General features: G+C 61.4%; 55 protein-coding genes, 2 tRNA genes and 1 pseudogene (1 of these 58 only partly in view). 39 read left to right on the forward strand and 19 right to left on the reverse strand.

The genetic code is table 11. The features are described from left to right. Window positions 1-330 (forward strand): annotated as a pseudogene (locus H7C19_RS10345) (radical SAM protein); the annotation flags it as partial. Between the two features lie 6 nt (window positions 331-336). Here the strand turns inward: H7C19_RS10345 and H7C19_RS10350 are convergent. The 4 genes from H7C19_RS10350 to H7C19_RS10365 form a co-directional block, all read right to left on the reverse strand. Further along, the gene (locus H7C19_RS10350; RefSeq protein WP_185142578.1) at window positions 337-1,323 is read right to left on the reverse strand and encodes an S-layer homology domain-containing protein; all 987 of its coding nucleotides are present in this window, start codon (window positions 1,321-1,323) and stop codon (window positions 337-339) included. Window positions 1,324-1,485: 162 nt separating this feature from the next. Then, window positions 1,486-1,561: transfer RNA gene (locus H7C19_RS10355), tRNA-Val, on the reverse strand. Between the two features lie 184 nt (window positions 1,562-1,745). Then, window positions 1,746-2,405 carry a hypothetical protein gene (locus H7C19_RS10360; RefSeq protein ID WP_221469166.1) on the reverse strand — a complete coding sequence of 220 codons (660 nt, stop codon included), beginning with the start codon at window positions 2,403-2,405 and terminating at the stop codon, window positions 1,746-1,748. 137 nt (window positions 2,406-2,542) lie between these two features. After that, window positions 2,543-2,618: transfer RNA gene (locus H7C19_RS10365), tRNA-Val, on the reverse strand. A 200-nt stretch (window positions 2,619-2,818) separates the two neighbouring features. On the opposite strand from H7C19_RS10365, the gene H7C19_RS10370 reads away from it, so the two are divergent. After that, window positions 2,819-2,977, forward strand: a complete 159-nt coding sequence (locus H7C19_RS10370) for a hypothetical protein (RefSeq protein WP_185142580.1) — start codon at window positions 2,819-2,821, stop codon at window positions 2,975-2,977. Window positions 2,978-3,067: 90 nt separating this feature from the next. After that, window positions 3,068-3,286, forward strand: a complete 219-nt coding sequence (locus H7C19_RS10375) for a hypothetical protein (RefSeq protein WP_185142581.1) — start codon at window positions 3,068-3,070, stop codon at window positions 3,284-3,286. Window positions 3,287-3,596: 310 nt separating this feature from the next. Here the strand turns inward: H7C19_RS10375 and H7C19_RS10380 are convergent, their stop codons facing one another. Then, a complete protein-coding gene (locus H7C19_RS10380) occupies window positions 3,597-4,325 on the reverse strand; it encodes an MBL fold metallo-hydrolase (RefSeq protein ID WP_185142582.1) in 729 nt (242 codons plus the stop codon). A gap of 180 nt (window positions 4,326-4,505) precedes the next feature. Between H7C19_RS10380 and H7C19_RS10385 the strand changes: the two genes are divergently transcribed. From H7C19_RS10385 to H7C19_RS10395, 3 genes are all read left to right on the forward strand, one after another. Beyond that, window positions 4,506-4,730: a hypothetical protein gene (locus tag H7C19_RS10385; protein ID WP_185142653.1), complete on the forward strand. Its 225-nt coding sequence runs from the start codon at window positions 4,506-4,508 to the stop codon at window positions 4,728-4,730. Window positions 4,731-4,992: 262 nt separating this feature from the next. After that, complete coding sequence (locus H7C19_RS10390) at window positions 4,993-5,568, forward strand: stalk domain-containing protein (RefSeq protein WP_185142583.1); 576 nt, start codon at window positions 4,993-4,995, stop codon at window positions 5,566-5,568. A gap of 120 nt (window positions 5,569-5,688) precedes the next feature. Next, window positions 5,689-5,979 (forward strand): DUF1292 domain-containing protein, encoded by a 291-nt coding sequence (locus tag H7C19_RS10395; protein ID WP_185142584.1) that lies wholly within the window; start codon window positions 5,689-5,691, stop codon window positions 5,977-5,979. Window positions 5,980-6,090: 111 nt separating this feature from the next. On the opposite strand, the gene H7C19_RS10400 is transcribed toward H7C19_RS10395, so the two are convergent. Next, complete coding sequence (locus H7C19_RS10400) at window positions 6,091-6,510, reverse strand: DUF1885 family protein (RefSeq protein ID WP_185142585.1); 420 nt, start codon at window positions 6,508-6,510, stop codon at window positions 6,091-6,093. 145 nt (window positions 6,511-6,655) lie between these two features. Between H7C19_RS10400 and H7C19_RS10405 the strand changes: the two genes are divergently transcribed. After that, window positions 6,656-6,946: a DUF3055 domain-containing protein gene (locus H7C19_RS10405; protein WP_185142586.1), complete on the forward strand. Its 291-nt coding sequence runs from the start codon at window positions 6,656-6,658 to the stop codon at window positions 6,944-6,946. Between the two features lie 110 nt (window positions 6,947-7,056). On the opposite strand, the gene H7C19_RS10410 is transcribed toward H7C19_RS10405, so the two are convergent. After that, a complete protein-coding gene (locus H7C19_RS10410; protein ID WP_185142587.1) occupies window positions 7,057-8,526 on the reverse strand; it encodes an aminotransferase class I/II-fold pyridoxal phosphate-dependent enzyme in 1,470 nt (489 codons plus the stop codon). A gap of 223 nt (window positions 8,527-8,749) precedes the next feature. On the opposite strand from H7C19_RS10410, the gene H7C19_RS10415 reads away from it, so the two are divergent. Continuing rightward, window positions 8,750-9,928 carry an MFS transporter gene (locus H7C19_RS10415; RefSeq protein ID WP_185142588.1) on the forward strand — a complete coding sequence of 393 codons (1,179 nt, stop codon included), beginning with the start codon at window positions 8,750-8,752 and terminating at the stop codon, window positions 9,926-9,928. Between the two features lie 535 nt (window positions 9,929-10,463). Here H7C19_RS10415 and H7C19_RS10420 read toward each other — a convergent pair. Continuing rightward, complete coding sequence (locus tag H7C19_RS10420) at window positions 10,464-11,348, reverse strand: transposase (protein WP_185142589.1); 885 nt, start codon at window positions 11,346-11,348, stop codon at window positions 10,464-10,466. Window positions 11,349-11,895: 547 nt separating this feature from the next. On the opposite strand from H7C19_RS10420, the gene H7C19_RS10425 reads away from it, so the two are divergent. Then, entirely contained in the window at window positions 11,896-14,904 is a 3,009-nt protein-coding gene (locus H7C19_RS10425) for an efflux RND transporter permease subunit (RefSeq protein ID WP_185142590.1), read from the forward strand. A 102-nt stretch (window positions 14,905-15,006) separates the two neighbouring features. Here the strand turns inward: H7C19_RS10425 and H7C19_RS10430 are convergent, their stop codons facing one another. After that, window positions 15,007-15,648 (reverse strand): YktB family protein, encoded by a 642-nt coding sequence (locus H7C19_RS10430; protein WP_185142591.1) that lies wholly within the window; start codon window positions 15,646-15,648, stop codon window positions 15,007-15,009. Between the two features lie 175 nt (window positions 15,649-15,823). Here H7C19_RS10430 and H7C19_RS10435 point away from each other — a divergent pair, with 175 nt between their 5' ends. The 3 genes from H7C19_RS10435 (at window position 15,824) to gnd (ending at window position 18,732) form a co-directional block, all read left to right on the forward strand. Further along, entirely contained in the window at window positions 15,824-16,420 is a 597-nt protein-coding gene (locus tag H7C19_RS10435; RefSeq protein WP_185142592.1) for a YkzI domain-containing protein, read from the forward strand. Window positions 16,421-16,545: 125 nt separating this feature from the next. Next, on the forward strand, window positions 16,546-17,199 hold the full coding sequence (locus H7C19_RS10440; protein WP_185142593.1) for an SGNH/GDSL hydrolase family protein: 654 nt from the start codon (window positions 16,546-16,548) through the stop codon (window positions 17,197-17,199). 117 nt (window positions 17,200-17,316) lie between these two features. Continuing rightward, the gene (gene gnd / locus H7C19_RS10445; RefSeq protein WP_185142594.1) at window positions 17,317-18,732 is read left to right on the forward strand and encodes an NADP-dependent phosphogluconate dehydrogenase; all 1,416 of its coding nucleotides are present in this window, start codon (window positions 17,317-17,319) and stop codon (window positions 18,730-18,732) included. Window positions 18,733-18,751: 19 nt separating this feature from the next. Here the strand turns inward: gnd and H7C19_RS10450 are convergent, their stop codons facing one another. Continuing rightward, entirely contained in the window at window positions 18,752-19,036 is a 285-nt protein-coding gene (locus tag H7C19_RS10450) for a hypothetical protein (protein ID WP_185142595.1), read from the reverse strand. Between the two features lie 117 nt (window positions 19,037-19,153). Between H7C19_RS10450 and H7C19_RS10455 the strand changes: the two genes are divergently transcribed. Beyond that, window positions 19,154-19,699 carry a shikimate kinase gene (locus H7C19_RS10455; protein ID WP_313731546.1) on the forward strand — a complete coding sequence of 182 codons (546 nt, stop codon included), beginning with the start codon at window positions 19,154-19,156 and terminating at the stop codon, window positions 19,697-19,699. Here H7C19_RS10455 and H7C19_RS10460 read toward each other — a convergent pair. Continuing rightward, window positions 19,694-19,996 (reverse strand): rhodanese-like domain-containing protein, encoded by a 303-nt coding sequence (locus H7C19_RS10460; RefSeq protein WP_185142597.1) that lies wholly within the window; start codon window positions 19,994-19,996, stop codon window positions 19,694-19,696. The genes H7C19_RS10455 and H7C19_RS10460 overlap by 6 nt on opposite strands. Window positions 19,997-20,094: 98 nt before the next feature. On the opposite strand from H7C19_RS10460, the gene H7C19_RS10465 reads away from it, so the two are divergent. The 6 genes from H7C19_RS10465 (at window position 20,095) to ptsP (ending at window position 26,481) form a co-directional block, all read left to right on the forward strand. Next, a complete protein-coding gene (locus tag H7C19_RS10465) occupies window positions 20,095-20,472 on the forward strand; it encodes a fluoride efflux transporter FluC (RefSeq protein WP_185142598.1) in 378 nt (125 codons plus the stop codon). Continuing rightward, a complete protein-coding gene (locus H7C19_RS10470; RefSeq protein ID WP_185142599.1) occupies window positions 20,469-20,846 on the forward strand; it encodes a fluoride efflux transporter FluC in 378 nt (125 codons plus the stop codon). Before H7C19_RS10465 ends, H7C19_RS10470 begins: the two co-directional genes overlap by 4 nt. A 43-nt stretch (window positions 20,847-20,889) precedes the next feature. Next, window positions 20,890-22,182, forward strand: coding sequence for a 3-phosphoshikimate 1-carboxyvinyltransferase (gene aroA, locus H7C19_RS10475; RefSeq protein ID WP_185142600.1), 1,293 nt, complete (start codon window positions 20,890-20,892; stop codon window positions 22,180-22,182). Between the two features lie 42 nt (window positions 22,183-22,224). Next, window positions 22,225-22,653: a CoA-binding protein gene (locus H7C19_RS10480; RefSeq protein ID WP_185142601.1), complete on the forward strand. Its 429-nt coding sequence runs from the start codon at window positions 22,225-22,227 to the stop codon at window positions 22,651-22,653. A 190-nt stretch (window positions 22,654-22,843) separates the two neighbouring features. Then, window positions 22,844-24,730 (forward strand): glucose PTS transporter subunit IIA, encoded by a 1,887-nt coding sequence (locus tag H7C19_RS10485; RefSeq protein WP_185142602.1) that lies wholly within the window; start codon window positions 22,844-22,846, stop codon window positions 24,728-24,730. Then, entirely contained in the window at window positions 24,727-26,481 is a 1,755-nt protein-coding gene (gene ptsP / locus H7C19_RS10490) for a phosphoenolpyruvate--protein phosphotransferase (protein WP_185142603.1), read from the forward strand. The genes H7C19_RS10485 and ptsP overlap by 4 nt, the downstream gene beginning before the upstream one ends. A 137-nt stretch (window positions 26,482-26,618) precedes the next feature. Here the strand turns inward: ptsP and H7C19_RS10495 are convergent, their stop codons facing one another. Next, complete coding sequence (locus H7C19_RS10495; protein WP_185142604.1) at window positions 26,619-27,140, reverse strand: type 1 glutamine amidotransferase domain-containing protein; 522 nt, start codon at window positions 27,138-27,140, stop codon at window positions 26,619-26,621. Between the two features lie 102 nt (window positions 27,141-27,242). On the opposite strand from H7C19_RS10495, the gene H7C19_RS10500 reads away from it, so the two are divergent. The 6 genes from H7C19_RS10500 (at window position 27,243) to H7C19_RS10525 (ending at window position 31,186) form a co-directional block, all read left to right on the forward strand. Continuing rightward, a complete protein-coding gene (locus H7C19_RS10500) occupies window positions 27,243-27,683 on the forward strand; it encodes a VanZ family protein (protein WP_246469425.1) in 441 nt (146 codons plus the stop codon). 133 nt (window positions 27,684-27,816) lie between these two features. Further along, entirely contained in the window at window positions 27,817-28,197 is a 381-nt protein-coding gene (locus tag H7C19_RS10505; RefSeq protein ID WP_185142605.1) for a TraR/DksA C4-type zinc finger protein, read from the forward strand. A gap of 97 nt (window positions 28,198-28,294) precedes the next feature. Then, window positions 28,295-28,663, forward strand: a complete 369-nt coding sequence (gene ytxJ / locus H7C19_RS10510; protein WP_185142606.1) for a bacillithiol system redox-active protein YtxJ — start codon at window positions 28,295-28,297, stop codon at window positions 28,661-28,663. Between the two features lie 131 nt (window positions 28,664-28,794). Next, on the forward strand, window positions 28,795-29,802 hold the full coding sequence (ccpA, locus tag H7C19_RS10515) for a catabolite control protein A (RefSeq protein WP_185142607.1): 1,008 nt from the start codon (window positions 28,795-28,797) through the stop codon (window positions 29,800-29,802). Window positions 29,803-29,930: 128 nt separating this feature from the next. After that, window positions 29,931-30,620, forward strand: coding sequence for a 5'-methylthioadenosine/adenosylhomocysteine nucleosidase (locus H7C19_RS10520; protein WP_185142608.1), 690 nt, complete (start codon window positions 29,931-29,933; stop codon window positions 30,618-30,620). Between the two features lie 296 nt (window positions 30,621-30,916). Then, complete coding sequence (locus H7C19_RS10525) at window positions 30,917-31,186, forward strand: hypothetical protein (RefSeq protein WP_185142609.1); 270 nt, start codon at window positions 30,917-30,919, stop codon at window positions 31,184-31,186. A gap of 247 nt (window positions 31,187-31,433) precedes the next feature. Here the strand turns inward: H7C19_RS10525 and H7C19_RS10530 are convergent, their stop codons facing one another. Further along, on the reverse strand, window positions 31,434-32,630 hold the full coding sequence (locus tag H7C19_RS10530) for an acetoin utilization protein AcuC (RefSeq protein ID WP_185142610.1): 1,197 nt from the start codon (window positions 32,628-32,630) through the stop codon (window positions 31,434-31,436). 20 nt (window positions 32,631-32,650) lie between these two features. Beyond that, the gene (locus H7C19_RS10535; RefSeq protein WP_185142611.1) at window positions 32,651-33,283 is read right to left on the reverse strand and encodes a GNAT family N-acetyltransferase; all 633 of its coding nucleotides are present in this window, start codon (window positions 33,281-33,283) and stop codon (window positions 32,651-32,653) included. Between the two features lie 216 nt (window positions 33,284-33,499). Here H7C19_RS10535 and acsA point away from each other — a divergent pair, with 216 nt between their 5' ends. Beyond that, window positions 33,500-35,224, forward strand: coding sequence for an acetate--CoA ligase (gene acsA / locus H7C19_RS10540; RefSeq protein WP_185142612.1), 1,725 nt, complete (start codon window positions 33,500-33,502; stop codon window positions 35,222-35,224). A gap of 117 nt (window positions 35,225-35,341) precedes the next feature. On the opposite strand, the gene H7C19_RS10545 is transcribed toward acsA, so the two are convergent. Then, a complete protein-coding gene (locus H7C19_RS10545; protein WP_185142613.1) occupies window positions 35,342-38,449 on the reverse strand; it encodes a penicillin-binding protein 1A in 3,108 nt (1,035 codons plus the stop codon). A 428-nt stretch (window positions 38,450-38,877) separates the two neighbouring features. On the opposite strand from H7C19_RS10545, the gene H7C19_RS10550 reads away from it, so the two are divergent. Both H7C19_RS10550 and floT read left to right on the forward strand, forming a co-directional pair. Then, the gene (locus H7C19_RS10550; RefSeq protein ID WP_185142614.1) at window positions 38,878-39,399 is read left to right on the forward strand and encodes an NfeD family membrane protein; all 522 of its coding nucleotides are present in this window, start codon (window positions 38,878-38,880) and stop codon (window positions 39,397-39,399) included. A gap of 40 nt (window positions 39,400-39,439) precedes the next feature. After that, on the forward strand, window positions 39,440-40,912 hold the full coding sequence (floT, locus tag H7C19_RS10555) for a flotillin lipid rafts scaffold protein FloT (RefSeq protein WP_185142615.1): 1,473 nt from the start codon (window positions 39,440-39,442) through the stop codon (window positions 40,910-40,912). 88 nt (window positions 40,913-41,000) lie between these two features. Here floT and rpsD read toward each other — a convergent pair whose 3' ends face one another. After that, window positions 41,001-41,600: a 30S ribosomal protein S4 gene (gene rpsD, locus H7C19_RS10560; RefSeq protein WP_185142616.1), complete on the reverse strand. Its 600-nt coding sequence runs from the start codon at window positions 41,598-41,600 to the stop codon at window positions 41,001-41,003. A gap of 354 nt (window positions 41,601-41,954) precedes the next feature. On the opposite strand from rpsD, the gene H7C19_RS10565 reads away from it, so the two are divergent. From H7C19_RS10565 to H7C19_RS10590, 6 genes are all read left to right on the forward strand, one after another. After that, the gene (locus tag H7C19_RS10565; RefSeq protein WP_185142617.1) at window positions 41,955-43,934 is read left to right on the forward strand and encodes a GGDEF domain-containing protein; all 1,980 of its coding nucleotides are present in this window, start codon (window positions 41,955-41,957) and stop codon (window positions 43,932-43,934) included. 151 nt (window positions 43,935-44,085) lie between these two features. Next, entirely contained in the window at window positions 44,086-44,748 is a 663-nt protein-coding gene (locus H7C19_RS10570; RefSeq protein WP_185142618.1) for a hypothetical protein, read from the forward strand. A 31-nt stretch (window positions 44,749-44,779) separates the two neighbouring features. After that, on the forward strand, window positions 44,780-45,895 hold the full coding sequence (locus tag H7C19_RS10575) for an aminopeptidase (protein WP_185142619.1): 1,116 nt from the start codon (window positions 44,780-44,782) through the stop codon (window positions 45,893-45,895). A gap of 84 nt (window positions 45,896-45,979) precedes the next feature. Further along, window positions 45,980-46,219: an HPr family phosphocarrier protein gene (locus H7C19_RS10580; protein ID WP_185142620.1), complete on the forward strand. Its 240-nt coding sequence runs from the start codon at window positions 45,980-45,982 to the stop codon at window positions 46,217-46,219. 138 nt (window positions 46,220-46,357) lie between these two features. After that, window positions 46,358-46,966, forward strand: a complete 609-nt coding sequence (locus H7C19_RS10585; protein ID WP_185142621.1) for a DedA family protein — start codon at window positions 46,358-46,360, stop codon at window positions 46,964-46,966. Window positions 46,967-47,141: 175 nt separating this feature from the next. Continuing rightward, window positions 47,142-47,432 carry an Fpa/YlaN family protein gene (locus tag H7C19_RS10590; RefSeq protein ID WP_185142622.1) on the forward strand — a complete coding sequence of 97 codons (291 nt, stop codon included), beginning with the start codon at window positions 47,142-47,144 and terminating at the stop codon, window positions 47,430-47,432. Between the two features lie 96 nt (window positions 47,433-47,528). Here H7C19_RS10590 and cax read toward each other — a convergent pair whose 3' ends face one another. Beyond that, window positions 47,529-48,587 (reverse strand): calcium/proton exchanger, encoded by a 1,059-nt coding sequence (gene cax, locus H7C19_RS10595; protein ID WP_185142623.1) that lies wholly within the window; start codon window positions 48,585-48,587, stop codon window positions 47,529-47,531. A gap of 183 nt (window positions 48,588-48,770) precedes the next feature. On the opposite strand from cax, the gene H7C19_RS10600 reads away from it, so the two are divergent. Beyond that, on the forward strand, window positions 48,771-49,154 hold the full coding sequence (locus H7C19_RS10600) for an Asp23/Gls24 family envelope stress response protein (protein WP_185142624.1): 384 nt from the start codon (window positions 48,771-48,773) through the stop codon (window positions 49,152-49,154). A 90-nt stretch (window positions 49,155-49,244) separates the two neighbouring features. Here the strand turns inward: H7C19_RS10600 and ftsW are convergent, their stop codons facing one another. After that, window positions 49,245-50,432, reverse strand: a complete 1,188-nt coding sequence (ftsW, locus tag H7C19_RS10605) for a putative lipid II flippase FtsW (RefSeq protein WP_185142625.1) — start codon at window positions 50,430-50,432, stop codon at window positions 49,245-49,247. Between the two features lie 19 nt (window positions 50,433-50,451). Beyond that, complete coding sequence (locus tag H7C19_RS10610) at window positions 50,452-50,796, reverse strand: YugN family protein (protein ID WP_185142626.1); 345 nt, start codon at window positions 50,794-50,796, stop codon at window positions 50,452-50,454. 196 nt (window positions 50,797-50,992) lie between these two features. On the opposite strand from H7C19_RS10610, the gene H7C19_RS10615 reads away from it, so the two are divergent. The 4 genes from H7C19_RS10615 to H7C19_RS10630 all read left to right on the forward strand — a co-directional run. After that, the gene (locus H7C19_RS10615; RefSeq protein WP_185142627.1) at window positions 50,993-52,168 is read left to right on the forward strand and encodes a M20 metallopeptidase family protein; all 1,176 of its coding nucleotides are present in this window, start codon (window positions 50,993-50,995) and stop codon (window positions 52,166-52,168) included. Window positions 52,169-52,232: 64 nt separating this feature from the next. After that, window positions 52,233-52,676 carry a CBS domain-containing protein gene (locus H7C19_RS10620; protein ID WP_185142628.1) on the forward strand — a complete coding sequence of 148 codons (444 nt, stop codon included), beginning with the start codon at window positions 52,233-52,235 and terminating at the stop codon, window positions 52,674-52,676. Between the two features lie 312 nt (window positions 52,677-52,988). Then, window positions 52,989-54,701, forward strand: coding sequence for a DNA repair helicase XPB (locus H7C19_RS10625; protein ID WP_185142629.1), 1,713 nt, complete (start codon window positions 52,989-52,991; stop codon window positions 54,699-54,701). Then, window positions 54,698-56,127, forward strand: the 5' portion of a protein-coding gene (locus H7C19_RS10630; protein ID WP_185142630.1) for a helicase-associated domain-containing protein. 565 nt of this gene lie beyond the right edge of the window; 1,430 of the gene's 1,995 nt are visible here — the first part of the coding sequence; it begins with the start codon at window positions 54,698-54,700; the stop codon falls past the right edge of the window. The genes H7C19_RS10625 and H7C19_RS10630 overlap by 4 nt, the downstream gene beginning before the upstream one ends.

Below are 56,127 nucleotides of genomic sequence, written 5' to 3' on the forward strand. Positions count from 1 at the left end.
GCGCGGCTCGCGGCGCTGCGCAGCCTGCGCGAGGCCGGCGTCCCGACGCAGGCGGCCGTCTCGCCGCTGCTGCCGCACACGCCGGCGTTCGCCGCGCAGATCGCGGCCGCCGCGCCGCGCGTCGTCGTCGACGACTACTTCCGCGGTGACGGCAGCGGCGGCCGGCGCAGCGAGCGGCTCGGCATGCGCGACGCGTACGCCGAGCTCGGCCTAGCCGACTGGTATGCGCCGGAGCGGCTCGACGCGCTCGTCGCCGAGCTGCGCCGGCGGATGCCGGCGGAGGCGGTCACGGTCAGCGCCGAAGGCTTCAACCCGCCGCCGCGGCGTTGACGCCGATTACTCGACGATGGGGAAGCCGGTGGAGCCGCTTGCGGCGCCGCCCTTCGCGGGAGGCGTCGAGACGCCCTCTTGGCCGCCGAGTACCGGCGTGTAGGACGCATCGATATAGACGGACGCTTTAACGGTCGTCACGACCTGCGGGAACATCTTGTCGGGATCCGGCTCGACGACCCGATAGCGGATGGTCGCTTGCTTGTCTTTGAAGTCGATGCCGGCGATCTCGATGCCGTAGCCGGGATGCCCGACTTCGGCGGAGAGCGTGACTTTCTTCACGTCCGCCGAGTAAGCTTCCGTCGTTAATTGCACGTCGCCCAATGGGGTGGGCTCCGGCAGTTGCTCGATCGGCTTCGTCTTCTCCACGAACGAGAGCGCCTTGTCCAGCATGACGGCCGCTTCGCTGCGCGTTATAGCCGCTTGCGGGCGGAAGTTTTGTTTCGCGTCCAGCGAGGCGATGTTCGCGATGACGAGCTTCTGAATGCTCTCCATATAATCCTTGGCGACGCTCTTCTCATCGTTCAGCAGCACGTACTGCATCGTCCATGCATAGTCGCCTTTCGTGCTGATCGCTTGGAACAGCCAGTGGGCGAACTGCTCGCGGGTGACGCTGGCGCCCGGCTGGATATCCTTGGGGATCTCCAGGCCGTTCAATTGGGCGATGATGAACGCCTGGGCGTAAGGGGCGTCGTCCTTGATATGGGTATAGTAATCGCTGGCTTTCGGCTCTTTAATGAAGCGGATGTTGTCGATGTTCAGCTTGAAGCCGTTCACGAGCATCGTTACGGCCGTCGAGGCGGTTACTTGGCTCTTCGGCTTGAATTGGCCGCTGCCGTCGCCGCGCACGATCCCGAGTTCCTGCAAGTGAAGAATGTGGGTCCGGCCGGCATCCTTGTCGATATCGCCGAACGCGAAGACGGAGCCGCTCATGAGCGTGCTGGCGAGCACGACGCTGAGACCGGCGATGGTCCATTTGGATTTGTTCTTCATCCGTATTGCCTCCTTGGTGAGATTTAAATTGCCGCTCTGGGGCAGCTCAACTATGTAAACGCAGGGGGATTGACAAATGTTGCATGCGCCGCTTCCTTGTCCCAAAATGCCCAGCGGACGCAAAAAAACCTCGCGCAAGGGCGAGGCGTTCGTTGAAGAAGATGGTGATCTGAACAGGGATCGAACCTGTGACCCCTACCCTGTCAAGGTAGTGCTCTCCCAGCTGAGCTATCAGATCAAGAGAAACGTTTGTGTTTCGACTTGACCTATTATATAAGGTTGGGCGGCAAATGTAAAGCGTTATTTTTAAAAAAGCGCCAAGCCGACAGAAGCCGGTCTGGCGCTTGCGTTATTCTGCTTCCTGCACGGTTCGTAGCTCGGGTCGCAGCGCGGTTCGACGGCGTTATCCCGTCGGGCATTCGTTATGCGTTCCGTTTCGCGTTCGGCGCCCAGCTGCGGTGGATGCGCTCCTGGATGCGGACTTTCTCCTTCTCCAGCAGGCGGTTCACGAGAACCTCTTCGCTTATGCCTTTTTCCTTGCCCAATTGCGCGATCGTCTTGCCCTTCTTAAGCTCTTGGATCAGCTGATCCGCGGTCAAGCCGAGCACGGAAGCGGTATCCGCCAGGCGGCGGCTCTCGCGATAGCGCTCTTTGCCGCCCCATAGCCCTTTGTGCTCGACGATGCGCAGCGCGCGCGCCTGCATGTCCGATCGCCATTGCTGCGCATCGGACGCCGAGAGCCGGCCCGACTGCACGGCCGCATCCAGCTTCGCGGTCTGCTGCGTCACGATCAAGTCGACGACTTTCTGCTTGTCCACGCCTTTCGCTTTCGCGACATCCGCGAGCGACTTGCCCGAACGCAGCGCCTGTTCGAGGGAGGACGCGTCCGTCTTGAGCAGCGCCAGCAGCTGTTCGCTGCGCAGCAGGCCCATCTTGTGCCCGCCATGGCCGTCGCCGGGATGCCCATGGCCGGGATAGCCTTCCGGACCCGTGGCGGCCGCGGAATCCGAATCCGGTGTCGCGGCAGCGGCATGCATCGCGGCCAGCGGGAGGAGAAGCGTCAGCGCCAGCATTAGGGTCAACGGGATTTTTATTCGCATCGATTTCTTCATGGTGTCATCACTCCTTCCTCCCTAGTGTAGGTTTTGGAACTTCGGTCTAAACGGCAGCGCATAAAAAAACCACCGGCCAAAGGACCGATGGTTGGATGGATATGGGATGGTGATCTGAACAGGGATCGAACCTGTGACCCCTACCCTGTCAAGGTAGTGCTCTCCCAGCTGAGCTATCAGATCACGTCTTCAAGAGACATTTAGTATCATACCAAGCGGGAGGCCCTTCGTCAACCGGGTGTCCCCCTGCATTTTTTGCACAATAAACGCCAAATCAAACGGAAACGGCTTTAGCTCCAAAAGTTTTCGCGCGAACAGGGATGAATCGATCCCGCGCCACGTACATATGTACCATTGCATACGTAGCGGGAGGCACAGCGCGCATGGAGAGTATGGCTATTCTTGCGGTTTGGCTGATCGGATTGTTCGGGCTGATCGGCGTGGTGATGGCGGCGGTCGCCCAACTGATTTTGCGGGATACGATGGAGTACGACAAGGCGTTCACCTGGCAGACGCACAAGCACAACTGGGACCGGGAATAAATCTCGCCCCGCGGCCGCCGATTCGGTTAATTCGTTCGAGGTTGGCGCAAAATGGAAAGGAGGGATGGATCACCCAAAGGAGCAGATGGCATGAAGATCGGATCGTACCGCCGGACAGCGGGCGCGCGAGCGGCGAAGGGAGCGCTGATGGTCGCGTTGGCGGCCTCGCTCGCCGGCTGCCAGTCGGCCGAGGGCACGGATACGTCGGACAGCGTCATCGCCGACGTCTACTATGCGCCTACAGTCGGACAAGACGTATACGGCTCGCATATGCTGCCCTCCGAAGGCGTAAGAGGCCTGATGAGATGAACGCCCAAAAAGGCTCCAAGCGCATTGGCGCTTTGGAGCCTTTTTGGGCCATTTAGAATTTATAAGTTTCACGCTTATCCCTTTCTAAATGGTCTCCGATAAAAACGTCTCGCCCTCTTCCGAAGACGGCGAAGCCGTTTTTACTTGCGTGCTGACGTTCCGCGCTATTCTTCCCATTTGCGGGAGTATGCTTTCTTGGTCACCCACAGCGTGAGCCAAATGATGAGGACGACGATAATGCCTGCGACGATCCAAGTGCCGGTCACGTGATGTCGACATCCTTTCTCCTTAAGAGTAGTCGCTTGATGAATCAGAACGAATAAACGCGCTGCTGCTCGACAAAGGTCATCTGGCCCGTCCGGCCGACAAACTCCGGCTGCGCGTCCCCGTAGTGCATCAGATAGATGCGCCGCTGAAGCTCCTCCGGCAGCGTCAACAGCTGAGGGAGGCAGGCGTGCACGACGCCGGGGGGGTGGAGCTGGCAATCGTGGAAGATCGTTTCGACGCCCCGGTCGAGGACCAGCGATTGCAGAAGATCCGGATCGAAGACCATATCCGCCGTATAGAAAAACGTGTCGTTCAGCAGAATCGAATAGCTCCGCTTGTCCGGAATATGGGTCGTTCGCAGCAGCTCGGCCGTCAGACCCGGAAGGACCTGCGTCTTTTCGCCCTCGCGCAGGGGACGGAGATCGAAGTAATCTTCCAGCCGGTGAAGTTCCTCTTGTTCCAAACCGCCGCGAAGCGAGCGCTCCCAGAGGAGATCCGGCAGCGTATCCGCGATATAGAGCGTCGGCTTGCGTTGATAGAGGAACTTGTACTGGAACGCGACTTCCTCCAAACCGCCGATATGATCCGCATGAATATGAGAGATCAGGAAGGCGTCGACCTCGGCGAGCGACATGCCGAGCCGGTGAAGCGCGAGCGGCGCGGTCGTGCCGCAATCGATCAGCAGCTTCTTGCCTCCAGCATATACGATCGCATTGTTATTGTAAAAGGTCTTGGCGAACGCGCTGCCGCAACCGAGCATCTGAATATCCATCCAGGGCCTCCCTGATGCCATATGTATCAAGCGCGGACAAGCTGCAAAGCTCCCATAAATGTACCATAATTTGACTGGCTGCAAAAGATACAAATCGCTCGCCTCGGACATTCGCACATTCCTTCGGTCGCGCATACCTTAACGTGAAGCTTGCGCAGCAAGCGGGAGGAGGAGCGGCCGATGAACAAACCGGCGACCAAACAAGGAAAAACCTCGAAAGGCGGCAGCAAGAAGAAAGCCCATTCCGAACACTACCAGCCGCAGATGAAAATCGTCACTTCGGACGTTTGCGCGGTATGCAAGACGCCGTGCGCCCGCGGCTTGGATTACCTCGCGCGGATGAGCGTGCCCGGCGCCTCGGGAAATGGCGTACCCTGCGTCCTGACGCTGCCCAAGGCCAAGTAACCGAGCGCGAACGGCGCCGGCACTTCACCGAAGACACTTCGCCGACGGACAGGGTACGATTTCGCAGTTATTGGCCTCTCATAAGGGGAGCGCATTTCCCGGGCAACCGCAGGCTTTGCGGTTATGCGACAAAATCGCGTGAAATCGGTCGAAAAAAGCCGCTCGGCAATTTTTCTCCCCTTATCGCAACTTTCTTGGAGAAAGAAGGTATAACCAAGTGCAAAACGGATAACGAGACGGAATGACGGAGGGAAAAATCATAATGAAGATCCGCAAGCTTTTGATCCTGACCGTTGCTTTATCGCTGATCGGCGGCACGGCTATATTCGCGGATTCGGTTGCGCAGAAGGTCAAGGTCATCTTCAATAAGCAGGAGCTGGACGACGCCGGCGCGCTGGTCGACGGCAAAGCGTACCTGGGCGTCCGAACGGTAGGCGACAGCATGCAGGCGATCACCGTCTGGGATGATAGCGCGAAGAAGGTTACCATCTACAAGCCGAACGTACATATATTCCTCATGACGGGGAGCAAGCCCTTCGGCGAAGTGCAGAAGGGGAAGACGAGCTTCCGGGTCTTCTCGCAGATCGACAACCTGCAGACGGATATCTCCGCCTTCAAGGTCACGATCACCGATCCGTACGGCGACGAGACGTGGATCGACGGGCGTACGTCCAAGGACGACGATTTCCCGCGCAGCAAGGACAACTTCTGGTTCACGGGGGACAACTTCACCTACGACTTCAAGTCGGTGGGGAGATACACGGTTCGGTTCTGGATGAAGGCCGCTGACAACACCGCGATGCAGATCGTATCCGAGAAGACGATTATCGCCAAGTGACGGCTTGGGATGGACGCTCCTTTCCCTTATCGGGAGAGGGGCGTTTCGTTTGACCGCAATGCACGGGAAATGTTAGGATACGGGAGAAGGCAAAATTAACCGACTGAACGGAGGTTCTCCATGAGCGATCATGTTCATGACGAAAACTGCGATCACGAGCACGAAGAGGCCGTATTTGTCGTAACGGACGAAGACGGCAACGAACATGAGATGGTGCTTGTGTATACGTTTGAAAGTGGAGACCAAGCCTATGCCGTCCTGCTCGACCGGAACGATCCGGACGACGACGGCGTTATTTTCCGGATTGAAGAAGACGGGGAAGACGAAGTGCTGGTCAACATCGAAGATGACGAGGAATGGGATCGCGTCATGAAAGTGTACGAGGAAATGGCCGCGCAAGAAGCGGACTGAAGCTTTGCAGCATCCTTCGACACCAACCAAAGGGGCCGCCCGGATGTCTCTAACGAGACTTCGGAGCTGGCCCCTTCATTCGTTTGCGGATCGATGAGGACAAGTCTGCCGCTACTTGCGCGGATTGTAATAGATCGTTCTGCCATTGAACAGGCGCACCTCGGCCAAGAGCTGTTTGCCCAGCCATTTGCAGAGCTCGTTGGCTTTGGACTTGTCGCCGTGCGTCGATCCTTCCGGGAGGACAACTTGGATGGCGGAGGTCTCGGATGCGGCTTCGTCGAGGCGGCCGTAGCCGATGACGATATACTTATAAAGCGGATGATTGCCTTTCAAGTAGAACCAACGCTCTTCTTCGTCGGGCTTGCTCTCCATGGTGTAGGGGAACGCCGCGTTCGCGTAGTCCCAGCCCAACTGCCGGCCGGTTAACGCCGTCTGTTCCCGGTAATGCGTCAGTCGCGACTTGATGTCTTCCAGTGTGATCTGATCGACCGCAGAGCCTTGCACAAGCGTGATGTAAGCGCTTTGACTCAAGGAAGGCCACCTCCAAGCAAATGATAGCATTTCCTTCCGGCATTGGCAATGTCCGGCGACAGCCGCGTATTGTCAAGGACAGGGGGAGAATGGTAGGATAAAGTGTAAATCGTCAGAAAATTTAAACGATATGGAGGGGTGTGCTGTGTTCGAGCATCTGTACGACGTGACGGAGTCCTCGAACGTGAACTTTATCGGCTGCATTTCCGACAACCGCAGATATGACTTTGCGATCGTATATTCGAGCCATTTCTTCGGCAAGCCGTTGGTGGTCTGTATGCAGACCGGCCGATCTGCGCCGCTCAGCGCGGACGATCTCTCGGATTGCGACATGATCCGTTCGCGTTTCCTCGTCCCGGACGTCCAGACGGCCGAGGAGATCGGCCACCTGCTTCGCGGCAGACTGCCGGCGCTCGAGGTTCAGGACCAATATTGACGAGGAACGCTGGACGTTTCGCTCGTGCATACGCGTTTCATAACCCAAAGCCCCGTCGCTGCTCAAGTTGCGCAGCGACGGGGCTTCTCGTTTTTTCATTTTCCAATCTTTTAGGAGATGGCAGACTCTTCTACGATGACCTTTACGTACTCCACGTTGCGATCCTCGGGACCCTTCACCGGAAGACCGACCTCGAGGTGATCGACGATGTAGTCGATGTTCTCCTGCGAGATGACTTCGCCGGGGAGCAGAATCGGAATGCCGGGCGGGTAGACATAGATGAACTCCGCGATGATGCGGCCGGCGGATTCCCGGAACGGCAGCACTTCCGTCTCCCCATAGAACGCATCGCGCGGGGTGAGCGACAGGTGCGGGATCTCGGGGATCGCGACGACCAGCTCTTTGATCTCGCCGGTGTTCCGAAGGGTCTCGGACATTTGCCGGAGCGCGGAGAGCAGGACGTCCAGCGATGAAGCGTCGTCGCCGGGCGTCACGAGACAAAGAATGTTGTACATGTCGCTAAGCTCGACTTCGATTCGATGATGCTCGCGCAGCCAGTTCTCCGCGTCGTAGCCCGTGATGCCAAGGTGGCGGACGTGAATCGTCAGCTTGGTCGGATCGTAATCGAACGTCGCTTCTTCGCCGAGCAGCTCTTCTCCGAAGCAATAGAGGCCCGGGATCTCGTTGATGCCTTGACGCGCTTGCTGCGCCAGGGCAACCGTACGGGCGGCGAGCTCGCGGCCGTGCAGCGCAAGTTGGCGGCGCGCCGTATCGAGCGAGGCTAGCAGCGGATAAGAGGTCGATGTCGTCGTCAGCAGACTGAGGATCGTCTGGACGCGTTGGACGTTAATGCGGGCCGTCAGAACGTTCAACACCGAGCTTTGGGTCATGGAGCCGCCGAGTTTGTGCACGCTGGTCGCGGCCATATCCGCGCCCGCCTGCATGGCGGACAAAGGCAGCTCGTCGGAGAAGTGAATCAGCGCGCCGTGCGCCTCGTCGACGAGGACCGGAATGTCGTATTCATGGACCAGATCGACGATCTCCTTGAGGTTCGCGCAGACGCCGAAGTAGGTCGGATTGATCACGAGCACGGCGGAAGCGTCAGGATGACGTTCGAGCGCGCGTCGAACCGACTGCGTCGTGACGCCGTGATCGATGCCGAGGTTGCGGTCGCGTACCGGGGAGAGGAACACGGGACGCGCCCCGGCGAAGATGATGGCCGACAGGATCGATTTGTGCACGTTGCGGGGCACGATGATCTTGTCGCCGTGACCGCAGACCGACAGGATCATCGCCATGATGGCGCTGCTCGTTCCTTGAACCGAGAAGAACGTGGCGTCCGCGCCGAAGGCGTCGGCCGCCAGTTTCTGCGCGTCGAGGATGACGCTGACCGGCTGGTGCAAGTCGTCAAGCGGCGCTATATTGATCAGGTCAATATCAAGCACGTTTTGACCGATGTAGCTTCGGAATTCGGGGTCCATGCCCGCGCCCTTCTTGTGGCCGGGAATGTGGAATTGTACCGGGTTCTGTTCCGCGTGACGCAGCAGGGCGTCAAAAAGCGGGGTACGTGAATGATCCAATGAATGCTCACTGCCTTTCGATGCCAAGGCATACAGATATTCTAAACAAGCATGAGTATAGCAAAACTAGGGGGGAATGCAACCGTTTAACCCGATCGGACCGCCCTAACGGCGCCTTGTCACCAAAACGTCAAGAAGCGGGATTTGGAACCCCCTTACCAGTATGCTACCATATGAAAAAAGGATTCGATCACCAACATGGGCGCTAAGAGGAGAGAACGTCGTGAAAAGCAAGCTCGTCATCGTCGCTGTAATGCTGATCACCATCTTCATCGGATTCGGCATCATTATTCCCGTTCTGCCCCAGATGGTGTCCGACGTCAGCCCGCAATCGGCCAACTGGCACACGGGGGCCATGCTCACGCTGTATTCGCTGGCCTCGTTCTTGCTGTCGCCGGTATGGGGAAGCTTGTCGGAGCGAATCGGCAGAAGGCCCGTCATCATGACGGGCGTGCTCGGCTTCAGCGTGAGCTTCCTGCTGTTCGGCTTGGCCGACGGCAACTTGGTATTGATGTATGCTTCGCGGCTGCTCGGGGGGCTGTTCTCCGGGGCGGTCACGGCAAGCATCGTCGCCTATGTAGCGGATATCACGACGGAGGAAGAGCGGACCAAAGGAATGGCGGTCGTCGGCATGAGCATCGGACTAGGATTCACGTTCGGTCCGTTCGTCGGAGGGGTGCTGAGCGAAGTATCTCTTAACACCCCATTCTATGTAGCTGCGGGACTCTCGTTACTGACCTTCGTAGCCGCATGGACGCGCCTGAAGGAGTCGATGACGCCCGAGCGCAGAGCCGAGGCGGCGAGCCGGAAGCGGGTGTCGCGCTGGACGGCGTTCCAGGGCTCGCTGAAGTATTTGTACGTCCTTGCCTTCTTCGTCACCTTCTCATTGGCGATCTTGGAGGCGACCCTGCAGCTGTTCGGGATGGACAAGTTCAACGTGACGCCGCTGAACATCGGCATGATGTTCTTCTTCTGCGGCCTCGTCGGCGCGCTTGTCCAGGGCGGCATCGTCCGTCGGCGCGTCAAGAAAGGACAGGAAGGGACCTACATCGCGATCGGCCTCGTCATCTCTGCCGCCGGCTTCTTCCTGCTGCTGACGGCTCAAACGTGGCTGCTCGCCACGGTATACCTGTGCATCTTCGGCATCGGCAACGCGCTGATCCGCCCGTGTGTCACTTCCTTGATCACGCAGAAGACGACGGTCGGCCAAGGTATCGCATCCGGGCTCAGCTCCTCCATGGACAGCCTGGGCCGCATCGTCGGGCCGGTGCTCGGCGCCGTGCTGCTGGGCTTGCAATCTTGGCTTCCGTTCTTGGTGTCAGGTCTCCTGTCGCTGGCGGCGTTGGGACTCCTGGCTCGTTTCCGCAGCGCGGACCGATTGCAAGTCGCATCCAAAGCTTAATTTTCGATTTCACATGCAAGTCGCATCCAAGGCGAGATCCTCACTTTCACTTGAATGATGTCTGCGATACCCCGTTCCGCCTGTCGCGCGGAACGGGGTTTTGCTATTTTGGCGCCGCTGGGGGATAGGGGGATCTCATTTTTCTTCCCCTTTGTCCATTATCCCCTTCGCTCAGGCTAAGTCGATCCGCAGGTCGCTCAGGTCAAGTCGATCCGCAAGTCGCTCAGGCTAAGTCGATCCGCAGGTCGCTCAGGCTAAGTCGATCCGCAGGTCGCTCAGGCTAAGTCGATCCGCAGGTCGCTCAGGCTAAGCCGATCCGCAGGTCGCTCAGGCTAAGTCGATCCGCAGGTCGCTCAGGTTAAGTCGAGCCGCAAGTCTGCGCATCCGTGCAAGTCCCCCGGAGATTGTACAGCCCAAGGGCAGCAAACTCGTACAGAAACGAATGAAAGCAGATGGGACTAACAATCTGATTCCCAACGACTCGTTGAGCGGTAGAATGACCATTGCTGATCGCCGTAACGAGATGTTGGTATGCTTAGGCCGCAACCGCAATCTGCAGAGGGGCTTCGGAGAGAAGGTCGCGAATCAAGCAGGGGTAAGTTGTCCGTCGAGTCGTGGCGGACAACTGAAGAAGATGCGCGAAGAATGAATTGCTCTGCGCCGCTTGATTGATTCGGAAGCTGTATTCATCCAGATAAGCCTGAAGATGCTTACTGCCGATTCCGCAAAAGGTAGCGTTCAGCCACTGGAACGCTTGATGGCACACGGCGACCAAAGGAAAAAACTGTGTGCTGCCGTAACGATGGAGGGTACAGACGGCTTGAGGGCGATCGGAGGAATGAACATGTTGGTTCAGGAACGCTTGGCCGGCCCGTCGATCGATCGAACGGGTGCGCAGCGTCGCTTTATTCACTTTCTTGATCTTCACTTGAGATAGATTCCCCTTCGAGTCCAGCGATGCACCGGCTAAAAGGGGCTGTTCGCGCTTGTGAAAGTGAACGCTGGCGTGAAATCGCTGTTCACCGTAGAAGATACCTTTTACGTGGACCTGACCGGCGATCTGCCATTTTCCGTCCGCCTCTTGAATCGCGCGCCGAAGCTTATGATTCATCAACCAAGCGGTCTTGTATGTAACGCCAATAAGCTTGTGCAGCCGCGTCGCGCTAATGCCGGTCGACAAGTATTGGATCGCTTGAAACCATTTGCGCAGCGGCGTTCGGCTTCCTTCCATAACCGTGCCGGCAGTGAGGGTCGTCTGGTGGCCGCAGGCGCGGCATTCGTAAAGAGCGAACTTGCGCGAACGAATGGTATAGAAATCGCGTTGGGCACAACGCGGGCATTGGATGCCATGAGGCCACTTTGCCATAAAAAGCCGCCTAGCGCAGTCGGCTTCTTGCTCGCGAACAAGGCGGTCTTCCATGAGATGTCCTCCTAAAATAGAACGTTTGTTCCTATTCATTGTATCAAATGCGTATTCGGATTACAACAATTTTCCAGAAAAATTTATTGTTTTTTTGACAGAAATTAGCGCAGAAAAAGCAAAACTCATTAAAACCGACCTCTGAGCGAAGGGGATAGCGTATAAAAGGGAAGCCTGCGATGACAGAAGTGTCTTGCCCTGAGCGAAGGGGATCATGCATAAAGCGAAATGCCAGAAAGGTAGTCTCAGCTTCCCTGAGCGAAGGGGATGATGGACAAAGCGAAATGTGAGACGAATGCCTATCTCGAGATCCTGAGCGAGAGGGACAATGGGGAAAAGAAGCGGTACCGCAGACATCGTGTTCCGATCGCCGAGCCCTCATAAGCGCAGCGTGGAAACCAATGAAAGGGACTCTCGGCGGATTAAGCCTCAGACTTCAGTCCAGGTTAAAGTCCGGTCCGCAGCCGTTTCTCCGCCCGACCGCACAAACTTTATGCTGGATAAGGAGTGAAACAGTAGAAAAAGCGGAGTGGAAGGGGAAAGATCAGTGAGATCTTTTATTCAAGGAGCGTTTCGCAACAAAGCGGCCGTCATCATTCTCGTCGTGATGGTACTCGGCCTAGGCGTGTTCAGCTACTTCAAATTGCCAATGGAGTTCCTGCCGGAAGCGGACAACCCGCAGGTCACGGTTAGCGTCATCGGCCCGGGCTATGATGCCGCTACGATGGAGAGATCCGTTACGAATCCGCTGGAGCAATCGCTCGCGAGCATCAAGGGCAAGACGAATACGTTCTCGTCTTCCGGGGACGGTTTCTCTCAAGTGAACTTGGATTTCGACTCGAAGACGAATATGAAGGAAGCCAAGGCGGAAGTCGAACGCGCTGTAACCGCGGTGCAACTGCCGGAGCGCGTCTCCCCGCCGTACGTCGTCCAGTTCAACACCTCGATGATCCCGATCTCGTTCGTCACCCTGACGTTCAAAGACGGAACGTCGGATGCGCAGAAGGAGACGGTGGAACAGCGGGCGATCGATGCCTTCCGCGGCATTGACGGCGTCGGGCAGGTTCAGCTGTCCGGCAAGTCGCAGCCGAGCGTCGCCGTCACGCCGGATCCGGAGAAGCTGGCGGCCAAAGGCGTGCCGCTGCAAGCGTTGTACGGCGTGCTGCAAGGCCGAGAGGCGTCCGCCTCCGTTGGCGAGACGACGCTGGACGGCACGATCGTCAATCTGAACGTCTCCGCGGGCAATCTGCAGGACGTGGACGCGCTCAAGCGGCTTCCGGTGGCGGAAGGCGTGAAGCTGGGCGACGTCGCGGATGTGAAGCTGCAGGGCGATAAGGAGAGCATCAGCCGAATCGACGGGAAAGACGCGTTGACGCTGGTTATCTCCAAGGGCGCGAACGCCAATGCCGTCAACGTCGGCAAGGAGGTCGAGAAGGCCGTCGAACGCCTGAACGAAGAGAACCCTTCGGCGGCGCTTGCTGTGATCATGAGCACGTCGGAGCAGGTCGTGGGCTCCGTGAACAGCATGATGCGCGAAGTGTTGATGGGCGCGTTGTTCGCCACGATCGTCATTCTGTTGTTCATGCGCAATATCCGCGCGACGCTCGTGACGATCGTATCGATCCCGCTGTCGCTCGGCCTGACGCTGTATCTGCTCGACATGTCGGGCATCACGCTGAACATCCTGACGCTCGGCGGCGTCGCGGTGGCGGTCGGCCGTCTCGTGGACGACAGCATCGTCGTCATCGAGAACATCTTCCGCAGGCTGCAGAAGGAGCCGTTCTCCGTCGGCGTCGTGATCGACGCGACGAAGGAAGTCGCGACCGCCATCACGGCATCGACGCTGACCACGGTAGCCGTCTTCTTGCCGATGGGGCTCTTGCGCGGTTCTCTGCAGTCGTTCCTGCTGCCGTTCGCGCTGACCGTGACCTATTCGCTCCTATCCTCGCTGCTGGTGGCGCTGACCGTCATCCCGCTGATGAGCGCGGGCGTGCTCAAGCATTCCAGCATCAAGGAGCACCAGCCGTCCAAGCGGTTCACCGCGTTCCTCGGTTGGAACCTGAAGCACAAGTGGATCCCGATTCTCGTCGCCTTCGCGCTGCTGATCGGTTCGCTCGCGACCTACATCACCATGCCGAAGGGCTCGATTGATTCGTCCAACGCGACCAGCCTGAGCGTCACGCTGGAATACAAGCCGGATACGCCGGTCGATCAAGTATTCGAGAACGGCAAAAAGCTCGAAGCGTTCCTGATGAAGCAGGAAGGCCAGAAATGGGTCAGCATGGACATGGGCAACAGCGCGGACGCGGCCAAGTACGGCAGCGTGAAGTCCCCCACGCTCGTGTCCTATATGGTGCAGATGAACAAGGGCGCCGACGCCACCAAGATCATCGACGCCGTGAAGGCCGAACGCCCGAACTACGCGGGCGCGGAATTGAATGCGGGCGCGGGCTCCTTCTTCGGAGACGGCAGCTCGACGCAAGTCTTCGTGGACATCTCCGGCGATGACTTGGCGGAGCTGACGAAGACCGCCGACGCCGTCATGGCCAAGATCAAACCGATCAAAGACGTGCTGAAGGTGCAAAGCAACCAAGAAGAGAAGAAGACGGTTTACACGCTCCAAGTCGACGCGACCCAGGCCAAGGCGGGAGATATCGCTTCGCAGCTGCAGGGCATGCTGAACCCGGTGCCGATCGGAACGCTGAACGCGGGCGGGCAGTCGATGCCCGTGATGATGGAACCCGTCTTGAAGCCGACGACCGCCGACGATCTGTCGAAGATTACGGTCGTCACGGATCAAGGACCGAAGCCGGTATCGAGCGTCGCGCAGTGGGTGAAAGCGGAGATGCCGACGAAGTTCTATCACAAGGACGGCAAGAGCTACGTTCGCGTATCCGCGACGGTAGAGCCTAGCCAGCTGTCGATCGTCGGCGGCGAGATCAAGAAAGCGATGAAGGACGTCATTCCGCCGGCAGGCGTCAAGCTGTTCGTCGGCGGCGCTTCGGCCGACCAATCGGCGGACTTCTCCAGCCTCTTCATGATGATGATGGTCTCGATCGGCATCGTGTACCTGATCATGGTCTTCACGTTCAAAACCCTTCGGGCGCCGCTTGCGATCATGGCATCCATTCTATTCGTGCCGATCGGCGCCGTGCTCGGCCTGATCGTGTCCGGCGTCACGCCGGACTTCACCGCCATCTTCGGCGTCGTGATGCTCATCGGGATCGTCGTGACGAACGCGATCGTCCTGATCGACCGCGTGAAGCAGAACGAGCAGAAGATGACGATTCGCGAAGCGCTGCTGGAAGCGGCGGGCACCCGGATGCGTCCGATCCTCATGACGGCCATCGCCACCGTGTGCGCCATGCTCCCGCTCGTATTCGGCACGTCGGAGAGCGGCAGCATCGTGTCCCAGAGCCTGGCGATCGTCGTCATCGGGGGCCTGGTCGTCTCCACGCTGCTCACGCTCGTCATCGTCCCTTGCCTCTACGAGCTGCTGTTCTTCCGCAAGTCCCGCCGCCAGCGCCGGGCGCAGCGGCAGAACGTCGCGGCTTAACGCATACAAACCAAACAGGGCGGTCCCCGCATGCCATCGAGATGGCAGGGGACCGCCCTGTCCGCTAAGCCGGCCTGAAATAGATAAGCGGAGGCGCTTTCTTTAGAACGAAAGCTTGTACAAGGGCATCAGGGTGCGGTAAACCTCTTCCGCGCGGCCGAGCAGCGCGTCGCCATCGGCGAGCAAAGGATCGCCGCGGCGAAGGTGCAAGCCGCACGTCACTTCCGCGGCTTTGACCGTCTTCAGCCTGGCCAGCCAAGCGGTCAGCTCTTCGTCCGACATCTCGCGATGCGGCGTACCCTTCGGAAGCATATGGTCCTTGGACCAGACATAGTCCGCCGGGACGGCCGAACGGACGGAGTCCAGTTCGCGCGCGGCGCGTTCGGCGAAGACGGACTTGTTCGGGCTCTCGTAGATGATCGCGAATTGGATGAACAGGTGCGTGGACCACAGCCCGATCTGGAAATGCGGATGCGCCTTGTAGCCGCGCGGATGGCGGGACCAGGCGACCCAAGTGTCGTCGGGCGGGTTCACCGAGCGCCGGGCGTGCTTGGCCACGTGCGGGTACATAGGCTCGTCGCACAAGCCGGCGAGCACGGGGGCGAGCGTCTCCCCCAAAGCGGTCAGTTTGGGCCGCACTTGGTGGATGATGGCTTCCATCCGCCCTTCCAGGCCGGGCGTCTTCAAAGCTTCGAAGTCCACTTCGGCGAACCCCGGGAATCCGGTATTGACGATCGATTGCATGAATGTCACCTCAAGAAAAATTCTGTATGCGATTTGCCCTCACTATACTGGAAAATAGTCAAGAAACCAAGTTGCCAGAACATATGATGAAGTATAAGATAAGAGTAAGCAACAATATTCAGACAATTCGGTCAACATCTCAGTCTGTGTAGACGCCGCAGGAGGGGGGATGGCCGTGAACCGAAGCCACGAAGTCGAATACTGCAACCTAGAGCTTCGATTCGATCGCAGGCAGATACAGAATTTGATCCGGGAGCTCATCCAAGAAGGCTATTCCCTCTATTGGAACGAGAGCGAGCATCAGTTCCTCATCTCCGTCCGGACCGGGCGCAAGCTGCTCAAGCTACGCTTCCAACGCACCCAGAACCGCTACAAGATGGTGGGAGATTATCTCGTCAAGGACGAGAAGCTGGCCTACTTCATCGAGAAGCTGATCAACGACTCCCGGGGGCACGCCGTCGTCAAGCGGTTTCGAGATCGTCAGGTACTCATCGAGAACATCATGTTTGGTGAAATCATACGTCTCGTGGAGGTGTCAGGCATGGAACATCGGATTATTTTCCAGAAGCGCCCTCAGATTACGGTAGAAGACATGATTCAGGCCTATAAATCCAAGAGAGCCGAGCACCGGGCGGGCGTCTTGCGTCTTGAAATCGATTACGAGCTCGCGATGCTTCACGAAGCCTTGCAGGAAGGACGATCCGAGGATGCGGAAGCATGCAAGCAGAAGCTGGCGGTCATGCGCACCGAAAGTCTGCAGCTTGAGCTTTAAGCCGACGTTAACGCCACATACCGATAACGGACGTTCCTTGGGGACGTCCGTTTTTCGTTCTATCCTTTTCCGCGTTGAACGGTTAAAATGTGGGATGTGAATAATGTGGAAGGGGAGGAATCAGAATGAAGTTAGCGCATGGCGACAAGTTGGTCATGATCGGCGATTCCATCACGGATTGCGGGCGGGGCCGGCCGATCGGGGAAGGTCTTGGCGACGGTCTGGGCAGGGGGTACGTCTCGCTGGTGGACGGGCTGCTCCAGACGGTCTATCCGCAGACGGCGGTACGGATCGTCAACGTGGGAACGAGCGGCAATACGGTCCGCGATCTGAATGCGCGGTGGCAGACGGACGTGCTCGATCTAAAGCCCGATTGGCTGTCGGTCATGATCGGCACGAACGACGTCTGGCGCCAGTACGATCAGCCTTACATCAAGGAATCCCACGTGTACGCGGACGAATACGAGACGACGCTGGACGCGCTCGTCGAGAAGACGAAGAAAACGGTTAAAGGCATCGTGCTCATGACGCCGTTCTATCTCGAGCCGAACAAGGGCGACGCCATGCGGGCGACGATGGACGCCTACGGCGCGATCGTGAAGCGGACGGCCGAGAAACACGGTACGCTGTTCGTCGACACGCAGGCCGCGTTCGACAAGGTGCTGGCGCACATCTATCCGGCAACGATCGCCTGGGACCGCGTTCATCCGAGCACGGGCGGACATCTCACGCTGGCCAAGGCGTTCTTGGACGCGCTGGACTTTTCCTGGAACGGATGAAAGCAGAAAGATAGTTTTCATATCGGGGTAAAAAGAGTACAATAAGCAATGTTGAATCGCGGCGAAGCCGTGAGGATCGGCATGGGAAAAATACGGTTCAAAGGAAGGAAACGAAACATGTCTAAAGCAAACATCGGCGTCGTCGGCATGGCCGTCATGGGACGCAACCTGGCATTGAACATCGAGAGCCGCGGCTTCAAGGTAGCCGTCTATAACCGCTCCCGGGAGAAGACAGACGACTTGATGAACACGGACGGCAAAGGCAAGAACCTCGTGCCGACGTACTCCGTCGAAGAGTTCGTCGCTTCGCTCGAGAAGCCCCGCAAGATTCTGATCATGGTGCAAGCGGGCTCCGGCACCGACGCGACTATCGCGTCGTTGACGCCGCACCTCGACAAGGGCGACATCATCATCGACGGCGGCAACGCCTACTTCCCGGACACCCAACGCCGCAGCAATGACCTGACCGAACGCGGCTTCAACTTTATCGGCACCGGCGTATCCGGCGGCGAAGAGGGCGCGCTCAAAGGCCCGTCCATCATGCCGGGCGGACCTGAAGAAGCTTACCGTCTCGTCGAGCCGATCCTGACGGGCATCTCCGCGAAGGTGAACGGCGACCCTTGCTGTACCTACATCGGACCGGACGGCGCGGGCCACTACGTGAAGATGGTGCACAACGGCATCGAGTACGGCGACATGCAGCTGATCTGCGAAGCCTACCAGCTGCTGAAGGACGTACTGGGCGTCTCCACGGACGAGCTGCACGAGATCTTCAAAGAATGGAACAAGGGCGAGCTCGACAGCTACCTGATCGAGATCACGACCGACATCTTCGCCGAGAAGGATCCGGAGACCGGCAAGCCGATGGTCGACGTCATCCTCGACTCCGCGGGCCAGAAAGGCACCGGCAAGTGGACGAGTCAAAGCTCGCTCGATCTGGGCGTGCCGCTGTCCATCATCACGGAATCCGTCTTCTCCCGCTTCCTGTCCGCGATGAAGGAAGAGCGCGTCGCCGCGAGCAAAGTGCTCAAGGGACCGAAGACGTCCGCGTTCACGGGCGACAAGGCGGCATTCATCGAGAGCGTGCGCAAAGCGCTGTTCGCGAGCAAGATCTGCTCCTACGCGCAAGGCTTCGCGCAAATGCGCGCGGCTTCGGATGAGTACAACTGGAACTTGCAGTACGGCAACATCGCGATGATCTTCCGCGGCGGCTGCATCATCCGCGCCCGCTTCCTGCAGAACATCAAGGATGCCTACGACCGCGACCCGGCGCTGCGCAACCTGCTGCTGGACGAGTACTTCAAGGGCGTCGTCGAATCGTATCAGGACGCCTGGCGCGAAGTGGTCGGCACGGCCGTCCAATACGGCATTCCGGTGCCTTCGTTCGCGAGCGCCCTGGCATACTACGACAGCTACCGCTCCGAGCGTCTGCCGGCCAACCTGCTCCAAGCGCAGCGCGACTACTTCGGCGCGCACACGTTCAAGCGCCTGGACAAGGAAGGCACGTTCCACCACAACTGGCTGCACAACTAATTCTCGCGCAGCCGCGTCTTTACAGCATGTCCGACAGCATGGCGCGCAAGCATTCCGCATCCTCGGCGCAAAGGCTCTGCCGCTGCACGAGGTGCATGGCGAGGCTGGCGTAGCACGCGAAGTGCGCCAGCAACTGTGGCCGATCGAGCTCCGACCATTCGGGCGCTCCATCGGCCACTTTTCTTTTGATGAAGTCGAGCGCCCAGAGCACGTCGTCCCGGCAGAGCGGGTAGTCCGGGTTCTGCAAGCGGCGAAGCATGTCGGAAGCGGGGAGCGGCCGACCGGTTGTCCGCGTAGGTTCCATCTGGCATCACACCTTTGGAGAAGGACTTGTTTTACACTATCATCCTTACGGTAAAAGTCGTCATTTTATACCTGCAGTCGATATGCTATGATAGGAAAAGCGTACAGGCCATGTCACGTGAGAGTGGGGAATAGGGTGTCTAGCGAGGAGTACAAATGCCGCAACGTCGTGCTGGTCGGCTTTATGGGGACGGGCAAATCGACCGTGAGCAAGCTGCTCGCGGACCGGCTGGGCTGGTCCCGGATCGATACGGATGACGAGATCGCGCGGCGCGCCGGACGCAGCATCCCGGAGATCTTCGCGAACGAAGGAGAGTCGGCGTTCCGGGAGCTGGAGAGCGCGGTCATCCGCGACGTACTCGCCGGCGAGCGGCGCATCGTCGCCACGGGCGGCGGCGCCGTCCTGCGCGAGGAGAACCGCGCCGCCATGCTGGCGGACGGGCTCGTCGTCGCCCTGACGGCGGACCGCGAGACGCTGCTGCGCCGCGTCATCGCGGGCGGCGAGGCCGCGGGCCGGCCGCTGCTCGCCGGCGACGCCGAGGCGCGCATCGACGCGCTGCTCGCCGCGAGGCGGCACGCGTACGACTTCGCGCACGTCGCGGTCGACACGTCCGGGCGGACGCCCGAAGAGATCGCGGAGCTGGTGCTCCGCGAGGTGTTATAGCTCGTTCCAGGCGAGCATGCCGCCGAGCATGTTGACCGGCTTCTCGAAGCCGAGCTCCGCGAGGTATTCGCAGGCGCGTCCGCTGCGGCCGCCGCTGCGGCAGATGAAGACGACTTCGCCTTCGCGCGGAATCTCGTCCAGCCGCTGCGGGATCGTGCCGAGCGGGATATGCACGGCGCCGGGGATCATGCCTTGGGCGACTTCGTCGTCCTCGCGGACGTCGATGAGATGAATCTTCTCTCCGGCATCGAGCCGGGCCTTTAATTGTTCGACGGTCGTCGTCTCGAAGGTACTCATCGGGATCGTTCCTTTCCGTTTACCGATTAGGTTCAGACTCCTCCTAAGAATACGGCGGCAAGCCTGACAAATCAACTGCGGCAAGGAAGCGATAGGGAATGGGCGCAACGATCGCGGTCGCCGTGGCGGGATTCTTCGGCGCCGCCGCCCGCTACGGCCTGACGCTGCTCCTGCCGGACGGCGGGGGAGCGGGGTGGCCATGGGCGACCCTGTTCATTAACTTAAGCGGCTCGTTCTTGCTGGGGCTGCTCCTGGGGTACGCCATGCGGCGCCCCCTGGCGGCCTGGCTGAGAGAAGCCGCCGGCACCGGATTTCTTGGCGCCTTTACGACATTCAGCGCTTTCAATGCGCAGCTCTGGGGAATGGTCCAGCATCAAGCCTATCTGTCCGCCGCGGTGTACGCGGCCGCTAGCGGGCTGGTCGGCTGGGGCCTCGCGGCGCTCGGCCTCTCTTGGGGAAGGGGGCGGCAGACTTGACTCATTGGCAGATCGCCGGCTTGGTCGGTCTAGGGGGTACGATCGGCGCGTTGCTGCGTTACGGCGCATCGCGCTATGCCGCCCTGCGCAAGTCCAAGCCCCACTACGCGACGCTTGCCGTGAACGTCTGCGGCTCGCTCGCCATGGGCATCTTGGCCGGGTTGGACTGGCGAGACGATCAGCCAGCGACCTATGCGTTCTTAGGGACGGGAATCCTGGGCGGATTGACGACCTATTCGACGCTGAACGTTCAGAAGGCGACGATGCGGCGCGAAGGGCGCGGGCGGCAGCTTGCCGGCTACGCGGCCGCGACGTACCTGGGCGGTTGGGCGGCATTCGCGGCGGGCTGGACGATCGGCCGGGCGATCCGATGAATGACATAACCGTGTTAGACGTATAGAAGGAGCGTATGTACAGATGGATATGATCGTGACGCCTACGGGGCGGCTGCAAGGTGAACTTCAGGCGTTGTCCTCCAAAAATTATACGACCCGCTATCTGCTCGTCGCCGCCCTCGCGGACGGCACGAGCACGATCCGGTATCCCGCGCACAGCGAGGACAGCGACGCGCTGCGCCGCTGCGTGCGCGACCTGGGCGCCGTCATCGAGGAAGACGACGAGCGGATCGTCATCACCGGCTTCGGCAAGCATCCCCGCCAGATCCAGGAGCTTGACGTCGGCAACGCCGGCGCCGTCCTGCGCTTCCTGATGGCGGTCGCGGCGCTGCTCCCGGAAGTCACGTTCGTGAACAACTATCCGGAGTCGCTGGGCAAGCGGCCGCACGACGACCTGATCCAAGCCCTGCAGAGCATGGGCGTTGCGATCGAGCACCGCGAAGGCAAGCTGCCGATCACGATCCGCGGCGGCGCGCCGCGCGGCGGCAAGATCCAGGTGTCCGGCAGCGTCAGCTCCCAATTCCTGAGCGCGCTGCTGTTCCTGACGCCGCTGCTGGACGAGGACAGCGAGATCGAAGTGCTGCACGACCTGAAGTCCAAAGTCGTCATCGGCCAGACGCTGGAGGTGCTGGCGCAAGCGGGCATCGTCGTCGAAGCGTCCGAAGATCTGATGCGCTATCGCGTCCCGGGCCGTCAAGCTTACAAGGCGCAGGAATACACGGTACAGGGCGACTATCCCGGTTCGGCGGCCATTCTGGCCGCGGCCGCAGTGACGACGTCCGACGTGACGGTGCACCGACTGCTCGAGCAGAGCAAGCAGGGCGAACGCGCGGTCGTCGACGTCCTGAAGGCGATGAACGTGCCGCTGACGCACGAGAACGGCGTCGTCCACGTGAGGGGCAACGGCAAGCTCACCGCCGGAGAGTTCGACGGAGACGAATTTACGGACGGCGTGCTCGCGATGGTCGCCGCCGCGGTATTCGCCGAAGGGACGTCCCGGTTCTATAATGTAGAGAACCTCCGCTACAAGGAGTGCGACCGCATCACGGATTACCTGAACGAGCTGCGCCTAGCCGGCGCGAACGTCGAGGAGAGGCGCGACGAGATCATCGTGCACGGCCGTCCGGAGGGCGTCGAGGGCGGCGTCGAGGTCGACGCGCACTACGACCACCGCGTCATCATGGCGCTGACGGTCGTCAGCCTGCGCGCCAAGCAGCCGATCCGCATCAAGGACGCGCACCACGTCGCGAAGTCGTACCCGAACTACTTCGATCACCTGCGGGCGCTTGGCGCGCAGGTGCAGTGGGTAGAATAAGGGAACCGCAAGCCCATTTTGTTCCTTGGAGGGTGAAGCCTTATGGCATTCGAGAATCCGTCGCGCGAGGAGATCAAGACGATCCTGCAGCACGCGAACACGATCGCGGTCGTCGGCCTGTCGGACGATCCGTCGAAGACGAGCCACATGGTATCGGAGGCGATGCAGCGCAAAGGGTACCGGATCATCCCGGTCAATCCGAACGCGGAGACGATCCTCGGCGAGAAATGCTATGCGAAGCTGGCGGACGTCCCCGAGCCGATCGATATCGTGAACGTCTTCCGCCGGCCGGAGCACACGCCGCCCATCGCGGAGGAAGCGGTGGCCGCGGGGGCGAAGGTGCTGTGGTTGCAGCTCGGCATCGCAAACGACGAAGCGGCGCGGATCGCGCAAGCGGGCGGTCTCACGATCATCATGGACCGCTGCATCAAAGTCGAGGATTCCATCCTGCTGCCCCACGGCAAACAGTAAATCGGCCGCTCCAAGCCGGGACGGACTCCGCCGAAGTCGCGCTGCGCTTCGCGGAGCCCGTCCCCGTTTATTTCTCATCCCGAATGGGATACGGCGCGTCTTCAGAGAAGTCGGCAAAGCCGTTTTGATTTGTCGTCATCAAGAGCGCTTCCATTCTATACAACCATAGAAAGGAGAGGTTCCGAAGATCATGTTCGGCGTGGGCTTCCTCCAACGGCTGGGACGGGCGATGATGCTGCCGATGACGGTGCTGCCCGCCGCCTCCGTCTTCCTGCTCCTGTCGCGCCTGCCTTGGGATTCGTTCGGCTGGCCGACGGCGCCCGATCTGCTCCATGCGGCGGGCATGGCCATGTTCCAGTACATTCCCTATGTGTTCGCCGTCGGCATCGCGCTAGGACTCTCCAATCAGTCGGTTCACGCGGGGATGGCCGCCCTGTCGGGCATGCTCATCTTCGGGGCGGTCACGGCGAGCTTCGACCCCGGCGGCGTGCAGCCTTCGATGTTCGCGGCCGTCGTCATCGGCATCCTGTCGGGTTGGGCGAGCGAGCGGTTCAAGTCGTTCCAACTGCCGGAGTCGCTGCAGTTCTTCGGCGGCTCGCGCTTCGTGCCGATCTTCATGAGCGCCGTGTCGTTCCTGTTCGCCTGGCTCATGATCGGCGTCGGGCAGGGGGTGCTCGCCTGGATCAACGCTTCCGGCGACATCGTGAATTCGGCGGGCGGCTTCGGCGTCTTCCTGTACGGCTTCCTGCACCGGATTCTCGTCGCCTTCGGCCTTCACCATCTGTTGAATCATCTGTTCTGGTTCCAGGTAGGCGAGTATCAGACGCCGGGCGGCGGCGTCTTCTTCGGAGACTTGCCGCGATTCTTCGCCGGCGACCCGTCCGCGGGCATCTACATGGCCGGTCTCTATCCGATCATCATGTTCGCGCTGCCCGCGATCGCTTACGCCATCATTCACGAAGCTCGCGAGGATCTGAAGCCGAAGACGGCCAAGCAATTCCGCGTGGCGGCGCTGACGGCCTTCCTGACCGGCGTCACGGAGCCCGTCGAGTTCGCGTTCCTGTTCGTGGCGCCTTATCTGTACCTTGTGCATTCGCTCATCTCGGGCGGCGTCATGTGGCTGACCTACGAGCTGGGCGTCCGTTCGGGCTTCACGTTTTCGGCCGGGGCGCTGGAATACATCATCAACCTGCGCATCTCCCAGCGGGGATGGCTGATCATCCCGCTCGGTCTCGCGGTTGGCCTCGTCTACTACGTGCTGTTCCGCTGGAGCATCCGCAAGTTCCAGCTGTCCACGCCGGGGCGCGAGGATTCGACGCGGCTGGACGACTGGGCGGGCGACATTCCGTATCGCGCGCCGCTCGTGCTCCAAGCGCTCGGCGGCAAAGAGAACATCGTCCACCTCGAAGCGTGCATCACGAGGCTGCGCCTGACGCTCGCCGACGATCGTCGGATTGACGTCAAGGCGCTGCGGCATCTGGGCGCGGCGGGCGTAATCCGGCTGGGCAGCGGCCACGTGCAGGTGGTGTTCGGCACTTACTCCGACCTTATCCGCGGAGAGATCGCCAAGCTGATGCAGCTGGACGTGCATCAGGTCCAGTTCCACGCGCCGGTGCAGGGTCGGATGATCCCGCTCGAGGAGGTCGACGATCCGATCTTCGCGCAGAAGCTCGTCGGACGCGGCGTGGCCTTCATCCCGGACAAAGGCGAGCTGGTCGCGCCGGTGAGGGGCAAGATCATTCACCTCTACCCGACGCTTCACGCGATCGGCATACAGACGCCCGAAGGGCTAGAAGTGCTGCTGCACATCGGCATCAATACATCGCACTTGAAAGGCAAGGGCTTCACGGCGCTCGTGAAGGAGGGGGACGAAGTGACCCCCGGCCAGCCGCTGATCCGGTTCCATTTGCCGACGCTCAAGGCGGAAGCCAAATCGCTGGCGACGCCGATGGTGATCACCAACTCGGACATCGTCCGGTCCTGGCGCTACGCGCCGTTTAAGACGGTGAAGAAAGGCCAGGCCGCGGTCATGTCCGTCGTCGTGCGGGAGAGAGAGAACAAGGGGGTAGAGTCATGATTCAAGCGCTAGCGGCTTCGGAAGGCATCGCGATCGGCAAGGCGTTCGTGCTGCCGAACTGGGAGTGGGAGATGCCCGAACAGAAGATCGACGTCGGCGATCTCGCGCTGGAATTCGACCGTCTCTACGAGGGGGTCAACCGCTCCAAGACGGAAATTCATCAAATGAAGAGCGAGCTCGACGAAGCGGTCGGCATTCAGGAGGCGAGCATCTTCGACGCGCATCTGGCGATCTTGGACGATCCCGTGTTCATGAACGAGATCCAAGGCATCATCCAACGTCAGTATAAAGCGGCCGAAGTGGCCGTGAAGGAAGCCATCGACCATTTCGTGACGATGTTCGATCTGCTCGACGACGACTACATGAAGGAGCGGGCGCTCGACATCAAGGACGTCGGCAACCGGCTGCTGAAGCATCTGCTGGGCGTGCCCGAGATCGCGCTTCCGACCGACACCCAACCGTTCATTCTCGTCGTGCGCGAGCTGACGCCTTCGCAGCTGATTCATCTGAAGCCCGACGTCGTGCTAGGCATCGTCACGATGGTCGGCAGTCCGTCGTCGCATTCGGCCATCATGGCGCGCGCGTTCGGCATCCCGCTCGTCATGGGCGTCGAAGCCAAACTGGAGGCGCCGATCGCGACGGGCGATCTGCTCATCATGGACGGCGGAGCGGGACTCCTGCACGTCATGCCGGACGCCGAGACGGTGGCGCAGTACACGGAGCTGCGCAAGCGGCACCTCGTGGCGCGCGAGCAGCTGCAGTCGCTCGCGCAGGTGCCGGCGGTGACGCCCGACGGCGAGAGCCTGATCCTGGCCGCGAATATCAGCTCCGTCAAGGAGTTGGATGCGGCGCTCGCGAGCGGGGCGGAGGGCGTCGGTCTGTTCCGGACGGAATTCCTTTACATGGACCGCACGTCGTTCCCGACGGAAGAGGAGCAATACGAAGTGTACAGGGCGGCGGCCGAAAAGCTGAACGGCCAGCCGCTGATCGTCCGTACGCTCGATATCGGCGGAGACAAGCAGCTCGACTACTACGAGATGCCGGAGGAGGACAACCCGTTCCTCGGCTATCGGGCCATCCGGTTCAGCCTGGACCGCAAGGACCTGTTCAAGATTCAGCTTCGGGCGATTCTGCGCGCGGCCGCGCACGGCGACGTCCAGATCATGTATCCGCTCATCGCCTCCCTCACCGAGGTGCGGGAAGCGAACGCGCTTCTGACCGAGGCGGAACGCGAGCTCGCGGCGGAAGGGGTGCCGTACCGCGGCGGGCTGCCGACCGGCGTCATGATCGAAGTGCCGGCGGCGGTGCTCATCGCCGACCTGCTGGCCGCGGAAGTATCGTTCTTCAGCATCGGCACGAACGATCTGGTGCAGTTCACGTTGGCCGTGGACCGGATGAACGAGCAGATCAGCCATCTGTACGAGCCGTTCCATCCGGCGATCATCCGCATGCTGCGGACCGTCACCGAAGCCGCCGGCCGGTACGGCATTCCCGTCAGCGTCTGCGGCGAGCTCGCCGGCGACGTCCGCGCGATGCCGATCTGGCTGGGACTTGGCGTACATGAGCTTAGCCTCTCGGCGCAGGCGATCCTGCCGGTGAAGGACGCGATGCTCCGCACCCCCGCGCAGCAGAGCCGCCAGCTGTTCCAGGAGCTGTTCCAGCTGCCGACCGCGCTGGAGATCACCGAGCGGCTCGAGCGGTTCCACGCCGAGACGGCGCTCGCGGAGGGCAAGGTCAAGCCGGGCGTCTAGCCGTCGGACCGATACCCGGCGCTGGCCCGGACGTTCCCGAAGCGTCCGCCCGGACGCCGCAAACTTTGTCCATGCGCCTCGCGGGAAGCGACAAGGGACCTTGCGGCAGTTGTCCGCAGGGTCCCTTTTACGCGATCTTAACGTCCGTACAGCGCGTCGCAGAACGCTTTCGCGTATTCCGGCAGATCGGGCGGCCGGCGCGCGGAGACGAGGTTGCCGTCGACGACGACCGCTTCGTCAAACCAGATCGCGCCGGCATTCTCCATATCGTCGCGGATGCCCGGCGTCGAGGTGACCTTCCGGCCCTGCAGCATCTTGGCCGAGATGAGCACCCAACCCGCGTGGCAGATCTGTCCGATCGGCTTGCCGGCCGCGTCGATCGCCCGGACGAACGCTTGGACGCGCTCGTCCCGCCGGATCTTGTCCGGCGCCCATCCGCCCGGGACGAGCAGGCCGTCGCAGCGCTCCGCGTCGAGTTCGGCGTAGGAGAGGTCGGCGACGGCGGGAACGCCGTACTTGCCGATGTGCTTGCGGCCTTTTTCCGGCCCGGCGAACAGGACGGTCGCGCCTTCTTCGCGCGCGCGATAGACCGGATACCAGAGCTCGAGATCCTCGAACTCGTCGTCGATCAGACAGATGACCCGTTTGGTCTCAGACATCGAAGTTCCTCCATGCATATCAAGATATCGCAAGACGGCAATCGCTCTTATCGTACCATAATCCAATGCAGCGCACATCCGCGCACCGAGAGGAGACACGCCATGCGTTCCACCCGCAAATCCTCCATGACCGCCCCTCTGTGGCGATGGCTGCCGGCTGCGGCCTGCATGCTCATCATCTTTCTGCTGTCCGCCCGGACGGGCAATCAGCTCGACGGCTGGCTGCCCTGGGCCCAAGAGCTGTTCCCCGGATTGAAGAGCTTCGACCCGGTCCACTACTTCGCTTACTTCGTGCTGGCGCTGACGTTCGCGTACGGTTTTGGTTTTCGCCGGATCGATGCCCGCCGCGCGCTCTACGTCATCCTACTCAGCATCGCGTACGGGGCTACGGACGAATGGCATCAAGCCTACGTGCCCGGCCGTTCGCCCGACTGGGCCGATCTGCTGCACGACGGGATCGGCGCCGCGGCCGCGGCTGTAGTGCTCGTCGTATGGCGGTTATGGCGGCTTAGAGGAAGCCGTACCAGAAATTACAGCGGATAAACCGGCAGGAGAACGGCGCGGCGGGGGCGAATACAACGGGTAGCGGGGAACGGCCGGTTGCAAGCCGGCAACCCTGTTAAGATCGTGTAAGGAGAGAGCCCCGTTGTTCAAACGTTGTTCATGCGGAGATGACATGAGCTTGACCTTGAGGTCGGTGCTTTACGCCAAGCGAGTGAACATCTCCAACGTGCCCGTCTACACTTGCGAGCGGTGCTCGCGCAATGAAGTGTTCCCCGGCGTGAAATCGGATTTGGGCGTGCTGGTGGGCCGGTTGGGTTCGCAGCCGCACGCGCAGACGATCCCTTTCGACGAGATTCACGAATGGGCGGGCGTCCTGAGCCATGCCCAGAGCCATTCGAAGCCGCTGCGTCCGGCAATGGTCGCCCGGGTCACCGAAGAACGGACGAACGAGCTGCTGGATCTGTGGCTCGTCGCCTCGTCGGTCGGAGACGAAGCCTGGATGGCGGAGCTGAGGGAACGGCTCTCGCAATTAAGCGCACAATACATATCGTAAGGCGAAGAGCGGAGCCCGAGCTCCGCTTTTTTTGCGTAATAACGTCATTTCTGATACCATGAAAATCAACACGATGATTTTCAAGGAGGAATGGCGGATGGCGGAAGCGAAGCGTCTGACGACGCTCGAGCAATGGGAAGAAGCGCTGAACGGTTCGGCAGCTCGCCCCCTGCTTCTCTTTAAACACAGTACGCAGTGTCCGATCAGCGCAGGCGCGCATGAGGAATTGCAGCACTATATGGCAGACGCGACCGCAGCCCCGATGGATTTTGCCATCGTGCACGTCATTGAAGAGCGTCCGGTCAGCAATGCGATCGCGGAGACGCTCGGCGTCCAGCACAAATCCCCGCAGGCGATTCTCGTCCAAGACGGCAAGCCGCAGTGGGACGAATCGCATTGGCGGATCACTTACGACTTTTTGAGCGAGAAACTTGGCGCGCCTCAGACAGCGGGCGACATCTCCTAAAACCCTGAGATTTCGCGGTGTTACGGCACTGCGGTCATTGCGGATTGCCCCGATTTGTCGTATCATTACCTTATTATCCCATGGACAGGCTTGCAGCTCAGCGGCCATTCATGAACATTGGAGCGGTGAATGTGACGGTAACCATTTATGACGTAGCGCGGGAAGCCGGCGTATCCATGGCCACGGTATCCCGGGTTGTCAACAACAATCCGAACGTGAAGCCCCAGACGCGGAAAAAGGTGTACGAGGCGATCGAGCGCCTCGGCTACCGGCCGAATGCGGTCGCGCGCGGGCTCGCCAGCAAGAAGACGACGACCGTAGGGGTCGTCATTCCCGACATCGCGAACGCCATCTTCGCCGAAGTCGCGCGGGGAATCGAAGATATCGCGAACATGTATCACTACAACATCATTCTCTGCAACGCCGACAAGCGCAAGGAGAAGGAGATCCGCGTCATCAACACGCTGCTGGAGAAGCAAGTGGACGGCTTGCTCTTCATGGGCGGCGCGGTGACGGACGAGCATCTGCAGGCGTTCAATACGTCCAACGTGCCGATCGTCCTCTGCGCGACGACGGACGAGAAGGGCGCCATGCCTTCCGTCGACATCGATCACGAGTCGGCCGCCTTCGACGCCGTGCAACGGCTGATCGCGGAAGGCCACCGTAAGATCGCGATGATCAGCGGCACGCTGCAGGACCCGGCGAACGGTTACGCGCGCTATCAGGGCTACAAGAAGGCGCTGGAGCAAGCCGGCATTCCCTTCGATGAGGACTACGTGCGCATCGGGAACTATCGCTACGAATCAGGCATCGAAGCGATGCAGCATTTCCTCGGGCTGTCCAACCGGCCGACCGCCGTCTTCGCGGCGACGGACGAGATGGCGATCGGCGCCATCCACAGCATTCAGGACGAAGGCTTGAAGGTGCCCGAAGATGTATCCGTCATCAGCGTCGACAACATCCGCATGGCTTCGATGGTACGTCCGCAGCTGACGACCGTCGCCCAGCCGATGTACGACATCGGCGCCGTCTCGATGCGGCTGCTCACGAAGCTCATGAAAAAGGAGAACGTCGAGCAATCGCGCGTCGTGCTTCCGCATGAGCTGATCGTCCGCAGCTCTGTGGCGGCTCTGCAGTAATCGCCGTATGCGATACTCCCGCGGGAGCGCCGGAGACCGCAGTCATAGGCTAACACAGTCGCCCTGCGCGGGGAGCCAGACGCCCGCGGCAGGGCCTCTTACATTGAAGACGGGAAAGGGAGATATCGATGATCGGAATTATCGGCGCCATGCAAGAAGAGATCGATCTGCTGCTCGAACACCTGGACGACGCCGTGGAGCTGAAGCGCTCCGGCATTCGTTACTTGGCCGGATCCTTGCATGGCAAGCAGGTCGTTATCTGCAAATCCGGAGTCGGCAAAGTGAACGCGGCCGTCTGCACGCAAGTCCTCATCGACCGATTCAACGCAAGTAAAGTCATCTTCACCGGCGTCGCGGGCGCATTGGATCCTTCGCTGGAGATTGGGGATATCGTCATCTCCACGAGCAGCATGCAGCACGATATGGACGTCACGCCGCTCGGGTACGCCCGCGGGGTGATTCCTTACCAGGCGGAGTCCGAATGGCCGGCGGGTCAGGCGCTCGTGCAGCTGGCTGTCGCTGCCGGGGAGAAAGTATTTCCGGGACACTGCAAGACCGGCAAAGTGCTGTCGGGCGATCAGTTCATCGCCGATCGCGCCGTTGTGCGCCAGCTCCATGAGGAGCTGAACGGCACCTGCACGGAGATGGAGGGGGCCGCGGTCGCGCAGGTGTGCGCGATGAACGAAGTGCCGTACGTCGTCATCCGCTCGATGTCGGATAAGGCCGACGGCTCGGCCGACGTGAACTTCGCGGAGTTCACGGTGACGGCGGCGAATCGCTCGTTTGCGATCGTGAACGAGATGGTGCAGGGGCTTTAAAAGGCCTTTGCTTTGCGCAATATCCCCTTCGCTCAGGTCCAAGGAAGGCGGCACTGTCGATAGGTTCGACCTGATGGATCACGCGGCCGGGCCGTATAAAAGGCCTTTGCTTTGCGCAATATCCCCTTCGCTCAGGTCTAAGTGCGGCGGCGCTCGCGAATCGACTCTACCCGATGGATGGCGCGGCCGCGCCGGATCGGGCTCGACCTGAGTGGAGGGCATAAGTTCGTGCTGGAATTACCTGTACATATGGCATATCGCCTCATCGCTCGGACGTTCCGCGCGCCCAACGACTTTTGCTGAACGACATTCCTCCTGAGCTGAACAAACGGGATAATGGCCGAAGTTTCGCGGAAAATGAGTCCCTGAACGAAGGGGATAACGTTCAAAGCGTCGCGGAAAATGAGTCCCAGAACGAAGGGGATAACGGTCAAAGCGTCGCGAAAATGGTGTGCCTGAGCGAACAGCTAGTGGCCAAAAATTGCGGAAAACGGTCCTTGAGCGAAGAGGATAATGGTCAAAGTGTCGTAAAAAACGTCTCCCTGAGCGAATGGGATAATGGCTAAAGCATCGCGAGAAATGTATACCTGAGCGAACGGGATAACAGCCAAAAGTGTCGCAAAACACGTCCCTGAGTGAGCGGGATCATCGTAGAAAGACAATAAAAAGACCGCAAAGGAGCCGGGAGGCTTGCTTTACGGTCTTTTGCCATTGCTAGGTCATGGCTAGCTTGGGCGCACACAACCTTGACGACCCGATTCGCGCCTGTATGACTCCCGCACGAGCAACAAGCAAAAGGCACATGCCAGCCGCTCAGCCGAGGTGCTGCAGCGCCAGCGCGAGCACTTCCAGGTTTTTGGCCGCGATCTCCGCTCGCCGGGGCATCGGCGCCCAGGCGGCCGTATCGTCCAGCCAGGTGCGGGGCAGATCGTCCGGACGGCGCGGCGAGACGACGCGGGGCCAGACGGCGGGCAGCGGCGCTCCGACCGGGGAAGCGTCGATGGAGGCGAGCAGGGGATGCTCGGTCATCTCCAGCCACAGCAAGCCCCAGGCGCGCGGTACGACGTGCCAATGCTCGTATCCGCCGCCTCCTAGCGCGATCCAGCGGCCGTCCGTCCATTCGTGGGCGAGCCGGTGGATGAGCCGGGGCATCTCGCGATAGATGCGCATGCTGCAGTGGACGTGCGCCAGCGGATCCAGCGCATGGGCGTCGCAGCCGTGCTGGCTGACGATGACGTCCGGCTTGAACACGCGGATGACGCGCTCAAGCGCCGTCGAGAAGCTCTCGAGCCAGGAGTCGTCTTCCGTATAGGGTTCGACCGGCACGTTCAAGCACGCGCCGTAGCCGGAGCTCTCGCCGCGCTCGTGGGCGAAGCCGCTGCCCGGGAACAGAAACTTGCCCGTCTCGTGGATCGAGAAGGTGAACACGTCGGGATCGGTGTAGAAGCTCCATTGCACGCCGTCCCCGTGATGAACGTCCGTATCGACGTAAAGCACCTTGGCGGCGTATTTGCGCGTCATCCAGCGGATGGCCGCCGCCGCGTCATTGTACACGCAGAAGCCGGCTCCCCGGTCCTGGAACGCGTGATGCAGTCCGCCGCCTAGATGGAGCGCATGCCGCGTCTGGCCCGACATGACGGCCTCGGCCGCCGTGATCGAGCCGGTTACGATCGCCGCCGCCGCTTCGTGCATGCCGGGAAAGTAGGGCGTATCCCCGTCCGGCTCGAAGCCGAACTGGGCGGCACTAGCGACGGCCTGCGCGGCTGGCGTCTCCTCGCTGAGCGCGCGGACGGCTGCGATATAGTCCGGCCGGTGGATCCACGCGAGCGCTTCATCCGGCGGTTCTGACAGCGGTTGCAACTTCTGGTCGGGACGAAGGGCCCCGCTTGCGTCGAGCAGATCCTCCGTCAGGGCCAAGCGAATGGGGTGGAACGGATGATCCTCGTGGAATCGATATCGACCGGCAGCCGTGCTGTCGATCCACAGCGCTTCGTGGGTGAAAAGAGTCAACAGGGGTCGCCTTCCTTTCGTCAGTACATGAACCGTTGCCGGAACCGGACGCGGTCGAATTGCTCCGCCGATGAGAGCGGAACGTCCTTCCCGATCCGAACCATCAGACAGTTCGCCGGATGCGCGCAGATCTCCGGATCGTCCGTCGCGAACCAGACCATCCCGACGGACTTCATTAATTTCTCCATCATCTCCCGGTATTCCCAGACGTTCAGGCCGCTGCTGTCCAGGTCCCAATGCCAATAATATTCGGTCGTATAGACGATCGCGTTGTCCAGTTGCCCGTCGGCGAACGCTGCTAAGATGAGCGCCTTGCCGAGGCCGAGCGAGCGGTAATCGTCGGCGACTTCGATCGCGCCCAGCTCGATGAGGTCGTCCATACCGCCTTCGGACCAGCGCTCCATTTCGTCCGGATAATGGAAGGTCACGTAGCCGACGACCGTCTCTCCGTCGCGGGCGACGATGATGCGCCCCTCGGGCAGGCCGGCGATCTCGACGAGCGCCTCGTGCTGCTCCCGCGGCCTGCGGAAAGCATCTAGCGCCGAATGCAGCTGATACTGCCGAAGCCGATCAGGCTCGACGGGGCCTTCCACGACGATCGGGCCGTCTTTGCCCGGCCGCGTGAACATCTGGTAGCGCTTAAGATGTTCCATGCCGATCTCTCCTTTGATTGCTGTCATTATACACGATAATACGTAGGAACCGCCTCTTTTTCTTCGAAAATGTCCCTTCTTGGCTGAAAATCTCCTCCCCATTCCGTGCCGAGCCTGGCGGAGCTGTGATATAATGTCATAGGCGGGCCGCGCGAGCCCCGGTTGTAAGCGCATTCGCGCTTGGAATGGATGTATTCAAACGGGAAGGTGATGGAAATGACCCCAGCACACGAAGAAAAATTGGCCGTAACGGCCGAAAAGGCAAACCTCGAATCGTATGAGGAGGCCGTGCAACATTTCCGATGGGAAGACATCGAGGCGCAATTCTCCTGGTCGCAGACCGGGAAGGTCAATATGGCGTATGAAGCCATCGACCGGCACGTGGAGAACGGCAAAGGCGATCGCATCGCCCTGCATTACAGCGACGCCGTTCGCGATGAGAGCTACACCTATGCGGACCTGGCCCGACAATCAAACAAATTCGCCAACGTGCTCCGCGGTCTGGGCATCGCCAAGGGCGACCGCGTGTTCATCTTCATGCCGCGCACGCCCGAGCTGTACTTCAGCTTGCTTGGCGCTCTCAAGGTCGGCGCGGTCGTAGGCCCGCTGTTCGAAGCGTTCATGGAGACCGCGGTACGGGATCGCCTGCAGGACAGCGGCGCGGTCGCGATCGTCACTACCCCGGCCCTCTTGCCGCGCATCGCTCGGTCGGAGCTGCCCGAGCTGAAGCATATCGTCGTCTACGGCGAAGGCGTAGAAGCGGGCGAAGGGATCGTCGACTTCGGTCAAGCGATGTCCGCCGCATCCGAGCAAGCGGAGATCGAGTGGCTCGGCCGGGAAGACGGGTTGATCCTGCACTATACCTCCGGCTCGACCGGCAAGCCGAAGGGCGTCTATCATGCGCAGAACGCCATGATTCAACATTATTATACGGGACGGATCGTCCTCGACCTGCGCGAAGGCGACGTCTACTGGTGTACGGCCGACCCGGGTTGGGTAACGGGGACTTCCTACGGCATCTTCGCGCCTTGGCTGAACGGCGTGACCAACGTCATTCGCGGCGGCCGCTTCAGCCCGCAGGACTGGTACGAGACGCTCCAAAAATACAAAGTTACCGTCTGGTACAGCGCGCCGACGGCGTTCCGGATGCTCATGGGCGCCGGCGACGAAGCCGTCAAGCCGTACGACCTGTCGAACCTGCGGCATGTGCTGAGCGTCGGCGAGCCGCTCAATCCGGAAGTCGTCCGTTGGGGCTACAAAGTATACGGCCAGCGCATCCACGACACCTGGTGGATGACGGAGACCGGCGGGCAGTTGATCTGCAACTACCCACGCATGGAGATCAAGCCGGGCTCGATGGGACGCCCGATTCCGGGCGTACAGGCCTCGATCATCGACGATCAAGGCAACGAGCTGCCGCCGCTGCGGATGGGCAACCTCGCGATCCGCACGCCGTGGCCGTCCATGATGCGCAAGATCTGGAACAACCCGGCGAAGTACGAGGAGTACTTCCGGATTCCCGGCTGGTACGTCTCCGGCGACTCCGCTTACCGGGACGAAGACGGCTACTTTTGGTTCCAAGGGCGGATCGACGACGTCATCAACACGTCGGGCGAGCGCGTCGGACCGTTCGAAGTCGAGAGCAAGCTGGTCGAGCATCCGGCCGTCGCCGAAGCGGGCGTCATCGGCAAGCCGGATCCGCTGCGCGGAGAGATCATCAAGGCGTTCATCTCGCTGCGCGAAGGCTTCGAGCCGTCCGATGAGCTGAAGGCCGACATCTCCAAATTCGTGAAGATCGGCTTGTCGGCGCATGCCGCGCCGCGCGAGATCGAGTTCAAGGACAAATTGCCGAAGACGCGCAGCGGCAAGATCATGCGCCGCGTCCTGAAGGCTTGGGAGCTGAACCTGCCGACCGGCGACTTGTCGACGATCGAGGACTAAGCGGCAGCATATTCATGGGTACGTACTTTAATCCGTTATAGCAATTCGAAGAGGCCGGCATTCCCGTATGGGAATGCCGGCCTCTCTGTGCTTATGGGGCAGGAGGGAGGTCCCTCGTCAATTGCCCGCCTTGACCTCGACCGATGCCGACGAGTCGGATCGGCCGTTGTCGTTGACGGCCCGGATGCGGTACCAACCGGTCGGATCCGGCTCGAAATACTCAAGGCGCGTGTCCGATGTGGATTCGAGCCGCTTGTAGCTGCCTTTCTCGGTGGCGCTGTACCAAATCTCGTAGCGCGTGACGTTCTCGGCGGCCGGGTTGGCCGTCCAAGTGAAGGTCACGCCGAAGGCGCTCCGCTGCGCCGTCAGTCCGCTCGGGACGGAAGGCGCGGCGCCTTGACCCGGATTCGGCGTCCCCGGGCCGTTCGGACTGCCCGGTCCGTCAACCGGGGGCAGATTCGGATCGACCGGATTGTAGCTGCCGTCCCCGCCGACGCCCGACGTCGCGCTCTGCGCCGATTCGTGCCCGCCGATATCGACGGCCGTCACGTAGTAGCTGACGAGGCTGCCCGGCGTGATGTAGTTGATGAACTTCGATTCCTCGCCGGTCAGAACGGTCCCGTCCACCTTCTGGTATGGCGCTCCGTTCAAGGACCGGTAGAGGCGGTAGCCCGCCACGTCGGCTTGGCCGCTCGGCGTGAACGAGATCTTGACCTTGCCGCCGTCCAGCGCCTCCGCCAGTACGTTACCCGGCGCAGAAGGCGCGGCCCCGTCATCCTTCCGAGGGTCGGTCTTGGACGGCGCGCTGTCCGCTGCGTCCTTCGGCAAGTAATAGGACAACGATTTGCGGCTGTTCGCCGCGACTTTCCCGAGGGCGGCTTGCAGCTGCTCGACAAGCGCGTCGATCGGATGCTCCCGCTTGACCATGACCGCTTCGCGGAGCATGTCTTCGGGCGTCTCGGGCAGCGGCACGTAGTTGACGCCGTTGTACGAGATGTACTTCATCTTGACCAGCGCGTCGTCCTCTTCGGTCGGCACGAATTTCTTGTTGAAGAGATCGGTGACCAGCTTCCCGGCCTGTCTCGTCAGATCGGTCGGCAGCTTGCCGCTGACGCTGGAGACGGTCATGCTGACGAGGCCGTCGGGCTTGTCGAACGACTTGGTCGGGAACAGATCCGGCCGCGCGTCGGTGACCGCGTTCATCACCTTCGCCCAGATCTCTCGGGCGCGCGCGTGACCGTCGGTCGACAGCGTATGAATCTGCTTCTCGTAGCCGGCCCAGACGCCCAGCGTAATATCCGGCGTGTAGCCTTGGAACCAGACGTCGCCGTAATTTTGCGTGGTCCCCGTCTTGCCGACGACCGGAATCTTGCCGTAGTTCTTGAACCAGGTCTTGATCTTGGCGCCGGTCCCTTCGGTGACGACCGTGCGGAGCATGTCGGTCATCAGATAAGCCGACTGCTCGGACACGACGCGCTGCGGATCCGGCTTGTGCTGGTAGACGACGTTCCCGTTCGTGTCCGTAATCTCCTCGATCAGGTACGCGTCATTGAACACGCCTTTGTTCGCGATGGCGCCGAAAGCGTTCGTAAGCTCCTCGACCGTCACGCCGTACTTCAAGCCGCCGATGACGCCGGTCTGCGCCCCGTCGTCTTCCGGCACGAGCGTCGTAATGCCGAGCTTGCGGCTGAAGTTCCAGGCTTCCTTGATCGTGACCTTGTTGAGGAAGATCTTGATCGCCGGGATGTTCAGCGACTGATTCAAGGCGTAACGCGCGGTGACGAGACCCGAATACCGGTTGTTGGAGTTCTTCGGGATGTGCATCGACGTTCCGCTGCTCTTCAGGATGACAGGCGAATCGTCCAGCACGCTCGCCGGGCTGATGAGCCCCTTGTCGATCGCGGGCAGGTAAGCCGCGATCGGCTTCATCGCCGAGCCGGGCTGCCGCTGCATCTGGGTCGCGAAGTTCATCTGCTCGATATGGAAGTCGCGGCCCTCGATCATGCCGAGGATGGCGCCCGTCTTGTGGTCGAGCATGACCGCCGCGGTCTGCTCCACGCCCTTGACGGAATTGTCCGGCGCGAAGTTCTTCGGATCCTCGGCGACTTTGTGCATCAAGTCGTAGACTTGCTTGTCGATCGTCGTCTTGACGCGGTAGCCGCCGCGCAGCAGCTGTTCCCGGGCGTCTTCGACGAGCGTCGCGTTCTCCTTCTTGTTGAGATCCTCGAGCTTTAGGTTCGGATTCTGCTTCAGCACGAGCAGTTGAGCCGCTTCCCGTTCGGCCTCGAGCATGAGGTACGGGTACGTGTTGTACGCCTTTTCCGTCGGTTTGGCGAGCGACTTGTAGATATCGAACCCGAGTGCGCTCTCGTACTCGGCTTGCGTGATTTTGTTGTTCTCCAGCATCTTCTGGAGCACGAGCTTCTGACGCGTCAGCGCGCGTTTGAAGTTTTTCTCGTTGAAGTCGCCCTTGCCGGTGAAGGCGGAGTAGGCGGAGGGCAGCTGCGGCAGGCCGGCGAGGTACGCCGCCTGGGCCAAGTTCACCTTTTTCAGGTCGTCGATGCCGAAGATGCCTTTGGCCGCCGCTTTGATCCCGTACAGCTGGTAGCCGGACGAGCCGTTGCCATAAGGAATTTTATTGAGATAAGCCGTAATGATTTCTTCCTTGCCCAGGAACCGCTCCAGCCGCAGCGCGAGGAAGATCTCCTTGGCCTTTCGGCTCTGCGTCTGATCGAGGTTCAGGAATACCCGGCGGGCGAGCTGCTGGGTGATCGTACTGCCGCCCGTCTGCACGTCTTCGTTCAGGAGCTGCTGCTTCACAGCCCGGAACAAACCGTTCGTATCGACGCCCACGTGCGTCTCGAAGTTCCGGTCTTCGATCGCGATGACCGCATCCAGGATCTGCTGCGGGATCTGGTTGTAAGTGATCGGCTGGCGGTCTTCTTCGGTGCGCAGCTGGCCGATCAGCGTATTGTCGCGGAAATAGACGAAGCCCGTCGCGTTGTTCTCATTGATCTTTTCTTCAATTAAGGCTCGCGGACGCACGGGGTCTTCTTTGACCAGCGCCGCGATGTAGCCTCCGACCGCCCCGCCGGCGGCCAGCCCGGCGAGCACGCCGAACAGGATCAGCCATAGGATCGTATAGAGGGTCAGGCGACCCGCCATGCCCCAAGCGGAGTAGCCTTTCCTTTCCTGCGGGGGAGGGGGCTGCTTCGTTTCGTTCATCGGTATCCTCCTTCAAGAAACAAACAGAATTATTATAGCACATTCACCCAGCGTTTGACTTCATTCGAAGGGGGAGGGGCATGGCGAGAGGAGAGAAGGGACGACGCCTAACGGCGACGCGAAGCTGCAGGCAGCGTCCTCGCCGCGCCGCGCACGACGCCATTTCGCCCTTGATCGGACCTCAATGGCGCTTCGGCGGGCCATGCATTTCGCCCATGCCCGACGACCGTTTGGCGGCGGTAGCCGACGGCGAAGCCGGGCAAACTACCAGGCGATGAGTCGCAGTTCGTCTCCTAATTTACCCTCTTTATTTCCACGATTATCCTGAAATGTGGACAAAGTTTTACAAAGAAGAGAAACATTCCGCCGTTTAAACCGTATAATTCACAAGACCTCATTTCCAAGCCTGAATCGAAAGGAGGAGGCCGATGGAAGCGTTATTCTGGTGCTGCCTGGGATTTGGCGCGCTCATGGCTATCGTAACGCTCGTATTCGGAGATCTGCTCGGAGGGGCCACCGGATGGTTCGAGTGGCTGTCGATCGACGGGCATCATTTGTTCCAGCCGGTCGTATTGGCGGGAGGAATCACCGTATTCGGCGGCGCGGGGCTGCTCATGCACCGCTACTCGCCGCTGTCGGCGCTCGGCGTCTACGCGTCCGCGATCGTGATCGCCGTCGCGATCGCCATTGCGATGTACTTCGTCTATGTAAGGCCGATGAAGGCAAGCGAGAACTCCGTCGGCTTCTCGATGAACGACCTGGAGGGCAAACGTGCCGAAGTGCTCACGTCGATCCCGGCAGACGGCTGCGGCGAAGTGCTGGTCAAGATCGGCGCAGGACTTACGAACCAGATTGCGGAGAGCTTCGACAAAGAGGACGTGCCGTCCGGCACGGAGGTCGTGATCGTCAGAGTAAGGGGAGAAGTCGTCTACGTCTCCCGTCTGGATTGATTCGATTGTACCCCTATCCCCTAACAAAGGAGAACTGCCCATGTCCGAATTTCCAGACGTATTGTACATACCCGTTATCGTCGTCGCCGTGCTTCTCGTCCTTGGCCTAGCCTTCTGGGCCCGCTACAAGACGGTAGCGCCGGACGAAGCGATGATCGTCACCGGCTCTTTCCTAGGCAGCAAGAACGTGTCCGTCGACGAGTCCGGCCGCCGCATCAAGATCGTGCGCGGAGGCGGCGCTTTCATTCTTCCGATCTTCCAGCAAGCGCAATTCCTCTCGCTGCTGTCTCACAAGCTGGACGTGAGCACGCCCGAGGTATATACCGAGCAAGGCGTGCCGGTCCTGACCGACGCGGTCGCGATCATCAAGATCGGAGGGGCCGTCGAGGATGTGGCCACGGCCGCGGAGCAGTTCATGGGCAAGCCCACCGAATCGCTGCGGGCGGAGGCGCAGGAAGTGCTCGAGGGCCATCTGCGGGCGATCCTCGGGACGATGACGGTCGAGGAAGTGTACCGGAACCGCGAACGCTTCGCGCAGGAAGTACAGGGGCAAGCCGCCCGGGACCTGAAGAAGATGGGGCTGCAAATAGTGTCCTTCACGATCAAGGACGTGCGCGACAAGCACGGCTATCTGGAAGCGCTGGGAAAGCCGCGGATCGCGGCCGTCAAGCGCGACGCCGATATCGCGGAAGCCCAGGCCATCCGGGATTCCCGGATTCAGAAGGCCGCGGCGGAGGAAGAAGGCCAGAAGGCCGAGCTGCTGCGCGATACCAACGTGGCCGAAGCGACGAAGGAAAAGGAACTGAAGGTGGCGTCCTTCAAAAAGGATTCGGACCTCGCCAAGGCGGAAGCCGACCAGTCCTATGCGATCCAGGAAGCGCGCTCGAAGCAAAGCGTCGTAGAGGAGCAGATGAAGGTCGAGCTCGTCCGGAAGGAACGGGAGATCGATCTGGAGGCGAAGGAAATTCTGCGGCGGGAGAAGCAATACGACGCCGAGGTCAAGAAGAAGGCCGACGCAGACCGCTATGCCGTCGTGCAGGCTGCGGAAGCCGACAAGTCGCGGCGCATCAACGAAGCGGACGCACTGAAGTATCGGATCGAAGCGGAAGCGCAAGCCAACGCCGAACAAAAGCGGCTGGACGGCTTGGCGGTGGCCGATGCCGAACGCGCCAAGGGGACGGCCGAAGCCGAAGTCATCCGGCTCCGGGGGCTCGCGGAAGCGGAAGCGAAGGAGAAGCTGGCCCAGGCGTTCGAGAAGTTCGGCGAAGCGGCCGTCCTGGACATCATCGTGAAGATGCTCCCGGAGCTCGCCGGCAAGATCGCGGACCCGATCTCGGCGATCGACAAGCTGACCGTCGTCGACACGGGGAACGGCGAAGGCGCCGCGCGCGTCAGCAACTACGTGACGTCGCTCATGGCCACCGCGCCCGAGATGCTGAAGAGCGTATCCGGCATCGACGTCGGCCAGCTCATCCAAGGCTTGACGAAGAAGAGCGGCAGGCTGTCCGACTGAACGGGCGTTGACTCGCAGCTGCCAGCCACAGGAAACGACAAAACACCCGCGATCGATAAGATCGCGGGTGTTTTTGCGAGCAATACGATTAGCGGCTGTAGAATTCGACGATTTGTTGCTCTTCGATATCTTGGGACAGCTCTTCGCGGCTAGGCAGGCGAACGTACTTGCCTTCCATGGACGTCGCGTTGAAGTCCAGGTAGCCGGCCAGATGATGACGGCTCTCGGAAGCTTCCTTGATCGCTTTGAGGCCGCGGCTGCGCTCGCGCAGGCCGATCACGTCGCCGACTTGAACCGTGTAGGAAGCGATGTCGACCTTCTTGCCGTTGACGGTCACGTGGCCGTGGGAGACCAATTGACGCGCGCCGGCGCGGGAGTTCGACCAGCCCAGGCGGTAGACCAGGTTGTCCAGACGGCTCTCGAGCAGGAACATGAAGTTTTCGCCCGCTTTACCTTTGAGCTTCGAAGCGCGGTCGTAGAGATTGCGGAATTGCTTTTCGTTCAGGCCGTACATGTGGCGAAGCTTTTGCTTCTCCATCAATTGCAGGCCGTAGCCGCTGATCTTGCGGCGTTGGTTCGCGCCGTGCTGTCCCGGAGGGAATGCGCGCTTCAGTTCTTTGCCGGTGCCGCTCAGGGAAATACCCAGACGACGGCTCAATTTAAACTTGGGACCTGTATATCTCGACATGAATGTGTGACTCCTTTTTCAAAAGGGAATGTTTTGAAAATGGGTTGTCGTTGCGCCGAGCGCATTCCGAAAGGGCGTCCGGCAAAGCCGTCCATCCCCTCTTGGCAAGAAGTTCAGCCGCTGCCCGCCAAGGGAACCGATCGTGAGGGTGACACAAACAATGAGCCCAATGTTCAACTATAAATATTATAAGTAATTTCCCAGCGATGTCAAGCGCGACACTTGAACCAAGGAAGTCGTTGCTTGTTGCGGAAGAAATGAGACGCAAGTCCCTGTATTCACCTTTAAGACTAGTGCAAAAATCACGTATTCATTGTATAGTTAAATGACAAGGAAGGCTAGGAGGGATCAGCGATGGTTCAACCAGGCGTTAAACGAGACTCGGTTCGACATCATCCTGCCGTCAACGGCCCCTCCGGCGCCTCGGATGAATTGCCATTATGGGTCAGGCGGCAGGATCTGACGGAAGCCGACCTCCCCTATATCCATACGCTGCTCGCGGACAGCTTCGAGGAATGGCTGGAGCAAGCGGACGGATTCCCCTGGCTCCCCGCATGCCGCATCGTGCTGCTCCATCCCGACTGTACCCGGGTCGCCGTCTCGCCGGGCGATGCGGACGCGCCCGCGCCGGCGGAGTGGAGCCGGGACATCCTCGGCGACACCGCCGCCAGCCTCGCGATCGACTCGTGCAGACCCGCGCACCTGCGGGCCGACGAACATTCTTCCGCTTCCCTTCGGGCGTTCGACTCGCTCGCGGTTCCCGTATTCTCCCGGACGTCCGGCTTCGTCTTCGCCGCGCTCGCTTGCCTGCTTCCCGCCGGATCTGCGCAAGGGAGCGAGCTGAAGCTGCTGCAGGCGGCGGCGCTTCATTTCCGCAGTTGTCTCTACCGTCGCTTCGAATTGCTGTTCGTGCGGGACTTGCTCCAATCGAACCAGCTGACCAGCCGGGAAGAGCGCCGCCGGAACATGCTGTTCGACGTGATGCGCCGGCTTCACGACCATATCGACGTCGAGAACGTCCTCTCCGAAGTGTTCAACAGCCTAGAGCAATTATACCCGTTATGCCGTTCCGACCTATTCCTGTCGCAAGACTACAGCAGCACGAACGAGAAGGTTAAGCCCCTCTCGTTCCACCTGCAGGACATGGACCTGTGCTGGCGCGCGTTCATGGACGGCGAACGCCGCGAGGAGACGGACGCGGGCCGCCGCCGCATCGCGTTCCCGCTCGCGGGCAAGCAAGGCGTCTACGGCGTCCTGCGGCTCGACGTGGCCGAGGATGCGTTCGACGAAGTCGACGTCCGGTTCGTCGCCATGCTGACGGGGGGCGCCGGAACCGCCTTCGAGAAGGCGCGCCTCCACGAGCAGGCCAATGTCTTGATCGGCGAACTGCGGCTCATTAACGAGCTGACGCAGCGTCTCAACAGCAGCTTGCGGCTCTCGGACACGATGCAGTTCGCGACGGCGGAGCTGCTGCATCTGTTCAAGGCGGATCATTGCTTCATCCTGCAGCTCGATCCGATGAAGGGCCACTTCACCGTCATGTCGTCGAACGTAGCGGAGCTGCACCAGGAAGTGTTCGCGACGGACTACGGCTTCTGCGGCGTGATGCTGAGTACCAAGGAGCCGATCATTCTCTCCGACTATCGCTCCGCGACGCCGGTCAGCTCGCACCTCATGGAGGTGACCCGTTCGCGGTCGCTGCTGGCTTCGCCGCTGCTGCTCAATGGTGAAGTCATCGGAGCGGTCATGGTGGCGCACGAGCAGGCGAATCACTTCTCTTATGACAATTACAAACTGCTGCAGGTGCTGTCGGCGCATCTGGGGCTCGCCGTATCGAACGCGTCGCTGCACGCGGAGGTGCGCCGGATGGTCATCACCGACAACTTGACCGGCCTTTTCGCCCGCCACTACCTGAACGAACGGATTCAGCGCAAGCAGGAGAAGGACGTCTCCGGCTCGCTTATCGTCGTGGACATCGATCACTTCAAGAAGATCAACGACACGTACGGACATCAAGTCGGCGACGCGATCCTGATGCAGGTGAGCACGATCATCCGGGCCGCGATCCGCGAGTCCGACATCGCCGCCCGCTGGGGCGGAGAAGAGCTCGCCATCTATCTGCCGCAGCTCAGCCTGGATCAGACGCTGCGGGTGGCGGAGCGGATCCGCAAGCGGGTGGAGGCCGAGACGGCGCCGAAGGTCACCGTGTCCTGCGGCGTGTCGGAGTGGACCTCCGGCGACGATCGGGTCAGCGTCGAGTCGCTGTTCTACCGCGCGGATATGGCGCTGTACGAGGCGAAGCACCGGGGCCGGAACTGCGTGGCCATCGGTTGATCGAATGAAGGACTTATGGACGGAAGAACACTTATATACAGTACGAGTCATGCATTGAGGAGCGCCCCCCGGGGATGCTCCTCTTCGCGTCGCCTCGCGCATGAAGGGGAAGCGGGGAGGAGACGATAGGGGGAAAAGAGGAGGTATGGGGATGAAACGGCTAACGACGGCGCGAGCGCGGAGCGGTCTGGCGCGGGCAGGGGCGGTCTCCGTCGCCGGGCTCGCGCTGCTGCTCCTGCTGCCCGGCTGCGCGCGCCAGACGCCGGACAAGCCGCCGGAAGAGGCGTTCGCGCTCACCGCCTCCGCTTTGTCCGGAGACGACCGATTCGCGTATCAAGGCGAATCCTCCGCCTACGACGGCGCAGGAAGGCTGCGGCGGCGGATGTCGTTCGGGGGAGAGGTGGCGAACCACCGGATCGTCGCCTTGAGCGGGGAGGCGCACGGGACGGGCGAGGCAGGAGCAAGCGCCTCTCCGCTCGCGCTCGTGAAGGCCGTGGAGCGGCATGCGGCGAGCGTCGCCTATGCCCCTGAGCAGCGCAAGGGCGAAGTGACGCTGAAGCTCGTCCTCGCACCTGCCGCCGCGCAGCGCAGGATGGCGGACGACCTGCAGGGGCAGTTGCCGCCCGAAGCGCTGCGGACGCTGAGCGCGAGCACCGTCTGCTGGTGGACGGCCGACCGCCGTACGTGGTTCCCCCTCCGGCTGCGGGAGGAGTCGGCGATCCGTTATCGGCTGAGCGGCAAATCGCACGAAGAGCGAAGAACGGTCGTTACAAGCTTTCAGCGGTCCCCCGACAGTGGTACAATAGAAAAGTAAATTCGGCATTCATAAGGAGGAACCATTACCGATGCGCGACCCCAGAATTCAGAAGCTTGCCGCGAATCTGGCCGGCTATTCCGTAAACGTACAACCGGGCGACAACATCTTGATCGAGATGATCGGCTCGGAGCGCGATCTGCTGAACGCGTTGATCGAAGAAGTCGCCAAGCGCGGCGGGAACCCGTTCGTCGAGATCGAAGACCGTACGGTCACCCGTACCCTGCTACATAACGCAACTCCCGAGATGATCGAGACGTGGTCGGCGTACGACCTGGACCGCATGAAGCGGATGGACGGCTACATCGGCATCCGCGCGGGCGCGAACGTGAACGAGCTGGCCGACGTGCCGGCCGACAAGATGAAGCTGTACGATCGCGGCCATCGCCATCCGGTTCATCTGGAGCAGCGCGTGAAGCACACCAAATGGGTCGTGCTCCGTTATCCGAACGCGTCCATGGCGCAGCTCGCCAACATGTCGACCGACGCGTTCGAGGATTTCTACTTCGACGTCTGCAACCTGGACTACGCCAAGATGGACAAGGCGATGGACCCGCTGCAAGCGCTCATGGCGCGTACCGACAAAGTGCGCATCGTCGGCCCGGGCACGGACCTGCGCTTCTCCATCAAGGGCATCGGCGCGAAGAAGTGCTCCGGCGCGCGCAACATTCCGGACGGCGAGGTATACTCGTGCCCGGTGCGCGATTCCATCAACGGCACGCTGGCGTACAACACGCCTAGCGTCTACAACGGCTTCACGTTCGAGAACATCAAGTTCACCTTCGAGAACGGCAAGATCGTAGAGGCGACCGCCAACGACACGGACCGCATCAACGCGCTGCTCGACAGCGACGAAGGCGCGCGGCACATCGGAGAATTCAGCCTCGGCTTCAATCCGTTCATTCTGCATCCGATGAAGGACACCCTGTTCGACGAGAAGATCGCGGGCAGCCTCCACTTTACGCCCGGCCAGGCTTACGAGGATTGCGACAACGGCAACCGCTCGTCGATCCACTGGGATCTGGTGCTCATCCAACGTTCGGATTACGGCGGCGGGGAAGTGTACTTCGACGACGTTCTGATCCGGAAGGATGGCCTATTCGTTCTGCCCGAGCTGGAGGGCTTGAATCCCGATGGGCTGAAATAAAGCGTTTTCCTACTTGCATGCGGCTGCATGTACAGGGTATGATGGGTAATGAAATCGTAAACCCTATAATTTGGAGGGATTTCCATGTCGAACAACGCAGCTATCGTAGAATTGTCTCAAGCCGCGAACAAATTCCGCTCTTCCATCGTTCTCCAAGCCGAGAACAAGTACATCGATGTGAAAAGCATTCTGGGGCTGTTCACGACTTTGGTGGGCGGGCATGCCTATGAACTGCACGTGCATGGTCCCGATGCCGACGAAGCGAAGAAGGAACTCGGAGAGATCTTCACCAAGCACAACCTGAACGTCACCGTCGTGGAGTAATTCCGCGATTCGGCGCTTCGAACCGCTTCCGTCCAGGAATCGGCGATCGCATCCACATCCCCCCGTCCGACCGGACGGGGTGTTTTGCCTTTTGCCCGCCCGCCGCTAGTCCAACTAGAAGCTAGGAGATGCTTTGGCATGACCGATTCGATGCTCGCGCTTGTTTTTCACTACGGCTACTGGGGACTGTTCGCGGCGATCGCGCTCGGGATCGTCGGTCTTCCGATGCCGGACGAGGTGCTGCTCACGGCCGCCGGATTCCTGTTGTCCCGCGGGCACTTGAATCTCGGCTTGACGATGCTGGCCGCCGTCAGCGGGAGCCTCGTCGGCATGAGCGTGAGCTATGCGATCGGCCGGACCGTCGGCCGGCCGCTCCTCGCGCGCTTCGGTTCCCGGGTTCGGCTGTCGCCGGACAAGCTGGCCAAGCACGAAGAGCGATTCGCCAAGTGGGGCCATATGCTCGTGCTGCTCGGGTACTTCGTGCCGGGACTGCGGCATGCGACGGCGCTCCTGATCGGCATGGGCAAGCATCCTTACCGAACCTTTCTCGTTTACGCCTCGGTCGGCGCGCTGGCCTGGACCAGCTGCTTCCTGCTGCTGGGGCAGACGCTGGGGGACCACTGGCGGGAAGTAACGGCATTCGTCCAGCCGGGACGGGGCTTCATGACGGCGGCTTTGATCGCGATGCTGGCGATGCTGGTATGGCTGTGGCGGCGCTACGCCTGGAAGAGAAGGGCGTCCGAATAGCGCCTTTCCAATCGGCGATCTAGCAATTTGTCCCGTTCCTAGGCTTCCTGTCCTTGTGCTTGCGCCCGATTTCGTCTAATATGAAAGGGATAGTACGTATTGACGTCCCTCCGGGCTAAGAGGAAGACGGACCGCTGAATAAAGGCAGGCATGATAGGGTACAGGGGGAGTGGGAATGGCTTCATCGGATGTCATGGTGCACCTGAATCAGAAGGCGCTTCGCCTGCTGCAGGACGACGCCGGCAAAATCGAGAAACTGATCGCCATCCAAATGGAGAATCTGGCGACCCGCAAATGCCCGCTGTATGAAGAAGTGCTGGACACGCAGATGTACGGCTTCTCGCGGGCGGTTGATTTTGCGGTGCGGGCGGGTCTGGTGGAAGAGAGCGCGGGCAAGCAGCTCGTCAGCGAATTGGAACGCAATCTTGCGTTGCTATACGAAGCGTTGGCACGGAAAGAAGAATAGTGTCGCGCCCGTCAAACGTGTAAAGCCTTCGTCTCGCGGTCTCCCGCGGGACGAAGGCTTTTTTTGTGCGCGATTCGCAGGGGCGGAGCCCCGTCGTCAGACGAAGAAGAAGGCGACGCCTAGTACGATGTACACGAGCAGCAGCAGCTTCCCCTCGTACCAGGTCGTGGCGCCGTCGCGCGAGATCGAGGTGGCGATCAGGACGGCCACGCCGATCGCGGCGATCTCGACGGTCGTGAAGAGGATGTTCATCGGGTTGCCGAACATCAGACTGACGAAGATGAGCACCGGCGCCACGAACAACGCGATCTGCAGGCTGCTGCCGACCGCGATCTCTACCGCCGCGCCGATCTTGTTCTTCAGGGCGAGCATGACCGCCGCGCTGTGCTCCGCCGCGTTGCCCACGATGGCGACGATGAAGGCGCCGACGAACAGCTCGGACATGCCGTATTGGTCCGTGAACGTATGCAAAGTGCCGACCAGCCACTCGCTCACGAAGGCGACCATGACGGTGGCGATGACGAGAAAGAGAATCGATTGGCCCTTGGACCAAGCGGCGGTCTCTCCGTGATCCGCCTGCGTGTCTGCGTGGTCCTCGAGCAAGCTCTTATGGGTGACCATCGAATAGACGAGCCAGCCGATATAGGCGATGATGAGCACCGCGGCGACGGTCACGCTGAGCGTCATCGTATCGCCCTGGGAGAGATGCTCGCTCTTGACGAATACCGCGGGGATGAACAGCGCGATCACACCCAGCAGCATGAGCGACGCGTTCTGGCCGGCCAGGTGGATGTTGAACTTCTGCTCCTTGAACTTCAGTCCGCCGGCCAGCGCGCTGGCGCCGAGGACGAGGAGCAGATTGCCGATGATCGAGCCGGTCAAGCTGGCTTTGACCATATCGAACAGGCCTTCTTTGACGAGGAAGATCGCGATGATCAGCTCCGCCGCGTTTCCGAACGTGGCATTTAGGAAGCCGCCTAACCGCTGTCCCGCATAGTGGGCGACCGCCTCGGTCGCTTTGCCCAGGAAGCCGGCGACGAAGACGATCGTCACGGCCGAGATGACGAATTGCGCCACCGTGTTCCAGTGCAGGTAGTGCGCCAATGCGCTTAATACGAAAAACGCGATCAAGAGCGGGAAAAACAGCTTCTTCAAAACCGAACACCTCTTTGCGTCGTCTGTTGGAGAAATATGGGCACAAGCCCAGCTTCATTTACTATATCCAAAAGCGGCATATTCGTACAATACCCAAATCCGCGCCGGGGCTATCGGTGTTGCGAACGTTCATCTCATCCATTACAATGGAAGCAGTATCGTTAACGGGAGTGTGAGCCGCCAATGACGGAGCAAATCGATCAAGGCTTGATTCGTATATCTGATGACGTTGTCGCCACCATTGCCGGGTTGGCGGCGTTGGAGACGCCGGGCGTGTCCGCCATGTCGGGCGGCATCTCCGAAGGACTGGCCAAACGTCTGAGCGGGAAGAACGCCCAGCGCGGCGTGTCCGTCGAGGTCGGTCAAGTGGAGGCGGCGATCGATCTGCGAATCGTCGTGCAATACGGCAGTCCGATCCAAGAGGTGGGCAGACGGCTTCAGGAGAACGTGCGCGAAGCGGTGGAGAACATGACGGGCCTGCGCGTCGTCGAAGTGAACGTGAAGGTCGAAGGCGTCGCGTTCAAGGACGAAGCCGAGCAGGAAGACGCGGCCAACCGCGTCAAATAAATAACGCCTACGAACGCCGAACGGCGCTCCTTCCGCGGTTGATCCGCGGAGGAGCGCCGTTATTTGCTGGCGTTCGTCCAGTGTTGTTCCTCATCCATGCGAAACGGCCGTTCGGGAAGGGGCGCGCGCGGTTCGGCCGACGCGGTTGTACTCCCGGGAGATGCTGAGCAGGATGCCCATGCCGATCATCAGCGTCAAGAGCGAAGAGCCGCCGTAGCTGATGAAAGGCAGAGTAACCCCCGTCATCGGGATGGCGTTGCTCACGCCACCCATGTTGATGAGCGCCTGGATGGCGATCAGAGAGACGAGACCGACGCCGACGAGCGTCCCGAAGATATCGGGGCAGCGCAGCGCCACGATGAGCGCGCGCCACAGAAACAGCACGTAGAACAGCAGGAACAGCGTCACGCCGATGAAGCCCAGCTCCTCGGCCATGACCGAGAAGATGAAGTCGTTGTACGCCTCGGGCAAGTAGAAGAGCTTCTGGACGCTGTTCCCGAGTCCCGCGCCGGTGAGCCCGCCGTGACCGAACGCCTCGAGCGACCGCAGCAGCTGCAGGCCCGATCCCTGCTGATCGGCGAACGGATCGCGAAAGGCCGTGAACCGCGCCATCCGGTAACCGCCGTCGGCGTTAGGATGGAGCAGGAAGTACAGGCTCATGGCGAGCGCCGCGATGCCGCCGATGACGGCGCCGGAGAGCATGACGTGCTTCAAGTTCGATCCGCCGGCCACGACGATGGCCGAAGCCGTCAGCAGCAGGATGACGCTCGAGCCGAAGTCCGGCTGAACGATGATCAGCCCCGTCACGACGCCGACGACGATCATGACGGGAAAGAGCCCCCGCTTGAACTCGCGGAACTTCTCCTGCTTCTTCGAGATCAGCGCCGCCAAGTACAGGATGACGGCCAGCTTCGCCAGCTCGGTCGGCTGGATGCCCAGCCCGGCCACTTGCAGCCAACTGCTCGCTCCGTTAATGGACGAGGAGAAGGGGACGATGACGAGCAGGATGACGGTCAGCATCATCAGGGGCAGGAACCACTTCTTGAACTTGGCGTATGGGATGTTCATGATGACCAGCATCACGAACGTGCCGAGACCGGCCCAGATGAACTGCCTTTTCGTGAAATAAAGCGCGTCGTTCCCGAACTTCTCGGTGGCGACGGTCATGCTGGAGCTGGCGCTGAACACCATGACGAGCCCGAAGCCGACCAAGAGCAGCGTCAAGATGAGCAGCAGAAAGTCCGGCGCGCCGCGCTGACTGTTCTCGGGGGTTCTCATCGCTCTATTCCCCCGCCGCTCAGCTCAGCAACTGCTTCAGTTCTTGGACGCGCTGGGTAGCCGTGTTCAGGATCGGTTGCGGAACGGGCGATTCGTACTCCAGTCCGTGCGGGAACGTCGCGCGCCCGATGTAGACGGCTTCGATCGCGAGGATCGCGTCCGGATTCTCGAGCTTGCCTTCGACGGCGCGGGTGCTGAAGCGCAGGTAGTATTCGTTGTTGCTCGCTTGGTCGACCAGCTTCAAATCATATGTAGCGCGGGTATACTCCCATTGCCAACGCACGAAACCGAGCTTCTCGCTGGATTCGTCGAGGTGCGCAAGATCGCTTTTGATGCCGTTCAGTCCCGTATTTTCGAGAATCATCAAATGTTCCTCCTTTGGAAAATGCAAACAAGCCTCTGTTCACCCTCCATCATAGACGGTTTAAAGGCCTTCTGCAACCCCGCCCGGCGCGCCCTTGTCGAACATTCTTTGACTTTTGCCCCGCATTACGGAAGGCCGCGGTTTCTGGTACAATAGGGGGCAATAGAGAGCCGTAGCGGAGAGGAGCAGAGAGCCGATGTCGATCGACGAACGACTATTAACGCCGCTCTACGAACGGATGGTGGAGTGGCGGCGTCATCTTCACCGCCACCCGGAGCTTTCCTTTAAAGAGAACGAGACGTCCGCGATGATCGCGGAGCTGCTGTCGTCCTGGGGGCTGGACGTGACGCGGGGCGTCGCGGGGACGGGCGTGGTCGCCCGACTGCAAGGCGGTCTGCCGGGCCGTACCATCGCGCTGCGCGCCGATATCGACGCCTTGCCGATCCAGGACGAGAAAGAATGCGAATACGCCTCGACCGTCCCCGGCGTCATGCATGCGTGCGGGCACGACGGCCACACCGCCCAACTGCTCGCCGTCGCCCGGTATTACAGCTTGAACCAAGAGCGGACGGCGGGGACGCGCGTATTCCTGTTCCAGCCCGGCGAGGAAGTGCTGCCCGGCGGCGCTCTCGGCATGATCCGGGACGGCGCGCTCGAAGGGGTGGACGCGATCTACGGCGTCCATCTATGGTCCCCTTATCCATATGGCAAGATCGCCACGCGACCCGGCCCGTTCATGGCTTCTCCTGACGAATTCGAGATCGAGATCGTCGGCCGGGGCGGACACGCCGGCCTGCCGCACCAGGCGACCGATGCCCTCGTCGCAGGCGCCCATCTCGTGGTGGCGCTGCAGACGATCGTCTCCCGCAACGTCGATCCGCTGGAGTCCGCCGTGGTTTCGGTCGGCCAGCTTCAGGCGGGAACGGCGCGGAACGTCATCGCCGAACGTTGCTATCTGAGCGGCACCGTCCGCACGTTCACGCCGGAAGCCCGGGCCGCGATCCGGCAGCGCCTGGAGGAGGTCGCCCGCCACGTCTGCGACATGCACGGAGCGGACCAAGCGCTGACTTATTACGAAGGCTACCCGCCGGTCGTGAACGACGAGCGGGAAGCGGCCCGCGTGCTGCGGGTCGCGGGCGCGCTGCATGCGGACGGTCCGGTCGGGCTCTGCGAGCGCATCATGGCGGGGGAAGACTTCTCGTATTATTTGCGCGAGCGCCCCGGCTGCTTCTTTTTCGTCGGCGCGGGCGAAGCGGACGGCAGCGCCGCGCCGCATCATCACCCCAAGTTCGATCTCGACGAGCGGGCCATGCTCCACGCGGCCCGGCTGCTGATCGGGGTCGCCGACGACGCGGCCGGCGAACGCGCCTAGAATGGCCAAGCCGCCTTTCGGTTACGATAGAGGACGACACCGATAAGGAAGGAGCAAACCATTCATGCGCAGAGTCGCCGATATCATGACGAAAGATTGCCATACCGTTACGCCGCAGGACAACTTATACGAGGCTGCCGTCCTCATGAAGCAGCACGACGTCGGCTTCATTCCCGTCGTGGAGCCGTCGAGCCGCAAGCTGCTGGGCGTCATCACCGACCGCGACCTCGTGATCCGGGGTTACGCGGAGAAGCATTCGGGGTCCACGGCGGTGACCGCCGTCATGACCGAAGACGTCGAGACGATCTCGCCGAACCTGTCGGTCGACGAGGCCGCCGCCAAGATGGCCGAGAACCAAATTCGGCGACTGCCCGTCGTCGAGGGCGGCGAACTGCTCGGGATCGTCTCCATCGGGGACCTCGCCGTACGCGAGATCTTCGTGAACGAGGCGGGGGACGCGCTGAGCCGCATCTCCGAGCAAGATGCCCCCGGGCATGCGATTCATTGAAAGCCGCCTCACCCGAAAAGCCCGCCGGACGCGAGTCCGGCGGGTTTTTTTTGGGTGCCGTGAGCTAAAGTCGCGTTTGCCGAAGAAGGGTCGCGTCGCCGGCTATTTGCAGGCAGCCGTTCCACTACGGCATCGCCTATCGGAAGTTCGTCCGAAATAGGCTACCCCTACAGGAATGCCCCGGGCAAGCTGGTCAAGGGGGTCCGGGCGGCGCGCAAAGCCCGGCAATTCGGGAACGGGTCGCGACCTGCGCTTAAGCCGCTCCCGAAATGGACATCATGGGGAAAAAGAGCTGCGCAAGGAGGAATCTGCATGTCATTGCCGCCAAGATCCGTCGCGCCTGTCGTCGTCCAATCCGACGGGACGCTCCTGCTCGACGAGCGGCTGCCCCGCGCGGAGGAAGCCAGGGCGCTGCTGAGGGCGCTGGCGGAGCTGCGCAAACGTCCCGGCTCGTTGCATACGTATGCGATGACGCCGGTGACGCTGTGGAACGCGGCCGCATCGGGCTGGACGGCGGATCGCGTCCTGAGCGGGCTGCGCGCGCTCGCCCGCTACGGCATCCCATCCGGATTGGAGCAAGAGGTGAAGCGCCTCATGGGCCGGTACGGACAATTACGCCTCGTCAGAAGGGACGGCGAATTGCTGCTCGAGTCGACGGACCCCGCGCTGCTGCGCGAGATCGCGGCGATGAAGAGCGTCTCCGACTGGCTGCTGCCGTCGGCCGGCGAAGGGGCCGTCGGCGTCAAGCCCGAGGCGCGAGGATGGCTGAAGCGGGAGCTGGCCGCAGGCGGTTACCCGGTGATCGACGAGGCCGGATTCCGCGCCGGCGAGGCGCTGCCCGTGGCCATGCGCGAGCTTGGCGAGGCGGGGCGGCCGATCCGGCTGCGGGACTACCAGGCGGAGGCGGTCGAGTCGTTCGCCGCCGGCGGGTCCGGCGACGGCGGCAGCGGCGTGGTCGTGCTGCCGTGCGGGGCGGGCAAGACGTGGGTCGGGATGGCGGCGCTGGCCCGGCTGCGCTGCGAGACGCTGATCCTGACGCCGAACGGCATCTCGGTCACGCAGTGGATCCGGGAGCTGCTGCGCAATACGACGTTGGCCCCGTCGGATATCGGGGCGTATACGGGCGATACGAAGCAGGTGCGGCCCGTGACGGTCGCCACCTACCAGGTGCTGACGCACCGGCATGCCGGGCAGACGGACAATCCGCATTGGAAGCTGTTCGTCGACCGGAATTGGGGGCTGATCATCTACGACGAGGTGCATCTGCTGCCGGCGCCCGTCTTCCGTCTGACCGCCGATCTGCAGGCGACCCGGCGCCTCGGACTGACGGCGACGCTCGTCCGGGAAGACGGCCGGGAGTGCGACGTGTTCGCGCTTGTCGGGCCGAAACGCTACGACGCGCCTTGGAAAAGCCTGGAGCGGGAGGGCTGGATCGCCGAGGCCGCCTGTCGGGAGCTGCGGGTACCGCTGGGCGGCGGCGCCGCGGAGAGCTACGCATCGGCGCCGGCGCGCGCCCGCCACCGGATCGCGGGCGAGAACCCGGCGAAGACGGAGGTCGTCCGGCGGCTGCTGGCCCGACATGAAGGCGAGCCGACGCTCGTCATCGGCCAATACTTGAGCCAGCTTCGCGATGTGGCGGAATCGTTGGCGCTGCCCTTGGTAACCGGCGAGATGCCGCACGCGGACCGGCAGCAGCTGTTCGACCGGTTCAACCGGGGCGAGGTAGGCGTGCTCGCGCTGTCGAAGGTGGCGAACTTCGCGGTCGATCTGCCGGACGCCGCCGTGGCGATCCAAATCTCCGGCAGCTTCGGATCGCGGCAGGAGGAGGCGCAGCGGCTGGGCCGCATCCTGCGCCCGAAGCGGACCGGCGCGGCGGCGACTTTCTATACGCTCGTCAGCGAAGAGACGGACGAGGTCGAGTTCGCCCGCAAGCGCCAGCGCTTCCTGCTGGAGCAAGGATATCAATACGAAGTCTGCCGGTGGCGGCCGGACTCGGCGGGCGGAGACGGAGGCGCGCGGACATGAATACGGAGGAGATCGCGGAAAGGATGCCGCCCGGCCTGCGGGAATGGCTGGGCGAGAACGCTTCGCTCGCCGAGCGGATCGGGAACGGCCGGCCGTGGGCGGCCGTCTTGGGCGCTCCGGACCGGGCCGCCGAATGGGCGGCGGGCTGCGAGCCGCCGGCGAGGGAGACGATGATGCTGATCGTGCGCCGGTTCGCGGGCTTGCCGTTCGAAGAGGACAAGCTGCTGCAGGCGGCGGCCGAAGAAGGCCGATGGACCGGCGCGGAGACGCGCGTGGCGATGCAACGGCTGCGGGCCGACGGGATCCTGTTCGCCGTGCGCAAGGCTTGGGGCGACCGGCTCTTCTACCTTCCTTCCGACATGGTCGGCGTGTGGCAGCGGCTGCTCCTGCCCACTCACTCCGAACCGGTTGCGCCGGAGCGGGAAGCAGACATTGCGGCGCGGTCGTCGGACTATCGGCTGCCGCTGTCGCTGGAGCTGCTGCACGCCTGGTCCGCCGTTCGGCGATACGGCTTGCCGCTCACGGCCAAGGGCGCCCCGCACAAAGCGGCGATCGCCAAGATCGCGGCTGCGATCCGCCTCGAGGGAGCGGCGCTCGCCGCGTTGGGCTTCGCGGCGGTCGGCGGCGATCCGACGCCGCCTCAGATGGCGCTGGCGCTTGATCTCGGACTGCATGCCGGCGTGCTGGAGCGCGGCAAGGCGGAGATCCGCGTCAAGCCGGACGGAGCCGCGCGGTGGCTGGAAGGCACGGCTGCCGCGATCGAAGCCAAGCTGGCATCGATCGTCACGCTGCGGTACGCGGGCCAGGACCCGGCCCTGCACTATGCGGCGACTGCCGTTGGCATGGTCGTACCGGGCGTCTGGTACCGCGAGGCGGATGTTGCGGCCGCCAAGCCGGGCAGCCCCGCGTCGCAGGCGATCGGGACTTGGCTGGAGGTGCTGGCGGCGTTCGCTTGGGTAGATCGAGGGACGCTGGACGGGCGCGAGGTTTTCCGCTGGATGATCGACCCCGACCCCGAGCGGGCCGCCCGGGCGGCGCCGCTGCCGGACGGACTGGAACGGTACGAGGTGCTGCCCGATCTGGAGATCGTCGTGCCGCCGGAGGTCCCTCCCGGCGCAAGATGGGCGCTGGAGGAGATCGCGGAGCGGGCCTCGTCGGACGTCGTCTCGCTCTATCGGCTTAGCCGCAGCGCATGCGAGCGGGCCAGCCGTCAAGGCCATACGCCGGCTTCCGTCGCCGCCTTGCTCGAGGCAGGCTCGGGCGCGCCGCTGCCCGAAGCGGCCTCCGCCGCGCTGGACGACTGGTTCCGGCGGCTGGGGCGGGTCGAGATCGCGGAGACGGCGCTGCTGCGGGTCGACGAGCCCGGACTGGCCGATCAGATCGGCGCCGACGCCGAAGCGGCCGCTCTCTTGGCGGAGCGGATCGG

Origin of the sequence: Cohnella nanjingensis (genome assembly GCF_014212125.1) — a bacterium.
GTDB classification, from domain to species: Bacteria; Bacillota; Bacilli; order Paenibacillales; family Paenibacillaceae; genus Cohnella; species Cohnella nanjingensis.

Coding starts and splice junctions, on each gene's coding strand:
- H7C19_RS10350 (WP_185142578.1), bottom strand. CDS start 1,323: ATGAAGAACAAATCCAAATGGACCATCGCCGGTCTCAGCGTCGTGCTC.
- H7C19_RS10370 (WP_185142580.1), top strand. CDS start 2,819: ATGGAGAGTATGGCTATTCTTGCGGTTTGGCTGATCGGATTGTTCGGG.
- H7C19_RS10375 (WP_185142581.1), top strand. CDS start 3,068: ATGAAGATCGGATCGTACCGCCGGACAGCGGGCGCGCGAGCGGCGAAG.
- H7C19_RS10380 (WP_185142582.1), bottom strand. CDS start 4,325: ATGGATATTCAGATGCTCGGTTGCGGCAGCGCGTTCGCCAAGACCTTT.
- H7C19_RS10385 (WP_185142653.1), top strand. CDS start 4,506: ATGAACAAACCGGCGACCAAACAAGGAAAAACCTCGAAAGGCGGCAGC.
- H7C19_RS10390 (WP_185142583.1), top strand. CDS start 4,993: ATGAAGATCCGCAAGCTTTTGATCCTGACCGTTGCTTTATCGCTGATC.
- H7C19_RS10395 (WP_185142584.1), top strand. CDS start 5,689: ATGAGCGATCATGTTCATGACGAAAACTGCGATCACGAGCACGAAGAG.
- H7C19_RS10420 (WP_185142589.1), bottom strand. CDS start 11,348: ATGGAAGACCGCCTTGTTCGCGAGCAAGAAGCCGACTGCGCTAGGCGG.
- H7C19_RS10430 (WP_185142591.1), bottom strand. CDS start 15,648: ATGCAATCGATCGTCAATACCGGATTCCCGGGGTTCGCCGAAGTGGAC.
- H7C19_RS10440 (WP_185142593.1), top strand. CDS start 16,546: ATGAAGTTAGCGCATGGCGACAAGTTGGTCATGATCGGCGATTCCATC.
- gnd (WP_185142594.1), top strand. CDS start 17,317: ATGTCTAAAGCAAACATCGGCGTCGTCGGCATGGCCGTCATGGGACGC.
- H7C19_RS10450 (WP_185142595.1), bottom strand. CDS start 19,036: ATGGAACCTACGCGGACAACCGGTCGGCCGCTCCCCGCTTCCGACATG.
- H7C19_RS10460 (WP_185142597.1), bottom strand. CDS start 19,996: ATGAGTACCTTCGAGACGACGACCGTCGAACAATTAAAGGCCCGGCTC.
- H7C19_RS10465 (WP_185142598.1), top strand. CDS start 20,095: ATGGGCGCAACGATCGCGGTCGCCGTGGCGGGATTCTTCGGCGCCGCC.
- aroA (WP_185142600.1), top strand. CDS start 20,890: ATGGATATGATCGTGACGCCTACGGGGCGGCTGCAAGGTGAACTTCAG.
- H7C19_RS10480 (WP_185142601.1), top strand. CDS start 22,225: ATGGCATTCGAGAATCCGTCGCGCGAGGAGATCAAGACGATCCTGCAG.
- H7C19_RS10485 (WP_185142602.1), top strand. CDS start 22,844: ATGTTCGGCGTGGGCTTCCTCCAACGGCTGGGACGGGCGATGATGCTG.
- ptsP (WP_185142603.1), top strand. CDS start 24,727: ATGATTCAAGCGCTAGCGGCTTCGGAAGGCATCGCGATCGGCAAGGCG.
- H7C19_RS10495 (WP_185142604.1), bottom strand. CDS start 27,140: ATGTCTGAGACCAAACGGGTCATCTGTCTGATCGACGACGAGTTCGAG.
- H7C19_RS10500 (WP_246469425.1), top strand. CDS start 27,243: ATGCGTTCCACCCGCAAATCCTCCATGACCGCCCCTCTGTGGCGATGG.
- H7C19_RS10505 (WP_185142605.1), top strand. CDS start 27,817: ATGAGCTTGACCTTGAGGTCGGTGCTTTACGCCAAGCGAGTGAACATC.
- ytxJ (WP_185142606.1), top strand. CDS start 28,295: ATGGCGGAAGCGAAGCGTCTGACGACGCTCGAGCAATGGGAAGAAGCG.
- H7C19_RS10520 (WP_185142608.1), top strand. CDS start 29,931: ATGATCGGAATTATCGGCGCCATGCAAGAAGAGATCGATCTGCTGCTC.
- H7C19_RS10535 (WP_185142611.1), bottom strand. CDS start 33,283: ATGGAACATCTTAAGCGCTACCAGATGTTCACGCGGCCGGGCAAAGAC.
- acsA (WP_185142612.1), top strand. CDS start 33,500: ATGACCCCAGCACACGAAGAAAAATTGGCCGTAACGGCCGAAAAGGCA.
- H7C19_RS10545 (WP_185142613.1), bottom strand. CDS start 38,449: ATGAACGAAACGAAGCAGCCCCCTCCCCCGCAGGAAAGGAAAGGCTAC.
- H7C19_RS10550 (WP_185142614.1), top strand. CDS start 38,878: ATGGAAGCGTTATTCTGGTGCTGCCTGGGATTTGGCGCGCTCATGGCT.
- floT (WP_185142615.1), top strand. CDS start 39,440: ATGTCCGAATTTCCAGACGTATTGTACATACCCGTTATCGTCGTCGCC.
- rpsD (WP_185142616.1), bottom strand. CDS start 41,600: ATGTCGAGATATACAGGTCCCAAGTTTAAATTGAGCCGTCGTCTGGGT.
- H7C19_RS10565 (WP_185142617.1), top strand. CDS start 41,955: ATGGTTCAACCAGGCGTTAAACGAGACTCGGTTCGACATCATCCTGCC.
- H7C19_RS10570 (WP_185142618.1), top strand. CDS start 44,086: ATGAAACGGCTAACGACGGCGCGAGCGCGGAGCGGTCTGGCGCGGGCA.
- H7C19_RS10575 (WP_185142619.1), top strand. CDS start 44,780: ATGCGCGACCCCAGAATTCAGAAGCTTGCCGCGAATCTGGCCGGCTAT.
- H7C19_RS10580 (WP_185142620.1), top strand. CDS start 45,980: ATGTCGAACAACGCAGCTATCGTAGAATTGTCTCAAGCCGCGAACAAA.
- H7C19_RS10585 (WP_185142621.1), top strand. CDS start 46,358: ATGACCGATTCGATGCTCGCGCTTGTTTTTCACTACGGCTACTGGGGA.
- H7C19_RS10590 (WP_185142622.1), top strand. CDS start 47,142: ATGGCTTCATCGGATGTCATGGTGCACCTGAATCAGAAGGCGCTTCGC.
- H7C19_RS10600 (WP_185142624.1), top strand. CDS start 48,771: ATGACGGAGCAAATCGATCAAGGCTTGATTCGTATATCTGATGACGTT.
- ftsW (WP_185142625.1), bottom strand. CDS start 50,432: ATGAGAACCCCCGAGAACAGTCAGCGCGGCGCGCCGGACTTTCTGCTG.
- H7C19_RS10610 (WP_185142626.1), bottom strand. CDS start 50,796: ATGATTCTCGAAAATACGGGACTGAACGGCATCAAAAGCGATCTTGCG.
- H7C19_RS10615 (WP_185142627.1), top strand. CDS start 50,993: ATGTCGATCGACGAACGACTATTAACGCCGCTCTACGAACGGATGGTG.
- H7C19_RS10620 (WP_185142628.1), top strand. CDS start 52,233: ATGCGCAGAGTCGCCGATATCATGACGAAAGATTGCCATACCGTTACG.
- H7C19_RS10625 (WP_185142629.1), top strand. CDS start 52,989: ATGTCATTGCCGCCAAGATCCGTCGCGCCTGTCGTCGTCCAATCCGAC.